The 57,671-nt window shown below is 41.4% G+C and carries 44 protein-coding genes, 1 tRNA gene and 2 pseudogenes; 25 read left to right on the forward strand and 22 right to left on the reverse strand.

Annotation, left to right across the window (positions count from 1 at the left end; all coding sequences use genetic code 11):
- Positions 1 to 191: 191 nt before the first annotated feature.
- The 7 genes from V7K45_RS32600 to V7K45_RS32630 all read right to left on the reverse strand — a co-directional run bounded on the left by V7K45_RS32600 (position 192) and on the right by V7K45_RS32630 (position 6,242).
- Positions 192 to 950 (reverse strand): YebC/PmpR family DNA-binding transcriptional regulator, encoded by a 759-nt coding sequence (locus V7K45_RS32600; protein ID WP_335010107.1) that lies wholly within the window; start codon positions 948 to 950, stop codon positions 192 to 194.
- Between the two features lie 175 nt (positions 951 to 1,125).
- The gene (locus V7K45_RS32605; protein WP_335010109.1) at positions 1,126 to 2,694 is read right to left on the reverse strand and encodes a metallophosphoesterase family protein; all 1,569 of its coding nucleotides are present in this window, start codon (positions 2,692 to 2,694) and stop codon (positions 1,126 to 1,128) included.
- A gap of 279 nt (positions 2,695 to 2,973) precedes the next feature.
- Positions 2,974 to 3,399 carry a type II toxin-antitoxin system VapC family toxin gene (locus tag V7K45_RS32610; protein ID WP_163936993.1) on the reverse strand — a complete coding sequence of 142 codons (426 nt, stop codon included), beginning with the start codon at positions 3,397 to 3,399 and terminating at the stop codon, positions 2,974 to 2,976.
- Between the two features lie 7 nt (positions 3,400 to 3,406).
- Positions 3,407 to 3,622, reverse strand: coding sequence for a hypothetical protein (locus tag V7K45_RS32615; protein WP_335010111.1), 216 nt, complete (start codon positions 3,620 to 3,622; stop codon positions 3,407 to 3,409).
- 126 nt (positions 3,623 to 3,748) lie between these two features.
- A complete protein-coding gene (locus tag V7K45_RS32620; protein WP_442942097.1) occupies positions 3,749 to 4,978 on the reverse strand; it encodes a damage-control phosphatase ARMT1 family protein in 1,230 nt (409 codons plus the stop codon).
- Between the two features lie 381 nt (positions 4,979 to 5,359).
- Positions 5,360 to 5,764, reverse strand: coding sequence for a hypothetical protein (locus V7K45_RS32625; protein ID WP_335010115.1), 405 nt, complete (start codon positions 5,762 to 5,764; stop codon positions 5,360 to 5,362).
- Positions 5,765 to 6,020: 256 nt separating this feature from the next.
- Entirely contained in the window at positions 6,021 to 6,242 is a 222-nt protein-coding gene (locus tag V7K45_RS32630; protein WP_335010117.1) for a hypothetical protein, read from the reverse strand.
- Positions 6,243 to 6,815: 573 nt separating this feature from the next.
- On the opposite strand from V7K45_RS32630, the gene V7K45_RS32635 reads away from it, so the two are divergent.
- The gene (locus V7K45_RS32635) at positions 6,816 to 7,100 is read left to right on the forward strand and encodes a DUF427 domain-containing protein (RefSeq protein ID WP_099101420.1); all 285 of its coding nucleotides are present in this window, start codon (positions 6,816 to 6,818) and stop codon (positions 7,098 to 7,100) included.
- Between the two features lie 133 nt (positions 7,101 to 7,233).
- Here the strand turns inward: V7K45_RS32635 and V7K45_RS32640 are convergent, their stop codons facing one another.
- Complete coding sequence (locus V7K45_RS32640; RefSeq protein ID WP_335010119.1) at positions 7,234 to 8,160, reverse strand: PEP-CTERM sorting domain-containing protein; 927 nt, start codon at positions 8,158 to 8,160, stop codon at positions 7,234 to 7,236.
- Positions 8,161 to 8,244: 84 nt separating this feature from the next.
- A complete protein-coding gene (locus V7K45_RS32645) occupies positions 8,245 to 8,817 on the reverse strand; it encodes a Uma2 family endonuclease (protein WP_335010121.1) in 573 nt (190 codons plus the stop codon).
- Positions 8,818 to 9,623: 806 nt separating this feature from the next.
- On the opposite strand from V7K45_RS32645, the gene V7K45_RS32650 reads away from it, so the two are divergent.
- Positions 9,624 to 12,179, forward strand: a complete 2,556-nt coding sequence (locus V7K45_RS32650) for a hypothetical protein (RefSeq protein WP_335010123.1) — start codon at positions 9,624 to 9,626, stop codon at positions 12,177 to 12,179.
- 57 nt (positions 12,180 to 12,236) lie between these two features.
- Here the strand turns inward: V7K45_RS32650 and V7K45_RS32655 are convergent, their stop codons facing one another.
- From V7K45_RS32655 to alr, 7 genes are all read right to left on the reverse strand, one after another.
- Positions 12,237 to 15,269, reverse strand: coding sequence for a hybrid sensor histidine kinase/response regulator (locus tag V7K45_RS32655; protein WP_335010125.1), 3,033 nt, complete (start codon positions 15,267 to 15,269; stop codon positions 12,237 to 12,239).
- Positions 15,270 to 15,423: 154 nt separating this feature from the next.
- Positions 15,424 to 18,231: a methyl-accepting chemotaxis protein gene (locus tag V7K45_RS32660; protein ID WP_335010127.1), complete on the reverse strand. Its 2,808-nt coding sequence runs from the start codon at positions 18,229 to 18,231 to the stop codon at positions 15,424 to 15,426.
- Between the two features lie 61 nt (positions 18,232 to 18,292).
- Entirely contained in the window at positions 18,293 to 18,790 is a 498-nt protein-coding gene (locus V7K45_RS32665) for a chemotaxis protein CheW (RefSeq protein ID WP_335010129.1), read from the reverse strand.
- 4 nt (positions 18,791 to 18,794) lie between these two features.
- Positions 18,795 to 19,172: a response regulator transcription factor gene (locus tag V7K45_RS32670; protein ID WP_069071198.1), complete on the reverse strand. Its 378-nt coding sequence runs from the start codon at positions 19,170 to 19,172 to the stop codon at positions 18,795 to 18,797.
- A 62-nt stretch (positions 19,173 to 19,234) separates the two neighbouring features.
- A complete protein-coding gene (locus tag V7K45_RS32675; RefSeq protein WP_335010131.1) occupies positions 19,235 to 20,302 on the reverse strand; it encodes a response regulator in 1,068 nt (355 codons plus the stop codon).
- A gap of 1,006 nt (positions 20,303 to 21,308) precedes the next feature.
- A tRNA-Leu gene (locus tag V7K45_RS32680) sits at positions 21,309 to 21,390 on the reverse strand.
- A 178-nt stretch (positions 21,391 to 21,568) separates the two neighbouring features.
- Entirely contained in the window at positions 21,569 to 22,756 is a 1,188-nt protein-coding gene (alr, locus tag V7K45_RS32685; protein ID WP_335010133.1) for an alanine racemase, read from the reverse strand.
- A gap of 372 nt (positions 22,757 to 23,128) precedes the next feature.
- Here alr and V7K45_RS32690 point away from each other — a divergent pair, with 372 nt between their 5' ends.
- The 12 genes from V7K45_RS32690 (at position 23,129) to V7K45_RS32745 (ending at position 32,834) form a co-directional block, all read left to right on the forward strand.
- Complete coding sequence (locus tag V7K45_RS32690; protein ID WP_094349059.1) at positions 23,129 to 23,626, forward strand: HNH endonuclease; 498 nt, start codon at positions 23,129 to 23,131, stop codon at positions 23,624 to 23,626.
- A 653-nt stretch (positions 23,627 to 24,279) separates the two neighbouring features.
- Entirely contained in the window at positions 24,280 to 25,563 is a 1,284-nt protein-coding gene (locus tag V7K45_RS32695; RefSeq protein WP_335010135.1) for a DHH family phosphoesterase, read from the forward strand.
- Between the two features lie 175 nt (positions 25,564 to 25,738).
- Positions 25,739 to 26,209, forward strand: coding sequence for a DUF29 domain-containing protein (locus V7K45_RS32700; RefSeq protein ID WP_335010137.1), 471 nt, complete (start codon positions 25,739 to 25,741; stop codon positions 26,207 to 26,209).
- 270 nt (positions 26,210 to 26,479) lie between these two features.
- Positions 26,480 to 26,725, forward strand: coding sequence for a hypothetical protein (locus tag V7K45_RS32705; RefSeq protein ID WP_335010139.1), 246 nt, complete (start codon positions 26,480 to 26,482; stop codon positions 26,723 to 26,725).
- 161 nt (positions 26,726 to 26,886) lie between these two features.
- A complete protein-coding gene (gene sixA / locus V7K45_RS32710; RefSeq protein WP_335010141.1) occupies positions 26,887 to 27,381 on the forward strand; it encodes a phosphohistidine phosphatase SixA in 495 nt (164 codons plus the stop codon).
- Positions 27,382 to 27,489: 108 nt separating this feature from the next.
- Positions 27,490 to 28,626 carry a citrate synthase gene (locus tag V7K45_RS32715; RefSeq protein WP_335010143.1) on the forward strand — a complete coding sequence of 379 codons (1,137 nt, stop codon included), beginning with the start codon at positions 27,490 to 27,492 and terminating at the stop codon, positions 28,624 to 28,626.
- A 160-nt stretch (positions 28,627 to 28,786) separates the two neighbouring features.
- Positions 28,787 to 28,957 carry a hypothetical protein gene (locus V7K45_RS32720; protein WP_335010145.1) on the forward strand — a complete coding sequence of 57 codons (171 nt, stop codon included), beginning with the start codon at positions 28,787 to 28,789 and terminating at the stop codon, positions 28,955 to 28,957.
- A 24-nt stretch (positions 28,958 to 28,981) separates the two neighbouring features.
- Entirely contained in the window at positions 28,982 to 30,100 is a 1,119-nt protein-coding gene (nuoH, locus tag V7K45_RS32725; protein ID WP_194045704.1) for an NADH-quinone oxidoreductase subunit NuoH, read from the forward strand.
- A 109-nt stretch (positions 30,101 to 30,209) separates the two neighbouring features.
- Positions 30,210 to 30,794, forward strand: coding sequence for an NAD(P)H-quinone oxidoreductase subunit I (ndhI, locus tag V7K45_RS32730; protein ID WP_229462911.1), 585 nt, complete (start codon positions 30,210 to 30,212; stop codon positions 30,792 to 30,794).
- Between the two features lie 132 nt (positions 30,795 to 30,926).
- Entirely contained in the window at positions 30,927 to 31,541 is a 615-nt protein-coding gene (locus V7K45_RS32735) for an NADH-quinone oxidoreductase subunit J (RefSeq protein ID WP_322672193.1), read from the forward strand.
- Between the two features lie 60 nt (positions 31,542 to 31,601).
- Entirely contained in the window at positions 31,602 to 31,907 is a 306-nt protein-coding gene (gene nuoK, locus V7K45_RS32740) for an NADH-quinone oxidoreductase subunit NuoK (protein ID WP_006199065.1), read from the forward strand.
- 6 nt (positions 31,908 to 31,913) lie between these two features.
- Positions 31,914 to 32,834 carry an NAD(+) kinase gene (locus tag V7K45_RS32745; RefSeq protein WP_099102632.1) on the forward strand — a complete coding sequence of 307 codons (921 nt, stop codon included), beginning with the start codon at positions 31,914 to 31,916 and terminating at the stop codon, positions 32,832 to 32,834.
- 173 nt (positions 32,835 to 33,007) lie between these two features.
- Here V7K45_RS32745 and V7K45_RS32750 read toward each other — a convergent pair whose 3' ends face one another.
- A complete protein-coding gene (locus tag V7K45_RS32750) occupies positions 33,008 to 34,777 on the reverse strand; it encodes a pentapeptide repeat-containing protein (RefSeq protein WP_335010148.1) in 1,770 nt (589 codons plus the stop codon).
- Positions 34,778 to 35,323: 546 nt separating this feature from the next.
- Here V7K45_RS32750 and V7K45_RS32755 point away from each other — a divergent pair.
- Complete coding sequence (locus V7K45_RS32755; RefSeq protein ID WP_335010150.1) at positions 35,324 to 38,344, forward strand: zinc-dependent metalloprotease; 3,021 nt, start codon at positions 35,324 to 35,326, stop codon at positions 38,342 to 38,344.
- Between the two features lie 801 nt (positions 38,345 to 39,145).
- Here the strand turns inward: V7K45_RS32755 and V7K45_RS32760 are convergent.
- The gene (locus V7K45_RS32760; protein ID WP_335010152.1) at positions 39,146 to 39,880 is read right to left on the reverse strand and encodes a DUF1995 family protein; all 735 of its coding nucleotides are present in this window, start codon (positions 39,878 to 39,880) and stop codon (positions 39,146 to 39,148) included.
- A gap of 346 nt (positions 39,881 to 40,226) precedes the next feature.
- On the opposite strand from V7K45_RS32760, the gene V7K45_RS32765 reads away from it, so the two are divergent.
- The 4 genes from V7K45_RS32765 (at position 40,227) to V7K45_RS32780 (ending at position 44,767) form a co-directional block, all read left to right on the forward strand.
- Entirely contained in the window at positions 40,227 to 41,039 is an 813-nt protein-coding gene (locus V7K45_RS32765) for a DUF2382 domain-containing protein (protein ID WP_335010154.1), read from the forward strand.
- 462 nt (positions 41,040 to 41,501) lie between these two features.
- Positions 41,502 to 42,413 carry a DUF2382 domain-containing protein gene (locus tag V7K45_RS32770; RefSeq protein ID WP_335010156.1) on the forward strand — a complete coding sequence of 304 codons (912 nt, stop codon included), beginning with the start codon at positions 41,502 to 41,504 and terminating at the stop codon, positions 42,411 to 42,413.
- A gap of 367 nt (positions 42,414 to 42,780) precedes the next feature.
- Entirely contained in the window at positions 42,781 to 43,674 is an 894-nt protein-coding gene (locus V7K45_RS32775) for a YsnF/AvaK domain-containing protein (RefSeq protein ID WP_335010158.1), read from the forward strand.
- A 178-nt stretch (positions 43,675 to 43,852) separates the two neighbouring features.
- The gene (locus tag V7K45_RS32780; RefSeq protein ID WP_335010160.1) at positions 43,853 to 44,767 is read left to right on the forward strand and encodes an ion channel; all 915 of its coding nucleotides are present in this window, start codon (positions 43,853 to 43,855) and stop codon (positions 44,765 to 44,767) included.
- Between the two features lie 20 nt (positions 44,768 to 44,787).
- Here the strand turns inward: V7K45_RS32780 and V7K45_RS32785 are convergent, their stop codons facing one another.
- Positions 44,788 to 44,982: a hypothetical protein gene (locus V7K45_RS32785; RefSeq protein ID WP_335010162.1), complete on the reverse strand. Its 195-nt coding sequence runs from the start codon at positions 44,980 to 44,982 to the stop codon at positions 44,788 to 44,790.
- Positions 44,983 to 45,227: 245 nt separating this feature from the next.
- On the opposite strand from V7K45_RS32785, the gene V7K45_RS32790 reads away from it, so the two are divergent.
- Positions 45,228 to 46,943: an alpha/beta hydrolase gene (locus V7K45_RS32790; RefSeq protein WP_335010164.1), complete on the forward strand. Its 1,716-nt coding sequence runs from the start codon at positions 45,228 to 45,230 to the stop codon at positions 46,941 to 46,943.
- Positions 46,944 to 47,134: 191 nt separating this feature from the next.
- Here V7K45_RS32790 and V7K45_RS32795 read toward each other — a convergent pair.
- Positions 47,135 to 47,542 (reverse strand): annotated as a pseudogene (locus V7K45_RS32795) (HlyD family secretion protein); the annotation flags it as partial.
- A gap of 294 nt (positions 47,543 to 47,836) precedes the next feature.
- On the opposite strand from V7K45_RS32795, the pseudogene V7K45_RS32800 reads away from it, so the two are divergent.
- Positions 47,837 to 48,085 (forward strand): annotated as a pseudogene (locus V7K45_RS32800) (peptidase domain-containing ABC transporter); the annotation flags it as partial.
- Positions 48,086 to 49,430: 1,345 nt separating this feature from the next.
- A complete protein-coding gene (locus tag V7K45_RS32805; RefSeq protein WP_335010166.1) occupies positions 49,431 to 50,252 on the forward strand; it encodes an SDR family NAD(P)-dependent oxidoreductase in 822 nt (273 codons plus the stop codon).
- A 31-nt stretch (positions 50,253 to 50,283) separates the two neighbouring features.
- Here V7K45_RS32805 and V7K45_RS32810 read toward each other — a convergent pair whose 3' ends face one another.
- Positions 50,284 to 51,522, reverse strand: a complete 1,239-nt coding sequence (locus V7K45_RS32810) for a ScyD/ScyE family protein (RefSeq protein ID WP_335010168.1) — start codon at positions 51,520 to 51,522, stop codon at positions 50,284 to 50,286.
- Positions 51,523 to 51,957: 435 nt separating this feature from the next.
- On the opposite strand from V7K45_RS32810, the gene V7K45_RS32815 reads away from it, so the two are divergent.
- The gene (locus V7K45_RS32815) at positions 51,958 to 53,454 is read left to right on the forward strand and encodes a glycosyl hydrolase family 57 (protein WP_335010170.1); all 1,497 of its coding nucleotides are present in this window, start codon (positions 51,958 to 51,960) and stop codon (positions 53,452 to 53,454) included.
- A gap of 412 nt (positions 53,455 to 53,866) precedes the next feature.
- Here V7K45_RS32815 and V7K45_RS32820 read toward each other — a convergent pair whose 3' ends face one another.
- A complete protein-coding gene (locus V7K45_RS32820; protein WP_335010172.1) occupies positions 53,867 to 55,225 on the reverse strand; it encodes a sensor histidine kinase in 1,359 nt (452 codons plus the stop codon).
- A 309-nt stretch (positions 55,226 to 55,534) separates the two neighbouring features.
- Between V7K45_RS32820 and V7K45_RS32825 the strand changes: the two genes are divergently transcribed.
- Positions 55,535 to 56,305 (forward strand): Uma2 family endonuclease, encoded by a 771-nt coding sequence (locus tag V7K45_RS32825; protein ID WP_335010174.1) that lies wholly within the window; start codon positions 55,535 to 55,537, stop codon positions 56,303 to 56,305.
- Positions 56,306 to 56,421: 116 nt separating this feature from the next.
- Positions 56,422 to 57,594 carry an S-layer homology domain-containing protein gene (locus V7K45_RS32830; RefSeq protein ID WP_335010176.1) on the forward strand — a complete coding sequence of 391 codons (1,173 nt, stop codon included), beginning with the start codon at positions 56,422 to 56,424 and terminating at the stop codon, positions 57,592 to 57,594.
- Positions 57,595 to 57,671 lie beyond the last annotated feature (77 nt).

Below are 57,671 nucleotides of genomic sequence, written 5' to 3' on the forward strand. Positions count from 1 at the left end.
AAAAAGCCAAAACACAGAGGTACTGGACAACGAGTTGAAACTCCTAAATTTCATATCACTAATCAGTTTTTCAGCCTTAACTGAACCGTATTGGGCTAAAAAATACTTGCTGGTATTTCAATCTTAAATGTAACAATCTGGACATTATCCAAATAACTGTAATTTAACTATGAGACTTGGGTTAATTTTGATTAAGAAATGCTCATAGACATCAATTCTTCTGCTATGTCAAAGTTAGCTGTGACATTTTGCACGTCATCCAAGCCTTCTAGAGTATCAATTAACTTGAAAAGCGATCGCACCCGATCGGGATCGGTAACTTCTACACTATTACTAGGAATCCAGCGCAATTCGGCATCAGTTACCTTAAAACTTTGATTTTTGAGTGTCTGACTAAGGGTTTCTAAATTTCCAATATCAGTAAAAACCTCAGCCATCTCATCTTCAGTCATCTCATAAGACTGGGCACCGCCTTCAAGTGATGCTTCTAAAAGCTGTTCTTCGTCAACTACACCCTGCACAACACAAACGCCTTTTTGTTCAAACATCCAGCTAACGCAACCTGTTTCACCAAGATTGCCACCATTTTTACTAAAAGCTACACGCAAGTCAGCAGCAGTGCGATTGCGATTATCTGTGAGGGCTTCGATTAAAATCGCTACACCACCAGGGCCATAGCCTTCGTAGCGAATCGCTTCAAAAGTAGCACTATCGCCGCCAAAAGTACCTGCACCTTTAGCGATCGCTCGTTCAATATTATCATTGGGAATACTCGCAGCCTTAGCCTTGTCAACTGCTGTTCGGAGTTGAAAATTCAGCGCCGGATCTGGTACGCCGCTTCTAGCCGCAACGATAATCGCCCTGGATAACTGAGTGAAGGTTTTTCCCCTTTTTGCATCTACTACCGCTTTTTGGCGCTTAATATTTGCCCATTTACTGTGTCCTGCCATAATTTGAGATGATCGTAACTTTATTTAAGATTAGGATATACCTAGCTTTTGCCTGAATGCAAAGGTGCATTTGGTAAAACACCAACAGAATCACCCAAAGCAATCCAGCAGCACTGAGATTTGATTCTTAAGTGAGATGGGGAATGATGTAGTTTAATTACTTGCCGCGTCCCGTTTAGATCGCAAAAGGTTCAAGTTCCGTGTTATGCCACTCTTGTTCAAACCGTTCAGTAATCAACGGTCTGATGATAAACTTGGGCGGGCTACCATCCAGAACATCAATCCGCACACATGAATAAGGCAGTCGGTTCTGGAAATTGTAGTTATGACGGCCCACAAATAACGTTGAATCCGCAACTTTCCGAGTGGGTTTACCTGCAATCTCAGCAAAAGTTTCCATCAATTCAGTCCCTTCTCGCCTTTGATAGCGGGGACGATGACCGCTCCCACCAGAGATAATACAGTTGATGTGCGAGTCTGCAAATCCGGTGTCAGTTGTGCAAAGATGCTCTAAACAGTGAGCGTGACCGTTTAAAATCAAATCGACTATGGGACGTTCTTTAATTAGAGTACCAAGAGTTTCTGCCACTTGTTCAAATACCCAGCGCAAACGGTGACGAACCGCCAAAGTTTGTGCCTGATTCCACTTGGTAGCTTCTGTGACGTAGGGAGGATGGTGGAAAAAGATTACACGTCCGCGCACTTCGGAGTTATTCCAAGATTCGATTAGTCTGCTTCGCAACCATTCAAGTTGTTCAAAATCAATCGCAGGCATTTGATGAGATGCTAGTTGTTTTTCAATGTCAATTTTAATTTCGTTTATTTGGTCTAATTTGGCACTAAAGTCATCAAGTAGTTCCGCTTCGGTGGGTTTATCTGGGTTGAGGCGATCGCATATTCCCAAAATCTCCAATTCTTCTCGATCTATTTCCTGGCGACGCTTTTGTAATTCCCGACGGTAAATTTCCCCCTCTTGAGTTGCAGGTAAAGGTGATGGTGTATTAAAGGTATTAGAATCGAGTGCAAAAAAGTCAATCCCGCCGTAACGAAAGGTGTAATAGCGATTGGGTAAACGGGTAAACTGTCCAGGTTGATAACGCAAGCAGCGCCCTGTATCGGTCTTTGCAGTGTAGTGCCGATCTAAATGACGTTCTAACTCTTGTGGAGACATTGCCTGGGTGTAGTCCATAAAAGCCCGTGCATAGGCATTACCTTGATACGATCCATGCCAGCCAATCTCGATATCTTTATAGCGGAACAGGCGACGCAGTGACGATGTTGTGCCAGTAAATAAACGGTACATTAAAGGTACATCGTAGTAATCATGATTACCAAGGACTGGCAAGAACGGCAGATTAAACACCATGCGGTCATAAGGAATGCTTTTCGGGTTGTCACCACCGACAAGAAATTCCCGGTAAGGCTCAATAAAGTTTGTTGAATAATATTCTTGGGAACCCACCACATAGATGACATCGCCAGTATGCAACACAAAGTTGCAATCATTGCGGTGAGCCAGCATCAGTTCGGCAACTTTTCGTTGGGGGTGGTGTCGAGAATGAGATTTAGTGCCGGAATCGCCGATAACCATAAAGGAAAATTCTGGATTATCTTGCCTGCGATCGTCAATAACTAGACTGGTTTGGTCAATTCCCCGTTGCACAAAACTTGGATGCATCCACCGCACCCGTTCCTTCATCTTTTGAATTTTCACAGGAATCGGTGGATCGGAAATCAATTTCATGGCTGATAACTCTTGAATGCCTAATGCACACACCGATTGTAACGAAATATTTAATTGTCATTTGTCATTTGTCATTTGTCATTTGCTAATAGACCTCTTGCACGAATGCAAAACTAGCCCACCCTACGGGATCTTGCTACATCCCCCAACCCCTTCTCCCAATATTGGGAGAAGGGGAGACAATTTCAAAGTCCCTCTCCCAAGCTTGGGAGAGGGATTTAGGGTGAAAGCTCATTGATTCATGCAAGAAGTCTAATGTCTCATGCCCAATCTCCATCCTTAAGGCAAATTTTCCCGCAGTAATGCTCGAAAGCCTGCTTGTTGAAAATGCTCATCGGCAGTCAGTGCTTCAGTGATTCCGCTATATTGCATGACAATAAAAGATACGCAATCGACGAATCCCCATTCTTTCTCTGTTCGTTCGCGATATAGCTCGAAAGCACGTTCGTAAAGTTCCTGGGAAAGGGGGACAATTTCTACTTTCGAGTCTGCAACTAGAGAATTTAATAATATGATTGCCGCTTGACGATAAGGTTGTTGGGATAAGGCATTGCCAATTTCCAACATCACCGCCTGTGTTGTCACCAAACGAGTTTCTGCTGCTTGTAACATTTTAGCCAGATGTAAGGCTCGGTCATGCAAGCGATCGCTCGGTGCAGATAAGGCAATGGCAAATGATGTATCAAGAAAGACTTCAGAATGCATGAAAAGTTTATTTACTGTACAAATATTTATCTATATTGGCAGACCAGTCAGGCGGCCCTTCGAGGTTGAGCGATCGCGCCGTTTGCAAAAATGATACCGTTTCCTGTTCGCTGGGCGGTAAAATTTCAATACTGATTCGCACGCGGGTATTAATTGGCAGTGCGATCGGTTCAGCTGGATAGAACACTTGGCCATTAAACACAGCTGTGATTTTTTCTACCATTTTCCTTAGAAAGTTTTTCTAGTCTATCCTAAGCTGGTTGTAGTGATACGGGTAGGGTAAACGACCCCATAAGTAGTAAAGATACGTATACTTCTTTTACAAATTATCTCGATTTTTCAAAATTCCCTAAACCACTAGCTGAATTACACCCCACTGTCCATTTGTCAACCAAGAAGAGTCAGATTTTGCTACTTTCTCAATAACTTCTGGTTTTAGACCAACTGCTACTTCTGACTTGAGGGTGCGTAGAGCTACCATTGGCACGGGTAGGTAGCAGACTATATCTGCAATGTCGGTGGTAAGTTCCCAGTGACGATCGCCTAATAATCGGCGATAATTGGCATCTCCTTTAACTATAACCAAACTCGCATTGCCTAACTCGTTTTTAAGGGAGTTGGGTATTTCCCAAAAGGCTAAAGGCGATGTCCAAAAGTAATCTTCAGATAGTACTAAACGCCCTGATGCAATATTGTCTTGCAGTCTTTGGGTAAAGGATGTAAGTTGTTGATTTCCAGTAGCGGCTAAAAAACTTATTGTGTAATGTACATCCTTAATCATGGCATCAGATACAAAAGTCGGATGTGGCTTTAAGTGTAGGTAAACCCGATTAGCCAATCCGCTACTTAACAAAAAATCTACTAAACATAAATCACAAACAAGTTCAAAACCAGCATTATCTACAACAAAATCAATCCGTCCCCCTTGAGAATTGGTTAACAATTCCGTGACTTGGGAGGCATCATTTACTAAGATGTGAGCTAGTTGGGTTTGAATATCAAAACGACTGCGATCGCTCTCGGATGCTGACCATAAACTCAAGTCAACTCGATTTCCCCACAAAGCAAAATATAACAGTGCTATTAAAGCTGTTTGATTTGATTCTCCCTTCAGTTGGGAATTATTTAACCAATTGTTAGCCCGATCGCACAGTAGAATAATCGAATCCAGAGATACTTCTAAACTTTGAGACTTTTGTAACTCAAACGGATCGACACCTTGCGATACACCAGGGCGAAAATAATTGGTGATTTCTAGAATCAAACGAAAAAAATAAGTTTCGGCAAAAAACCAAGGAACATCTAGCCAACGCTGACCTTTGTATAATTCTAAATATGTATTCCAGGCTGAGAAATCTACAGCAGTCTTCTTTAAAAGAGGTTGCACATATCCTGCTGGCAATTCTGTAGCCAGGTTTTCTAAGCTGGTATTAATTTCAGACGAGAAATTATTTTCAGCAATAACTTTGCGAGCGATCGCAGGCATTCGTTGAGTAACTGTATACTCAGTAAAAGAACCAACTTCTGACCCCAAAAGAGACGGTGGTATGGGTAATTTGGGGATGTGGGATATATTCACCACAAACTTTGATTCTCCTTATATTTTCAGTTATTCTAACGCTGTGTGCCACTTTCTTTCAAACCCAATCAACTCAAAAGCGCAACAAATCGACGAATAGCTGCAAACAAAGTATTTAATAAAGTCAGAAAAGTATTATCCCAGACGCGATAAATCACCGTCAAGACGAAAGACTGATTATTAGACTTCTTGCATAAGTCGGGAAAAGGGGAAAGGGGAAGGGCAAAAGGTTCTGCAAAAGTCCCTTTCCCCTTTAACCTTTACCCTTTTCCCCCTCTTGCAAAAAGCACAAATGCCAAGAGGTCTATTGTAGAGACGGCGATTTATCGCGTCTAAAGTTATAGGGAGATGCGGAGATTGATTCCAGCACTCCTAAATTGTCTAGAGTGAATCATTAATATCGCCAAATGATTTCATCTGTAACTCGACTGCGTTGACATAACCTCGATCGTTTAAAACTTCCGCCGATAACTTATTAGCCTTAATAGCAGCCTGAACCACATCTTTCCCAGTCAAGTATCCGGTTTGGTATTTGAATAACAAAGTGCCGTAACTAGGAATACCCTGCTCTTTTAAATAACCTTGATAAGCTAGAAAGGCAAGATTAAAGGGTTGCAGATATTTACTATCTGTAGGATTTTTACGTAAAGTATTTGAGTTGATATTTGTATTTATTTGTCCATCACCATTAGTAGTATTAACTGTTTGAGCACCAGCAATTCCAGGTATAAAAGCCATAGAAGCAATGATAAGTGCAGAATTGAGCAAAGTTGTGAATTTCATCATTTTATCCTTTGTAGAGATTAATTATTGTTTTTAATTAATAGAATCTTCTTTTTTTGTAATTTCAAGCTCTTATGATTAGATCATCATGTTTGTTTTTTTTATTACTTACAAATTTGAGTTAGACAATTCCCTAAAATTTTGAACACTAAGCTTTTAAGAGAATTGGTACAGGGTAAAATGGAGTATTTTGGAAAAAAACTGTAATTGACAAAATGATATAAGCTACACCTCACAAGTCTAGAAGTAACTTAGCTCATTAAAAATTACCAAAACCCATCATGTAATAGGCAATAGAAGCAGTATCAAAGGTTTTGAGATAATTGCCATTCATGGAATAGCTAGGAGAAGTTTCAGAGTTGACGGCTGTGTTTATTGATGGACTATTGTGATTCTTGGCTTGATGAAGGCAAGTGCTTTTAGGCATAGAGTTAATCCAAGCAATAATGTGTGCAGAATTAAGTGAATTTGTGAATTTCATAGAGTTATCCTCAATTAGAACAAAATGCAGTTGCAATCAGTATTCTCTAGTAATAGAGTCCACCATTTTATTAATCTCAAGTTTTTAGGAGCAGTTCATCTGATGAATTGATTTGTTAATTACCCAAACAGGTTAGTCAAATTCACCCAAATTGGATAAATTGAACATTGAAAGAAGGTTTAATCAGAATTTAAAGAATGCAAATATATGCTAAATAACATCCTTAGATGGCAAGCATTTATCTAAGGTGCGTTAGCCTAGTCCACCACAGGCATCGCTCAAATATTTAGATATTTTTTGCTCAAAGCGATTAACCGAAATATAACTTTGTTTTGACTAATAAACTTTCCATACCAATATGCTAGAAAATCTTTATGATGTAAGCAAATGCTTTTAATTTTCAAATCGATAAATAAAAGTGATTGTAATTAATATCTAGAGGGAAATTCTGTAACTCATTGCCTCTTCGTAGCATCTGAACTATTTTGGCAGCGTCACAGGTTCCAGAAATTCACTACAAATAAGCTGATACTGTAAAAATGTTATATGTATAGTTTATTTACAAAGTCATTTATGCCGAAAGCAATTTGGAATGGAGTTGTTTTAGCCGAGAGTGATAATACTGTAGTTGTCGAGGGAAACCATTATTTCCCTGTTGACACCATTAACAAGCAGTACTTTACTGAAAGCAACACCCACACTACTTGTCCTTGGAAAGGTGTTGCCAGTTACTACAGTATCGAAGTTGAGGGGCAAACCAATAAAGATGCTGCTTGGTATTATCCCAGCGCAAAGGAGAAAGCTAAGAATATTGAAGGTTATGTGGCTTTCTGGAAGGGTGTAAAAGTCGAGGCTTAAGAAAGGTTCCTGGAATTATTTTAGTTTCAGGTAATTGATATTATGTCCGACTAACTGCCCATAAAATAATTAGCCTGCACAGACGGGCTAATTATTTAAACTATTTTCTTTAGGAATTGATTTTAATACGTAATTATACCTTCGCCTTACGAAATACTACTTGCTTTCTCTTCACCAGCCAAGCCAGACTAGCAGCAAGTATAGTACCAGCGATCGCACTTGGTTCGGGTACTGGTTTCGATATAATAGCACCAGGCTTCAATATCAAAGTATCAGAGTTAAGAGTTAGAGTGCCTGCTGCTCCTGAATTATTGCCACCACCGTTAATTTGCCCAGAATTGCCACTGGTGCTAATGGGAATCGTTACCTGGCTGCCAGTCACAACAACGCTATCGTCGGCTGTAACAGTTAAACTACCTGCTGCTCCTGAATTATTGCTACCACCGTTAATTTGCAGGCTCTTAGTAGAGATAGTTAAATTGCCGCTAGAACTAGTTAAATTGTCGCCAATGGTGATCCTACTGAGAGCCGTTACATTATTATCACCAATTCCTGTTAGTCCACCATCGATCGCTAAATTCTCGCTGCTGATAGTGCTATTGATAAGTGTTAGGTTACTATCTATATTCACATTGCGGCCGCTGATGGTGCTATTAGTAAACGTTAGGTTACTAGAATTGTAAGCGTTGATATCACCAGCGATCGCAAGCCCAAAAAATGTAACATTCGCGGCGTTAATGTCAAACACGGGAAAGTGATTATTGCTACTGATGGTAAGTAAGTTAGCACCTGGGCCATTAATAGTGAGATTTTTTGCGATCGCAAGTGCCCCACTTGTCAGTGTAATTGTACTAGGATTACTGCCCAATAAGAACTCTACCACATCATTGTTACTTGCACTGTTGATCGTATCTCGCAACGAGCCAACGCCATTGTCATTGAGATTGTTCACCGTCAAGGTAGCAGCTTGTGCTGATTCCACTTGCATTATCACCCAACTCAGAGCAACGACTGTGGAAATAGCTTGAGCAATAGCCTTTTTTTTATTATTTTTTGTCACCTAAAACTCCTCGGATTAATTTTTCAAAATTAAACAAAATCTCGGATATTAATCTTACATTTTTTAACTAAATATTAATCATCTTTATTGACTATTATTTGTTGGTTTTAGCCATGCAAAAACCTGCGTAACCGTTAAATTAAGTTGCAAAAAGTCAGGTACAGGCAAGACTTCATCTCCATTTATGTCTATAGGTTGCTGCCCTGGCAAAAATACTAATACTAAGCGTTCATTGGGATCGAGCAACCATCCTAATCGAGTACCGTGTTTTAGACAGTGAAGAATATTTATAATTACCTTGGTTGTATTCTGTTCTGGTGAAAGAATTTCAATTGTCCAATCAGGATAAATACCAAAGGTATTTTCAATTTCACCATTAGCATCAAAGGGAATGCGTTCCCAAGCAAATACACTCACGTCTGGTACAATCGAACGTCCGCCAAATGTACAGCGTAATTCTGGAAAAGCCAAAGCAATTTCTTGTTCTTCGGCAACTTGGCTAATTGCGTTACAAAGTTTTAGTTGTAGCCGAGAATGTTTGCCTTGTGGCATTGGTTTCTGGTAGATACGACCATCGATAAATTCACTAGCAGGTTCTGTTTCTGGCAGTTTGAGGAACTCTGCTAAGGAGATTGGTTTGTGCAGCGTACTTGTCATAGCTGTGCAAATGCCATATTTGATTGGAATCTTAGCATTTTCTGTCTTTGAATTTTAAGGAGTGAGCCTATTCTCCTTGATGTTGCTTACCTGAAAATAGCTGTAAGCTGTGGTTAAGACTTGTATCGATAAGTTTTGCTTAAGCTGTAGTAACGATCGCATAAGCTTTGTCACAAATAGATAAGCATTCTGAACAAAACAACTTGTGTTGTTAACGAACGGACAAGTTTTTGTTACTAACGGATAAGCATTCGTAACGAAACAACTTATGTTGGTAACGAATGACAAGCTGTGGTAGCGACAACAACTTTATTCCTAACAACAGCTTCTGCGTTGGTAACAAATAGACAAGTTGTCGTTACCAGTTCCTCTCCAACGGGCGAGAGGAATAGTTTTGCGTAGTAAAACCAGGGAGAGGTTTCAATAATTTACTCTAATTAGGCAGTTACAAAATGAGCCGTTGAACTCACGTTACGTTAAAAAATTGACCATAATCAAAGCTAACCATATTGACAACGGCTAGATATTCATCAGAGTATTTAATTAAATTAACGGTTATCAAAGTAATTTTTACTAATAAAGTTAAATCCGTTGACTAGCTAGCATTGAAAGACCGCTATCAATACAACTCATAATTGTAAGCCTTCGTGATTAAATTTCCTAATTACGAATTACAAACGGGACGCAGGTTTGAAAGCAAAAATTTTTTGTGAGTCCGTGCAGGCAATTAGTGTTTGTCTAGCTGCAAATTCCATTTTTTACCAAGGCTCACGAATACTCAATCACTACAAACACAGGAGAAAATCATGGTTAATTCATCATTGAATCTCTCTGACCTCAACGGTATTAACGGCTTCACTATCAACGGCATCTCGAGCTTTGACTTTTCAGGTTGGTCTGTTAGCAGTGCTGGAGATATTAACGATGACGGTTTTGACGACCTGATTATCGGGGCATGGCAGGCCGACCCTAACGGCATATTGTCAGGGCAGAGCTACGTAGTATTTGGCAAGAGCACAGGCTTTAACCCCACTTTCAATCTCTCAGACCTCAACGGCACTAACGGCTTCGCTATCAATGGCATCAATGCTGGTGACAACTTAGGCAGGTCTGTCAGCAGTGCCGGAGATATTAACGGTGACGGTTTTGACGACCTGATTATCGGGGCATCAAATGCCAAACCCAACGGCAATTATTCCGGGCAGAGCTATGTGGTATTTGGCAAGAGCACAGGCTTTAACCCCACTTTCAATGTCTCAGACCTCAACGGTGCTAACGGCTTTGCAATCAACGGCATCAATGCTGGTGACAACTCAGCCAGGTCTATCAGCAGTGCAGGAGACATTAACGGTGACGGTCTTGACGACCTGATTATTGGGGCACCTTATGCCGACCCCAACGGCAATTATTCAGGGCAAAGCTACGTAGTATTTGGCAGGAGCACAGGTTTTAGCCCCACTCTCAATCTCTCAGACCTCAACGGCGCTAACGGCTTTGCGATCGACGGCATCGCGGGGAGTGACGATTCAGGCAGGTCTGTCAGCAGTGCTGGAGATGTTAACGACGACGGTATCGCTGACCTGATTATCGGCGCACCTTATGCTGACCCCAACGGCGAGAGACCAGGGCAGAGCTACGTGGTATTTGGCAAGAGGACAGGCTTTAGCCCCACTTTCAATCTCTCAGACCTCAACGGCGCTAACGGCTTTGCAATCAACGGCATCGCAACGTTTAACAACTTAGGCTATTCTACTAGCAGTGGCTATTCTGTCAGCAGTGCTGGAGATGTTAACGACGATGGTATCGCTGACCTGATTATCGGCGCACCTTATGCCGACCCCAACGACATATTGTCAGGGCAGAGCTACGTGGTATTTGGCAAGAGCACAGGCTTTAGCCCCACTTTCAATCTTTCTGACCTCAACGGCGCTAACGGCTTTGCGATCGACGGCATCGCGACGTTTGACTTTTCAGGCTATTCTGTCAGCAGTGCTGGAGATGTTAACGACGACGGTATCGCTGACCTGATTATCGGGGCATGGCAGGCCGACCCCAATGGCGATAGTTCAGGGCAGAGCTACGTGGTATTTGGCAAGAGCACAGACTTTAGCCCCACTCTCGACCTTTCTAGCCTTGACAGCACTAACGGCTTCGTTATTAACGGTATAGCAGAAGGTGACAACTCAGGCAGGTCTATCAGCAGTGCCGGAGACATTAACGGTGACGGTTTCGCTGACCTGATTATCGGGGCACCTTATGCAGACCCCATCGACATATCGTCAGGGCAAAGCTACGTGGTATTTGGGGGAAAGAATATCGGCACCACAGAGCTGTCGGGAACTGCTGGGAAAGATGCTCTTTTTGGCACAATTGGCAACAACATCATCGACGGCACAGCTGGTAACGATACTCTAACAGGCAACGGTGGTGAAGATAAGTTTATTATTCGCTCTGAGGATGGCAATGACATTATCACCGATTTTGCTGGTATAGGTAAAGGCTCAAACCCTGCGCCAGAGGTAATTCTCAATGTTGATACACTGCAATTTATCGGTTCAGAATTGACTGCCCAAAATCTGCAACTAACTCAAAATGGCAACAACTTAGAAGTCACCTTTGAAAATGTGGCTAACACCAAAGTCACTTTGCAAAACTTCCTCTTAGAAAACCTGGATAATCTGCCAGCAAGTCCTTCCAAATCTGCACTCGGCAATGTTCTATTTAATGACCAAACTAGAATCACCGACAGTTTTGATGTAATTAATGCCAACTCGACTCAAACCAGCATTTGGAACAAAAACACTGTCACCTTTCTGAATGACTTAAATAATAACATCGCCGGTTTTGACAACTCTAATGATGTGATTAATGGTCAAGGGGGTAATGACATCATTAATGGTAATGGTGACAATGACTTGCTGCGGGGTGGGTCAGGCGATGATATTCTCATCGGTGGAGAAGGTAATGATACTCTTGCGGGTGGTGTAAACAATGATATTCTTGTTGGTGGCGCGGGTGCTGACACATTTCTTTACAACACCGATGTTGCTTTTGTTCGGACTGATATTGGTCAAGACGCGATCGCTGACTTCAACAGTTCCGAAGGTGACAAGATTGTACTGGAATTGACTACCTTTAGTGCTATTACCTCTGTTGCGGGAACAGGTTTTAGTAACAACAGTAATTTTAAAATCACCAATTCACCAGAGATTAGCACAGCGAAAATTGTCTACAACGCTGTGAGTGGGGAATTATTCTACAACCAAAATGGCGATGCCGTAGGTTTTGGTAGCGGTGGTCTATTTGCGACTCTAACTGGTGCACCAACTCTTACGACATCAGATTTTGTGTTGCAAGCATAGTTCGTCTAAAACACCGAGTTCCCAGCTAGGAAATTAGGAAGTAGCAATTGTCAATTTTTAATTAGAAGCTGCCTGTTCTGCAACCGAATGAATTATTTCCTCCAGCGTTTGCAATAATTCTTGCTCGTTATAAGGTTTAGAAAAGTAAGCCCGCGCCCCCAATTGCATAGCTAGTTGCCGATGTTTATTGCTACTACGAGAAGTCAGCATTGCAACTGGAATATTTTTTGTATCCACATCTGAATTTACCTTACCTAAAAATCCATAACCATCAAGGCGAGGCATTTCAATATCGCAAATTACTGCCTCAACTTTCAATCCACTATGAAGTTTTTCCAAGGCATCTTGACCATCTTTAGCTTGCTCTACCTGATACCCTCCTTTTTCAAGAGTTAGAGCTAAAAAGCGGCGTACATTAATCGAATCATCTACGATTAAAATTGTACCTTTCTGCTTAATAGATGCTGCTGACATTTTCTCTTCATCAAATATCAGGAATGGTGTTTTTAATCTTGCTGATGGTAATTGAGTACCTCTAGGAGTCTTTTTATTTGTAGCAATCCAATACAGTAACTCATTAACATTAACTAGTGGTACTACTCGACCATCACCGAGAATTGTACAGTTGCTGAAGCCTTCAGGTAAAGGTATATTTCCTTCAACTTGGCGAATCGCAACTTCTTGTTCGCCCCAGCAACGATCTATTTGGATCGCGACTGGCTGATTATTACCTTTGACTACTAACACACTGTTAGTACTAATGGCTGCCGGAATTTCTAACTCTGCGCTATCGTAGCGTAGGCAATTAAACTCTAAATAACGAGTTAAGCGAATCAGTGGCAGCATGGTTCCTTGCCAATTTAAAACTTCGCTACCAGCCATTTCAAAAACTCGCTCGTCTTGAAGCAAAGATATTTCTGAAATGACATCTGTGGGAAATGCTAATAGAATTTTATTGATTTCTACTAGCAGAACTCGTGCAACGGAAAGTGTAAACGGTAGTGATAAAGTGAAGGTAGTACCAACTCCTGGTTCCGTATCAACTTTCACATCTCCTCGAATTAGTTTGAGGTTGTTGCGAACCACATCCATACCGACACCGCGACCAGATAATGCTGTGACTTGTTCGGAGGTGGTAAAACCTGGTTCAAAAATTAGTGATAATAGTTCTTCATCACTAGCATTAGCGAGTAGAGAAGCATCTAATCCCATAGCCAAGGCCCGGGTGCGAATTTTCTCCAGAGAAATGCCCCAACCATCATCACGGATAGTAATGATGGTGCGATTGCTGCGGTGAGTAGCTGTAATTTCAATTAATCCTTGTTCTGGTTTTCCTAAAAGGCGACGCGTGGCAGAGTCTTCGATTCCATGATCGAAAGCGTTCCTTAACAAGTGCATTAAAGGTTCGTTTAAAGCTTCTAAAATGCTGCGTTCAATTAAAGTATTGCCACCTTCAATTTTTAACTGGACATTTTTGCCATACTCGACATTTAAATCGCGTAAAGCTCTGGGAAAACGTTCTATTAAATCGGACAGCGGCCGCATTCGGATGTGATTTAGCTTTGTCTGTAATTGTTTCGATGTTTTGTTGAGTTTACGAGCAATATGGTCTGTATCATCTACACTGAGTTGCACATCTGTTGTGACTTCCTGTACTTGAACAATGGTTTCCATAACTTCCTGCGATCGCAGGTTTAATTCGTTATAGCGATCCATTTCTAAGGCATCAAATTCTGTGTTTATACCTTGTACTTGGTGGCCATTTTCAGCTTGTAGCTGTGAGGTAGCTTGAGTGGAAATTTTGTCGGAGACTATACGTAATTCCTGGTTTTCGCGGTCGAGAACTTGGACTCGCTGGTTGAGGTTACGAACGAGTTTGCGTAATCTTTCTAGTTGTGAGTTTAAGCCATTTCGCTGAACAATCAGTTCGCCAAATAAATCATTAATTTGCTCTAGCTGTTTGCTAGGAACTCGGACGCTATTTTCATGAATTTCTCTTTCTTTAGCAACGGCAACTGGCTCTCCTTTGCCTTCGCTCAATTTGGCATCTGGAGGATTCTCTTCTTTAGCAAATATTGTATTGTGTTCGGTGACATTGACAGCATTTACATCGTCGGCAAATTCTGCATCTACAAATGTAAAATTGGCTGCGATACCTGCGGTGGGCTGCGCCAACTCTTCATCTTTAACCCAAGTTTCTGGAGTTATCTCTGCTTGCCAAACCCCTGTTGACACTACTTCTGTGTCGAGGACATCTGTGGGGAGAAGTTGTGGTATCACTTCTGCCGGTAATAGCGGCAGGAATTGCATAGAACTACCCAAATAAATTTCTGTAGGCAAGTTATCTAGCTGATTTGTCAGCACCAAAGCTTGCGATCGCCGCCATGCTTGTAATGCTAACTGGGCAATTTCGGGAATGCGATCGCTACTAACAGTTTCCAAATGCTGCGTTACCGACTGACAAAGCTTGCTAAAAGCTGGCAACTGGAGCATTTCTCCCAAACCGCCTAATTCAGCTGCCAAGATTGCAATTTCTTCAGGCAATCCGGCTTGTTCGGTATCTGCCAATATAGATTCTAGACGTTGTAAACACTCTTCTACTTCTGTAGCAAATAGCAAAGGGATAACGTCTTGCCCGTCCTCTGGGGATAGCATAGTTGAGGCATCTTCTGGGGTGGGGTCGCCCAAGCGATCGTGCAACTCATCGAAGATGGGATAACAAAAAGTTGCTAACCACTGATCTTCGACAACATTCCCTTCTGCAAGCAATTCGACAATTTGACGCAGCCAGTCAACTCCAGATAGCAATAAACTTTGCAACTGAGTATCAATTTCTAAAGAATTTTTTTTAGTTTTTAAAACTTTAAAGGAATCTTCCAGACGGTGAGATAAATCACTTAGCGATTTAAATCCCATCATCCCCGCACCACCTTTAATAGAATGAGTGGCCCGGAGTGCAGCATTGATTTTATCCAAATCGATGCGGTTACTAGTATCGATTTCCAGCAATACCCCTTCTAAGGTATTTAAGTAATCTGTTGCTTCTTCCAGAAACTGCATCTGGATTTCTAATTCTTTGTCTTGTAGCATGGTTTTTGTCCTTAGTCATTGGTCAATCAATTTTGGATTTTAGATTGCGGATTTTAGATTTTTATTTCAATCCAAAATCTAAAATCTAAAATTTGCATGGTCATTCGTCATTCATCACTAGCAAAGGACAAAGGACAAATGACAAATGACAAACTTAACTAACTTTGAAAGCCTCGACAGTCTCTTGCAACTGCTGGGAAATATCCACAGTTTGTTGCAGAGATTCAGAAACTTGGCGAGAAGAATCGCTGCTACGTTGTGATATAGCAGCGATATCTTTCATCAATTGGCTAACACTTTGTGATGTTTCAACCTGAGATGCAGTTGCGGTGGAAATCGACTGCACTAAGGAGTCAATTTGAGAAGATACATCCAAAATTTCACTCAAACTTTGTTTAGCTTCCTCTACAATGCGAGTACCTTCTACCACTTGGGTAGTGCCTATTTCCATTGCTTGCACTACTTCACTGGTTTCTCGTTGGATATTTTCAACAATTTGTTCAATTTCTTGGGTTGCGGCGGCACTCCTAACTGCTAGTTCGCCGACTTCTTCAGCCACTACGGCAAAACCTTGACCTTCTTCACCTGCACGTGCTGCTTCGATGCCGGCGTTGATGGCAAGCAGGTTAGTTTGAATCGCGATTTGATTAATCAACGAAACCACGCGAGAAATTTGTTGCGAAGACTCTCCCAAACGTTTCACTTTCTTAGCAGTTTCACCCACAGTTTCCCGCAAAGAGAGGATATTTTGTACTGTTAAATCCATCGCGTGTCCACTGTTGGTGGCGGTGTGAGCCGCATGGTTAGCAATGAAGGCAGCTTTTTCGGCACTTTCGGCTACGGCTTTCATGGATTGGGTCATTTGGTCAACAGCATCAAGGGTGCGGTTGATTTCGGCAGCTTGGGTTAGCGCTTCCTCTGCTAGATGGCGGATGGCTCCTTCGTTAGAGCCAATGGCACTATTTACATGGATGGCAGCTTGTTTAACTTGGGTAACAATATCCCGAAGGCTTTCTACAATGGAGTTGAAGAAGTCGGCAACAGTACCAATTTCCCCAGCAGTTACGTCTGCACGCACTGTCAAATCGCCTCTGGCTGCGCCTTCTACGTCATTGAGTAGTTGTAAAAGTTGTTGTTGTAGTGTTTCGTCTGAAGCACTTACGGTTACATTTCTGACTTTTTCTATCTCTTCTAATAACTTGGCTTGTTCTAAGGCATAGCCGACTTGAGTTGCTATTTGTTGAAACAAGTCAATTTCCGGCTGTTGCCAAACACGAGGAGTTTCGCAATGATGAGCAATTAATAAGCCTAAAAGTTTTTCTTGGGTAAGAATCGGTACGATTAAATGACCTTTGACAGCGAATTTTTCTAACAGTTGGATGTAACCGTCGGCATTTTTCAGGCTTTGGTCTTGATGAATATTGGCAACTGCTTGCACCTCTCCATCGCGATCGCTTTCTAGATAATGTTCTCGAAAATAGGGGTCATCAATTTGCACTCCCAACATTTCCGGCCAATTACCAGTTACCAATTCCGCAACGACAACGCCAGTCGAAGTACCTGGATTTAGACTATAAATGATTACCCGGTCTGTTTTGAGGATTTGCTGAACTTCTTTGACTGCGGCGTGATAAATATCTTCAGTTTTAAGAACTTTCCGAATCCGTAGGGTAATATCTGCTAGTAATTTTGTCCCTTCAACGTCCAGTTCCTGTTGCTGTTCTTTAACTAAGACCTGCAATTGTTCAGCCATCTGGTTGATATTTGCACTCAATACCCCTAATTCGTCTTCTCTTTCAATTTCCAGACGGGTATTAAATTTACCTTGACCTAACTTTGCTAATGCCGCAGTGGCATTGAGAATTGGCAGTGTAGTCAGTTTAGCTAACCGAGATGCGATCGCACCCACAATCAAGGCTGTTAGTGCTGTGCCGATGGCTATAGTCCACAACAATTGTCTTTGCGGCTCAAATACAGTTGCGGTGTCTGTAGCTAAAAGTACCTGCCAGTTTAAATCAGGTAAACCATCTATCGTACTAGCTGGTACATAGCTAACTAGTTCTTGTTTTTTGTAAGTTTTGGGAACTTCTATAAAACTATTTACCTTTTTGGCTGCTAGCAGTTTAGGTAAATTAGAATACTCTCCCTTGGCCTCTTTCCCCAATAATTCTTTTTGAGGACTCAAGAAAACTGTTCCCGAAGCATCAAGCAAATGGTATTGTTGTCCGTTGGCTGCGTAGTTTTTGGTAACTTCCTCTAAAGATTTTACAGGCATACGTGCTTGTACCACGCCAATAGTTTCACCCGTTCTTGTCTCTTTCACAGGTGCAGCTAAATAAATACTTACGACACCTGTATTTTTTGCTGCTTCCGGTTTGCTGATGACAGGAGTATCTTTTTGTAAAGCGTCTTGAAAATAGCTACGGTCTTTTTGATTTTCCAGGGGTTCGCCTGTAGACTGGACAATCAAGTTACCTTGGCGATCGAAAACAGCAATACTGTCATAAGCTTTGTAGGCTTCGACAACCCGATCTAAAACTGCTTGTTTTTCTTGAGTACTAATACTAGCTTGAGAATTTGTCAAAAATAGCAAGTTTGATATTACCTGAATATCACCGTAGCGTCCCAGCATAAAGCGGTTAACTTTATCACTCAAGCCAGTGGCTTCGGCTTGTTGAGATTGGGTAATTTGCTTAGTAATAGATTTGTTGGCCAAACAAAAAGCGATCGCACCGATGCCCAAAACTGGTATTGTACCGATTGCGATCGCTAAAATAGTCGCTTTCTTAACTAATCCCAGCCTTGTAAAATAGGCAATACCCTGATTCGAAGAATTATTCACACTTTTATTAGTCAGCTTATTTGGTAGCTTTACTACAGTTCCAATAGCTTTTTGAGATGAAATCAGCGATGCTCGATTTTGAGCGCTATTACCTTGATTCGTGTTTGTTTTATTAAACATAAAATTAGTTCTCCTAAGTATGTGAATAAGAACACTAAAAAGCTGTTTTTAGTAGTAAACCCTAATCACTGCGGAGAATAGAAGATTGCACAATCGCCTGTGCATCTAATACCAGTAAGATTTCTTCCTGTTGCACAACGCACCCACATAAATAAGGAACTAAACTGGATGTCACTTGTCCTATAGGAGAATGAATATCATCAACTATAAACTTGGTTGTACCTTTTATTTCTTGTACAACTAATCCCAACACCAATGATTCCACTTGGATAACGATCGCATTATATTGTCGCAGTCGATAATCTAGGGATTCTAAATTGAGCATTCTTGGTAAATCAACTACCCAAATTATCCGACTCCGCCAATTCATTAATCCTAATATGCAAGACGGCATATTCGGCATTGACGTAATAGATTCAACAGGCACAAGAATTGCTTCTTGCGTATGCTTCATTGATAAAACAGCAGTTGTTTGTTGATTTAGCTGAAACTTTAGATAAGTATCTGCTAAATTATTCGGGATTGGTTTTGAAGAAAGAGTAATGTTTGTACTAGTCATTGATTCAAATTACCACTGATTTAATAGTACGTAGGAGATGTTCGCGGGTGTAAGGTTTAGTTATATAAGCATCTGCACCTTGTCTCATCGCCCACAAACGATCGATTTCTTGATTTTTAGAACTACAAACCACAATCGGCACTTTTGCAGTAATTGGATTCCTTCTCAGAGAACGACACAATTCAAATCCGCTCATTTCTGGCATTACTACATCAGTAACGATCGCATCTGGTTTTTCTAACACAGCTTTTTCTAAACCCTCTTTTGCACCACTTGCTTTAATTACGTTGTAACCACTTTCTTTGAGATAATGGCTCATTAATTCCAATTCACTGGGAGAATCTTCTACAATCAAAATTGTGCCAAGCAAAGTCAGGCTCACTATTAAATCTCCTAAAAAAATAAATTAAACATATTTTGTTATTTTTATTTGCCTTGTTTCAATCAGCCAAGATGCTTAAAAACCATTTTTAGCAATTCTGATTGTGTAAAAGGCTTAGTCAAATATCCTGACGATCTGACCATTTTAGCCTTTGCCCTGTCGATAAATCCTGTTCTACCAGTCACCATAACGATCGGTATATTTTTAAAAGCTGAATGTTTACGTAATAATGAACATAGTTCATAGCCATCTAAACTTGGCATTTCAACATCTAGCAAAATCAGATCGGGCTTACTCCGGAGAATTTGCATTAAAGCTTTGACCGGATCGTTGATCGTCACAACTGAAAATGTGTTTTCATCCAAAAAGTGTTTGATAGAATTCAAAACTGTTTGGCTATCATCAATGCAGGCAATTGTATATAGCTTTTTGCCAACAGGTGGCTGAGTAATTTTATTATTCTCAGGAATATCAAAATTGATTGGGATTGGCAATTTTTGCCCAAGCTTTATTTGCAAGTGTGGCAAAACTTGAGCCGATTGTGTTGTAGACAAAACTTGGGAATTCCCACCAGCCGGAATTGATGACTGAATATTTTGCCGATTTCGTAATTGCTTTTGACAGTGTTCAACAAGTAACCGTAAATCCAGGTGACAGAACTTTGGTAGTTCATCCAAAGAGCTTTCTGGACTGAATTCATAGCTACCTTCTTTTAAACACAGAAATGATTCCATTACTTCTTTTGCCAATTCGTCTATCAGGCTTCCTGCTTGTACAGAGGTAATATAGTCCTGATTTACTAACCAACAAATAGCTTGGTAATCTGCATTTGGTATTGATTGATGTTCATTTTTCGTCTCAAACATCAGCCGCATCTGTACGCGAGTGGCGCTGTTGAGAGCAGGAATTTGCTGACTCAAACGCCGTAAGTGACTGTCAAGGCGCTCAAATAGTTTATCTGAATAGGAGGCATAAGTAAGTTTACCGTCCTCTAGATAGATTGACCAAGAAACTATCCCGGTAAATACGCTTAAGCAACCCGTAGCACGCCGACTTGTTAATTGTGCCAACAGAGATAGCGGATGTAGTTTCTGGAACAACCTGTAGCTACCTATAGGAGTTGTGCTCATTTTGCTTTTACTTCAGCTAAAATTCGATACGTGTAAGCTAAATTCGTGTAAAGTTATTCCACAATCAAAATCAAGTAAAAAGCATTAAACTTTTGGATTTTAAAGTACATCTGTTTACATCTAGGTTTGTGGTGAAACTCAACGATAGTAGCGTTATTTTCAGATGAGCAAATCTTAGTAAATTCGTAAATTGTGATTAATCTACTTAGTGTTACTGAGATTTATCAACATCTTTCGAGAAATAAGACATAAAAATGTCAAGACTAGATGAAGCCACTTTCCATTGAGTAACCCCTATCTGACCACAGAAATAATACTGATTTTATTGATGGCGATATCTTTTAACTTCTGTATTTACACTTAAGCAAAATTTATTTTTTAAACAAGTAAGGACTGAATGAAGCCACTTTGCATCGAATAACTTCAAGTTGACCACAGTAACAATACTTATTTATTGAAAGCAATAAATGTATTTTTTGTTATTTGCATTTAAGGACTTAGATGAAACAGAATGCAAAACTTATTTTTTGCAGAGTGTTTTACGCCGAGAGTAGGTACTGAAAGTTCTCGGAATGGTACGTTATGCCTCGAACACATCCTACCTACGAAAATTGTAGGTTATTAAATCCACTAGGACTTATGCACTTTTACACATTTACTATCATTTTGAGAACAGACTTATTAAGTTAAAACTCTTTCCCTGTCTTGTTTACAGGCGCATTCTACCACAAAAAAATTTTCAAATATCCTCTTATATAGCCGTAGTCACACAGGTTAGGACATTTGGAAAAGGTGAATGCTAGAGTTAGCAATAGTTTTACCTCGTGCCTCCTGCCCGGTTGTTGAGCGTAGTCGAAACACTGCCTCCTGCCTCCTGCTATATTTGAAGCTGTGTTGGCGAAATATATTTTTATTTAAGCAATATTTAAGTAGGTTGGTAACTATTCTTGAACTTTAACTCAAGTATAAGTACCAGCCTAGATAAGGCAATTTAATTTATCAAAAGTGCGGATGAAAGGACTTGAACCTTCACTCCTTTCGGAACTAGAACCTAAATCTAGCGCGTCTGCCAATTTCGCCACATCCGCATCAGTTTATTATCATAGCATAAGAAATTATTTTTGAAAATAGGGAATGGGGAAGAAGCAGGGGAGGCAGGGGTAGATTAAGAAGAAATTCTTACTGGGGGCAATAGAAATAATAAAAAATTACATCTTTCCCCTCTGCTCCCTACCCCTCTGCCTCTTCTCCATGCCCCATAACCAATTACATAACTGCAACACGAGGCAGACGATGCTTGAATCCACAGAGAATTTCCCAAGAAATTGTGTTTAATTGTTTTGCCCAGTCGTCCGCTGAAATTTGTTCTTTTCCCTGTTCTCCTAGTAAGGTGACTACTTCTCCTTCTTGGATATTGGGTATGGCACTTACATCGAGCATTAACTGATCCATTGTAATTGTGCCAATTTGCGACACCCGCTGACCGCGAATTAAGACCTGCATTTTGTTGGAAAGACTGCGAGGAACGCCGTCAGCATAGCCAATTCCTACAACAGCGAGGCGAAGTTCGCGCGGGGCAATAAATTTATGCCCGTAGCTAACAGCTGTTCCTGCGGCAATTGTTTTAACTTGGGTAACTCTTGCCTTGAGTTGCAAAACGGGCTTGAGATCGATCGCATTTTGTAAATGGGTTGCTGGATAAAGTCCGTAAACAGCTAAACCTACACGCACCATATCGTAGTGCAATGCCGGATTTGTGAGTGCGGCGGCTGAGTTTGCCAAGTGCAAACAGGGTACTTCAATTCCCATTGCTTTGATTTGAGCGATCGCATCCTCAAATCGTTTATGCTGTTCTTCCATTACCGTCGGATCGGGATCGTCTGCTGTCGCCAAATGCGAATAAATACTGGCAATATCAAGATGCGGTAATCGCTGCACTAATTGCACAAATTCGCCAGCTTGCCGCCAATCAGTTCCCAATCTAGACATTCCTGTGTCTAATTTAATGTGTACGGGCACTGGAGAACCATGATTCATCGATTCTAAGGTATCAGAAAATACTAATGCTTGTTTAGGGCTACAGAGTGTGGGCTGAAGTTTCCATTGGGCGATCGCATGAATCTGCTCTAGTGTATGAGTTGCCCCTAAAATCAAAATCGGCGCTTGAATCCCACCTTCTCGCAATTGAATAGCTTCTGGAACTGTAGCCACTCCCAGGCAACTAGCTCCCGATTGGATGGCAATTTGGGCGACTGTTACTGCTCCATGTCCATAGGCATCAGCTTTTACTACTGCCATCAACTGAGTACGCGGCGATAAAAACTGCACCAATTGCTTTACATTGTACGACAGCGCCTCTAAATCAATTTCTACCCAAGCTCGTTGCGAAAACCACGCGTAGGTATCGCACTGCTGATTAGGAACTACACCAGGGATTTGTTTGCGACTTAACATTTGTACTGACTCCTATCCCGCCACGGCTAAACTTGCAAATTATCTATCTATACACGCTCCTAAAAGCGAGATCAGATTAAATAGGAAGTTTAACCTTCAGATTGGAAATGATACAAGATGTTGCGGCGCTCAAGTAAAAGTTATGAGGTATGAGTTAGAAGTAAATCTTATGGATCGACTTTTCACTCCGTTCTTCTCTACAAAACGTTGCGTGATTTCGTCAGTCTAAGTAAGAAGTGATAAATTTGACTTTCCAACTCCTAACTCATAACTTAATTTTCAAATTCTTCCAAAAGTATAATTTCTTCTCATCTCCCTAGCAGGGTGTATTTGTGTTAATATATTGTAAAACTCATACCCTGAGCGCAAATAATGGGGAAGGTTTTAGTCTTAAACGCCTCTTACGAACCTCTCAATATAACGAGTTGGCGTCGTGCTGTAGTTCTTTTAATCAAGGGCAAAGCAGAACGCGTGGAACACAACGGTAAATTTCTGTACACGGATTTCCCGTTGCCGACCGTGATCCGGTTGCGTCATTATGTACGCGTTCCTTATAAAGAAATCCCTCTAACTCGCCGAAATATATTGCACCGTGATGGTCATGCCTGTCAATACTGTGGTTACACAGGGGATGAATTGACACTAGACCATGTAATACCGCGATCGCGCGGCGGAGGCGATACTTGGGAGAATATTGTTACCGCTTGTGTCCGTTGCAATGTCAAAAAAGGCAGTCGGACTCCCCATGAAGCTCACATGCCTTTGCGTCATCCCCCGCGCCAACCTTATAGCAGTCTCTATTTCGAGGTCAGCAAACATCTTAAGAGTGGACTGCATACAGAGTGGCAAAAGTATGTTATAGGTCTTTGAGCAAAAAACAGAGGAGCAAAGGAGAAAGGAGAAATACCCTCTTTCTTTGAGAGATAGCCAATAACTTTAGTTCTGAGCGTTAAAAAATTGGTGGCTATAGGCTTGCAACGAAGGTAATTGCATCAATTATCAAGCTTTTAAGTTTGTTGTATGTATATAGAGTTTCCCCTTTGCTCTTTATTTCCCTTGTATTTTGCCCTTTTCCATTGGAATTTACTCTAAATTTTCAAAGGGGATACAAAACAGACGTTATTCATCAAAAATAATTGTTAATTGCTCAATAGTCACAATAATGAGAATATTAAGCATAAGAATATTTCAAATATCAAAGACTAATTCTAAAGTATAAGATAGGAAGTATACCCTAAGTTAGATAAAAATCTCCCTGATTGAATTTACGTAAAGAGAACAAAACTCCTAAAACATATTTATGCTGCCAGATACAGCCCGACTTCCTAAACTTCCTTGCTGTATGCCCTTTAGTGGAAGTTAGTTGATTGTTAAGCGCTGTTACTGACAAGAAATATACTTAGATGTATAGTGCAATGTCTTGAGATTTTTGCGAAGATCGTAATTAATGTGGCTAAATTCAGGGAATTGCTGCTCGTAGTATTTCTGAATTAAAGGAGCCTCACACTTTAAAAAAGTTCCCTATGTACTTTAATTCTCCCGTTACTCAGTTTGAGAGTTTGTCATTGACCACAGAGCCAAACCCAGAGGAACCTGAAATCGAGAAAGCGCCAGTGGAAGTTGCATTTAAGAGTCCATCATTACCGCCATCGGTAGGTGATGGAGCTATATATCTCAGTAACCGTGGTAACTCTCTGGCACAACAAAAGTCAGAAGAACTGCAAAGAACCCTTTTGGCACACCGACACGATCGCCAACTGGTAATTTTGCAAGATTTTCCTGACCCTGATGCCCTTTCTTGTGCCTGGGCTTATCAGTTAATTGCCCAGCAATATGATATCAAATGTGAAATCATTTATGCTGGCGCATTGAGCCATCAAGAAAATATTGCCTTGGTAAGGCTGACTAATTTACCCATCCAACGCTGGACAACCCAAACCTTAAAAACCAAAGATTTGTCATCTTATCAAGGTTTTGTATTAATTGACAACCAGGGAACCACTTCGCAACTACTGTCAGCGGTGCAGCAGGCTGGAATTCCTTTAGTGGTACTCATCGATCATCACAGCATCCAAGGCGATCTGCACTCAGAGTTTGAGGATATTCGTCCTTATGTAAGAGCGACGGCAACCATTTTTACTCAATACCTCCAAACAGGATTATTAGCATTAGATAGCAGCATAAATCAACATGTCAAATGCGCTACTGCCTTGATGCATGGCTTGCGATCGGATACAAGTCGGCTCATGCAAGCGCAAGAAGAAGACTTTATGGCAGCAGCGTATTTAAGCCGATTTTATGACGCTCAACTGCTGAATGCCATTTTACAGGCCAACCGTTCCAAGCGGGTAATGGATGTGATCGAGCGATCGCTGAAAAACCGCATCGTCCAAAATAACTTTTCCATTGCCGGTGTTGGTTACTTACGCTATGAAGACCGTGATGCCATCCCCCAAGCGGCTGATTTTCTCGTTACTGAAGAAAACGTGCATACCGCTGTAGTTTACGGCATTGTTCACGATGAAGACGATGAACTGGAAATAGTCATCGGCTCCCTGAGAACTAGCAAACTCACGCTTGACCCCGATGAATTCATCAAAGAAGCCTTTGGACAAGATAGTGCAGGGCGCTTTTTCGGCGGTGGAAGAACAAGCGCAGGCGGCTTTGAAATTCCGATGGGCTTCTTATCTGGCAGTAACGAAAATTCCGCCTATGCGAAAATGAAATGGGAAGTATTCGACGCTCAAATTAAGCAAAAACTGCTGAGGTTAGTTAATCCGAGAGATAATCCGATTCAGTCGGAGTAGAGACATATCAAGGAGACGCGGAGAACTCCTAACTAATGCAGCAGTCAAAGTGTTTATTCAGATAGCATCCCTTCCCGATTTTTGATAAAAGTCGGGAATTTGGGTTTTATGAGGAATGCTGAACTAAATTGAAGTTAGCTTGCGCCTACCTATTTATTTGTGAAGAAGGAGCGCCATGAAGTCTATAAAACTCCAAATCTTACAAACTTTGTATGAGCAAGATTTTTATGCTTGGGTAGAGCAGACAGCAGAGCTTTTGCGATTGCACCACTGGGACACGCTGGATTTAGAACATTTAATTGAGGAAGTGGTGGACTTGGGTAAGAGTCAACAACGGGCGTTGCAAAGTGCGTTGCGGTTAGTCTTATCACATTTGTTGAAGTGGAAGTATCAACCAGAACGTCGTAGTCACAGTTGGCAAGTGACCATTACCCGTGAGCGACTGAATATAGATGAATTGCTGCAAGAAAGTCCTAGCTTGCGGCGTTTTTTAAATGATGCCGAGTGGATAAATACTACCTATCAAAGAGCGCGACGAGAGGCAATGGTGGAAACAAGTTTATCAGAAGATAACTTTGCGATCGCTTGTCCGTTTTCTGTCGATGAGATTTTAGACTTAGACTTTTATCCGAATGCTGACCAATGATCGTAAGGCAAAAGTGTTGATTATTTAGAGTAAAAATACAGTTGAAGCGCGTCTTGTTTGACAGCAATGTGTTGCTCGATATTTTAGCGCTATCTGAGTGAATAGCTGAGACATAGCGCAATACGGTTCAGATAAGCCCAAAACCCTCATGTAGAGACGCGATTTATCGCGTCTTAAAGACCAATTACCTACACCAATAACCCTTAACTGAACCGTATTGAGACATAGCGTTAAAATCTGTATCAGTTCTGCTTTTTGAGAGACATAGGAATGACACAGCAAGAATTGTTCAATGAGTTTTTATGCCTTCCTGTTGAAGCACAGCGTCAGGTAATCGACTTTATTGCTTTTTTGCGACAAAGATATGCAGTAGTTGAATTAGCCTCTCAGTCGCCAGATTTTGACTTGATAAATGATAGCTTTATTGGGATGTGGAGCGATCGCCAAGATTTAGCTGATAGCACTGCTTGGGTGCGCGGTGTTCGAGAAAATGAGTGGTCAAATTCACATGACTAACTCAACTATCGTTGATACTGATATTCTAATTGATGCAGGTCGCGGTGTTATTGAAGCTGGCCGATCAACGAATAAGTAATAATGATTAAGATTAGGATAAGTTAATTTACACCAGACGTAAATCGTAACTAAGCAAGGGCTACGCTAATAAAACTAAAAGTATGGAACTATACTTAATTCGTCATGGTATCGCCGAAGACAAGGGATTAGGCATCAAAGATGAGGAGCGCAGCCTAACCAAAGAAGGAAGGCAAAAAACTGAGAAAGTTGCCCAGAAACTTGTTAAATTAGGTTTAAACTTTGATTTAATTCTCACCAGTCCCTTAGTACGTGCCCGCCAAACGGCTGAAATCCTAATAGCAGAAAAACTAAGCTCCCAGTTAGAGGAATCTAGCCACCTCGCCCACGATGGTCAAATTTCTAGTTGGCTAAAAGACTGGTTAGAACCAAGAAATTATTCCCAAAATACCCAACTGGCGCTAGTTGGACACGAACCTGATTTAACCAGTTGGGCAGAAATTCTCCTGTGGGGAGAAGTCAAAGAAAGTTTAGTCTTGAAAAAAGCAGGTATGATTGGGATAAAACTACCAGAAACAGGTTCTCCTCTGGGTCGTAGTCAGATGTTTTGGTTGACACCGCCCAAGTACCTGCTATAACAGTTTTTCAACATTTTCGATTGTTGTTAGAACGGCTACTGTTATGGCGACAATAAATTTCTGGTAAGTTAGCTTGATCAGATATTTCACAAAGCGAATGGTGTTGCCATGATGGTGTGCGAATACAAGCCTGGTTTAGAAGGCATTCCCGCCGCTCAATCAAGTATCAGCTATGTTGATGGGCAAAAGGGAATACTAGAATATCGTGGCATTCGGATTGAAGAACTAGCAGAAAAAAGTACATTCCTAGAAACTGCTTATCTTTTAATCTGGGGCGAACTGCCAAGCAAGGAAGAACTAAAAACATTTGAGCATGAAGTTCGTTACCACCGGCGAATAAAATACCGCATTCGGGATATGATGAAATGCTTTCCAGAAAGCGGTCATCCAATGGATGCCTTGCAAGCCTCTGCTGCTGCTTTAGGCTTGTTTTATTCGCTCCGCGATTTACATAATCCTGTCTACATTCGAGATTCTGTGGTGCGCCTGATAGCAACCATTCCCACAATGGTGGCGGCGTTCCAACTGATGCGAAAAGGCAACGATCCGGTACGTCCTCGTGATGATTTAGACTACTCCGCCAACTTTCTATACATGCTCGACGAGAAAGAACCCGATCCTCTGATGGCGCGAGTTTTTGATATCTGCTTGATACTTCAGGTCGAGCATACAATGAATGCTTCTACTTTCAGTGCCAGGGTGACAGCTTCCACCTTGACCGATCCTTATGCTGTGGTTGCTAGTGCCGTCGGAACTTTGGGCGGGCCTCTGCATGGTGGAGCCAATGAAGAAGTAATTCAGATGTTGGAAAAAATTGGCTCTGTGGAAAATGTCCGTCCCTACATAGAGCATTGTCTAGAAACTAAATCTAAGATTATGGGCTTTGGACATCGTGTTTATAAAGTGAAAGACCCACGAGCCATAATTTTACAAGGACTAGCAGAGCAATTGTTTGAGAAGTTTGGGCATGACAAGTTCTATGACATTGCTCAAGAAATGGAACGAGTAGTAGAGGAAAAACTCGGTAGCAAGGGGATTTATCCCAATATTGACTTTTATTCCGGTTTGGTGTATAGAAAGATGGGCATTCCCACAGACTTGTTTACGCCAATATTTGCGATCGCTCGCGTTGCCGGTTGGCTAGCCCACTGGAAAGAACAACTAGCAGAAAACCGGATTTTCCGTCCCACCCAGGTTTACAACGGTCTGCACGAAGTTACTTATACCCCAATTGAGCAACGGTAATTGGGCATGGGGCATGGGGCATTGGGCATTGGGTACAAGAAGCAGAGGAGCAAAGGGGCAGAGGGGCAGAGGGGAAAGACTTACTGCAAGTTCTCCTCTGCTCCCTTGCTCCTCTGCCCCCTTGCTTCCCTGCTCCCCCATCCCTAAATAGCCAATCTCAATGCCAACCATAAGTAGAATTCTCATCTCGCTTCAGGGTGGTCAAACCATCCAACGATATACTAGGCATGGGAATTGGCAACAAATCTTCGATCGGGCGTCATCACAGCAAAAATTAAAAATGGGTGAATTTACAGGTATTAATTTAACTAATAGTTGTAATTCACCATGACTCGATGTCTTAAAGAGCGGAAACATGAATTCAGGAATTGACCTCCAAGGAACTTTTATTGAATCCCTCCGGGATTTAGGTATACCAGCAGGAACAGCCAAAGCGATTTGGATGCCGCTGCCAATGATACTGATGCTGATTGGGGCAACAGTGGGGGTATTAGTTGCTACTTGGTTAGAACGGAAAATTTCTGCCTCCGCACAGCAGCGAATTGGGCCAGAATACCAGGGGCCTTTTGGGTTACTGGTGCCTGTAGCGGATGGACTGAAGCTGGTATTTAAAGAAGATATAGTACCAGCCAAGTCTGACCCCTGGCTGTTTACCCTCGGCCCCATTATTGTTGTAATTCCGGTGTTTCTGTCGTTCCTGATTGTGCCCTTTGGACAGAATATCGTAATTAGCAATGTGGGCATGGGTGTATTCTTGTGGATTGCCTTATCAAGCATTCAACCCATTGGCTTGCTAATGGCTGGCTATGCATCTAATAACAAATACTCCCTCTTAGGGGGCTTGCGGGCAGCAGCGCAATCTATTAGTTATGAAATTCCTTTGGCGTTAGCGGTATTAGCGATCGCTATGATGTCTAATAGCCTCGACACTGTTGATATTGTCAATCAGCAATCTGGCTATGGCATTCTGGGCTGGAACATTTGGCGACAACCAATTGGTTTTCTGATCTTTTGGATAGCCGCCCTCGCTGAATGCGAACGATTACCCTTTGACTTACCCGAAGCGGAAGAAGAAATCGTCGCAGGCTATCAGACTGAATACTCAGGCATGAAATTTGGTCTGTTCTACCTGGGTTCATACGTTAACTTGATCCTTTCTTCCTTACTAGTAGCAATTCTCTACTTGGGCGGTTGGGACTTTCCTATTCCCCTCAACCTCATCGCTGGTTGGCTGGGAGTCAGCGAATTAAATCCCGTGTTCCAGATAGTAACTGCGGCTTTGGGTATCACCATGACCGTGTTCAAAGCTTATTTACTAGTATTTGTCGCCATCCTGTTGCGCTGGACAGTGCCACGGGTACGGATTGACCAACTGTTAGATTTAGGATGGAAGTTTTTGTTGCCAGTTGGTTTGGTTAATCTCCTATTAACCGCCGCCCTGAAACTAGCCTTTCCCTTCGCTTTTGGTGGTTAGTCATTAGTCATTAGTCATTTGTGTATGCGAATGACTAATGACGAAAGACCAAGGACGAAGGACAAGGGACAAATAACGCTGATAGCTTAAAAAGAGAGAGTGAAGCACAATGCTAAAGTTCCTAAAACAAGTTGGTGATTACGCCAAAGAAACGGTACAAGCTGCGCGTTACATTGGTCAGGGTCTTTCTGTCACCTTCGACCACATGCGGCGGCGTCCAATTACTGTACAGTACCCTTACGAGAAACTAATTCCTGGCGAACGGTTTCGCGGTAGGATTCACTTTGAATTTGATAAGTGCATCGCTTGCGAAGTTTGCGTTCGCGTTTGTCCAATTAATCTACCTGTAGTAGATTGGGAATTCGACAAAGCCAGCAAAAAGAAAAAACTCAACCACTACAGCATTGACTTTGGAGTTTGTATTTTTTGCGGTAATTGTGTGGAATTTTGCCCTACTAACTGTCTATCGATGACAGAAGAATATGAGCTTTCCACTTACGATCGCCATGAATTGAACTATGACAACGTAGCGCTAGGTCGTCTGCCGTATAAAGTAACAGATGACCCAATGGTTACACCATTGCGCGAACTAGTTTACCTACCCAAAGGCGTCCTCGAACCCCACGGACTGCCCGCAGATGCGCCACGTGCAGGTGCGCGTCCAGAAGACTTGGTAGAACAAACAGAAAAATAAATGTCATTTGTCCATTGTCATTTGTCCTTTGTCCTTTGTTATTTGACTAATGACCAATGACTAATGACCAATGACTAATGACCAATGACTAACGATCGATGACCAATGACAATTGACTAAGGACAAAAAACAGTGAATCTAGCAGAAGGAGTACAGTTAGTATCGCTTGGCATACTGGGCGTGATGATGATTGGGGCAGCCATTGGTGTGGTGCTGTTCTCCAATATCGTCTATTCTGCCTTTTTGCTAGGGGGTGTGTTCATCAGCATAGCGGGAATGTACCTGTTGCTAAATGCTGATTTTGTTGCAGCTGCACAAATACTAATTTACGTTGGGGCGGTTAACGTGCTGATTTTGTTTGCCATTATGTTGGTGAACAAACGGCAGAATTTTGTAGCATTTCCCAACTCTTGGGTGCGGAAAGCACTTACGGGTGTAGTCAGTGTAGGATTGTTTGGTCTTTTAAGTACGATGGTGCTGGCTACTCCCTGGGCTTACTCAGCTGCTCCTGTGGCGGGTGGCGAAAGTTCTATAGTTTTAATTGGCGAACATTTCTTCACTGACTTTTTACTGCCTTTTGAACTAGCTTCCATTTTGCTGCTGATCGCAATGGTAGGAGCAATTATTTTGGCACGCCGCGAGTATTTGCCAGACCTGTTGACACCATCCAAACTGGGGCAAACTGTTTTGACTTTGCAAGAACGCCCTAGAGAACTAGTATCAACAACCAGCGAAACAAAAGAGTAATATTTGCAACCTGAGTCGCAGATAAACAGCCAGATTTTTTCAGGAGGGATACTCAGATTCATGCAACTCCAGTACTTTTTATTACTAGCAGCAGCTTTATTCTGCATTGGCATCTATGGTTTAATTACTAGCCGCAACGCTGTGCGAGTGCTGATGTCAATTGAATTACTGCTTAATGCTGTTAATCTGAATTTAATGGCATTTTCCAACTTCCTCGACTCAACATTAATTAAGGGTCAGGTTTTCACAGTATTTGTGATTACCGTGGCCGCAGCCGAGGCGGCGGTGGGTTTAGCGATCGTGCTGGCCATTTATCGCAACCGCGATACCGTCGATATGGAGCAGTTTAATCTCCTGAAGTGGTAATTGTGCGTGCAACTCAAGCAGGTAATCATTGCTTATAAAGCGCGGGATGCCCGGAGTAAACAATGGGCAGAAATCTGTGCAAAACAACTAGAAAGCCGCGATTGCCAAGTGTTGATGGGGCCTAGCGGGCCGAAAGACAATCCCTATCCAGTCTTTTTGGCTTCGGCGGGTCAACCAATCGATCTCGCTTTGGTTCTCGGTGGCGATGGTACTGTTTTAACTGGTGCCAGACATTTAGCCCCAGCTGGTATCCCAATTCTGGGAGTGAATGTGGGAGGTCATCTGGGGTTTTTAACTGAGTCAGTGGAAGAGTTTCAGGATACAGAGAAAGTTTGGGATCGGCTGTTTGAGGATCGTTATGCTATCCAACGACGGATGATGTTACAAGCTGCGGTGTATGAGGGTCATGGATCTAATTTAGAACCAGTGAGCGAACGTTACCTGGCTTTGAATGAATTCTGTGTCAAACCCGCCTCCGCTGACCGAATGATCACCTCAATTCTGGAAATGGAAATCGACGGTGAGGTAGTCGATCAATACGTCGGGGATGGGTTGATTATTTCCACTCCTACAGGTTCTACAGGTTATACCGTTTCTGCGAATGGGCCAATTATGCATGATGGTATGGAAGCCCTTACCATCACTCCTATTTGTGCAATGAGCCTTTCTAGTCGTCCCCTCGTTTTACCCCCTGGTTCTGTGGTGAGTATTTGGCCTTTGGGGGATTACGATTTGAGTACCAAGCTGTGGACAGATGGGGTTTTGGGAACTTCAATTTGGCCCGGACACCGTGTTGATGTACGGATGGCAGAGTGTCGGGCTAAATTTATTATTTTGCGCGAGAACAATTCCTACTATCAGACGCTGCGAGAGAAGTTGCTGTGGGCAGGTACAAGGGTTCACTACAGCAATAATCATCGTAATTAATTAAGTATTTTAGAGTGCATTTACCGAAAATTGCGATCGCCTACACTTGTTATGCGATCGCAACCAAAATTATCCCAGCCCCTGGATTTATCTGGGGGCTTTCTACTTAAGGAGAGAAACCTATACATAAATGTATTGGCTCTTTAAAGTTTATTGTAAAATCTCGCCTCATCTCAATTCAGTCCTAGTTCTTCCTTCAACTCCTCCGGTATATTAACTGCTGTCTCTAATCCCCGCACCCCTTCCCACTGCTGCTTTTTACCCCAGATCATCTCTTCTAGATTGGCGTCGCTAAGGTCTGCACCACCGAGAATGGCGTAACTAAGGTTGCTATGGCTAAGATCCGCGCCGTTGAGGATAGCACCACTGAGGTTACTGCCACTGAGGTTAGCATTGTTAAGGTTGGCATAGCTGAAGTCTGTGCCAAACAAGATCGCGTCAGTGAGGTCAGCACCACTGAGGTCGGCGTCGTTGAGAATCACGCCGCTGAGGTCAGCTTCGTTGAGAATCACTCGACTCAGGTCTACACCGCTGAGGTCGGCACCTAAAAACATTGCACCGTTAAGTCTGGCATTGTTAAGTTTGGCACCATTAAGTTTGGCATAGCTGAGGTCTGCGGCAACCAGGATAGCATCGCTGAGGTTGGTACTGAAAAGAATTGTGTCACTGAGGTTAGTACCGTTGAGGATGGCGTGACTCAAATCAGCACCACTGAGGTCGGCGCGGCAAAGGTCGGCATGGCTAAGGCTGACGCTATTAAGGTTGGCTTCACTCAGATTTGCACCGAAAAGGATGGCGTTACTTAGGTCAGCATGGCTGAGGTTAGTGCTGCTAAGGTCAGCGCGGTTAAGGTCGGCGCGGCTAAGGTCGGCGCGGCTAAGGTTGGTATTGCTAAGGTCGGCGCGGTTGAGGTCGGCGCGGCTAAGGTTGGCACAGCTAAGGTTAGCACCACTGAGGTTGGTGCTGCTGAGGTCGGCACCGCTGAGGTTAACACCCGTAAGGTTGGCACCGCTGAGGTTGGCATCGCCGAGGTTGGCACCGCTAAGGTTGGCACCGCTGAAGTTTACGCCAGTTAAGTTGGCATCGCCAAGATAAGCAAGGCTTAGGTCAGCACCGCTAAAGTCTGCCCCGGTAAGGTTGGCATCGCCGAGGTAAGCACCCTTAAAGTTGCCACCTTTGAGAAATTGCCCAACTATACTGCTAAAGTTGCCAATTTCCAGGGCATCGCTATAATTGATAATCCGCAGCAGTTGGGATGTGAAAAAATTGTCTGTGTCCGGTTGGGCAGATGGGTAGAAGTTGATTTTTTGTTTGAGTTCATCTTGCCCTTGAGCGTAACGGTGTAACTCTAGTAATAAAATCAGTACGTTCAGCCCTGTATATATGTCTACCTGTCTCAATCCGATCGCAATATTTTGTGCCGCAAGCTTTAACTTTGTTTTCTGAGGCAGGTTATCATCTGGTGTGCCATCGATAAATTCTCCCTGACACCAGCGACGATAAAAATCTTCTAGCCGCCCAAAAAGCAATTCTAAACGAATTTTTTGATCAGTCACAACCAATTCCATTAGTTGCTTGACTATCTCAGGTTTTAGGGCAGCATTGCCCAATAAATCATAAATCTCTTCATACATCTGGCGATCGCATACTTTAAAGTAAAACCCAGTGGATAAGGTGCCCAATGGGCGATCGTCTATCTGAGAAGTCAAACCGTTCTTTGGTACTGTCCATTTTTCTAAGCTTTTTTGCAGTCTTGCAGAGTATAAATATTCTTGCAAATTATCTTGAGCTAATCTAACGCTTTTGTCTGGTTCTTTAATATTTTTTCCTAGAGGTAAAACTGCTTCAGTTTCTAGGGATGTGGCCTTTGGCATCTCTTGTAACCTTGTACCCCTCACATAATTTCTCAGCAGCTGCCAAACTTGAGATAAATATGTTGACATTTTTGTTTCCGTTGTTACATTTAAATAACTGTTTTTGATAATCCTGTATTAAAAACTTTTCTATGCCAGTTTGCTTTGCATTCCCAAGAATCAATAGTATAAATAAATACTATAGTAAAAAAATCATGAGTTGGCGATATTTAGGGCAGGCTACTTCTTAATGAATTTGCCAACGGTGTTTTTGGATGGTGGCTTCTCGCTCACCTGTAGTAGCCTTAAGCTTCCTCTCATAATGTAAATAAAGTGTTAACTTCAAAATTATTTCCCAGCTCAACTAATTCTATGATTTAGCTAATTTGTTATACTTTTCCTCCAAGGAATTTCCTAGTGTGATGTAAAAATCATACTTACTGTTTATAGAAGATGCAATTGTTAGAAAGAATCCTACACTAAAACAGCACAACAAAGCTGAAAAATGGCAATTAAAATTTAAGTTGAAAGTTTATTGCCTAATATAAAGCGGCTAAGATAAGCGCTATAGGGCAGGCTATATGGCTTTGCAAAAGTTAAAAATTAACGAGAGATAGTTATCAGGTAATGAATGCGATGAACAGATTAACCTTTTATATGATTTTGTTACATAGTTTGTTTTTAGGGATAGCGACAGCTAGCGCTAAGTCACCGTTTTTTAACAATGTTGATACAGCCAAGGATATTGTTGGAGAAAATGTGGTTAAAATCAGAAGGGGAGAGAAATCCAATAGTCAGTTATCCCCAGAAACTTATTCAACGAAAATCTCAGCGTTATCATCAAATAATATTAATATTCCTCAGAAACAGAAGCTACCGTCAAATCAAGTTTGGGTAGTTAATCAAAAGAAACACGCACAACCTCAACCGTTTATTTGGATAGTAAAAAACCTGAAAGAAGCAGGTAAACAGCCATTTTTACAAGTTGCCAACCCCTCAGAGAAAGCGAATGCAAAGCCTAGTACTACCGCGAAACCAGCAGCAAAGGATGATTTAGAGCCATTTAACGAAGTAATTAAAAACACCCAAAAGTCAGGGGGATTGTTCACTCTTTATCGTAATAAAGAAAAGAACAAAATTTATTTAGAAATTAAGCCAGAACAACTTAATAAAAATTACCTAGCTACGGCAACCCTGGAATCGGGTATTGGCGAACGGGGTATTTACAGTGGTATGCCTCTGCAAGATTTTTTATTTTATTTCAAACGAGTCGATGATAAACTACACTTTGTCATTCGCAATGTGAATTTTCGCACTCGTGAGGGAGATCCCCAAGTGCGATCGCTGACGCGATCATTTAGTGATTCTGTTCTCTACACCATTCCCATTAAAAGCATTCATCCAGAACGCAAAACTATTCTCATTGACTTGGAAGATTTGTTACTTACAGACTTAGCTGGATTATCTGGAGATTTAGGAGTTCCAAAAACCACAAGCCAGTCCTATTTTGGGACTGCTAAAGCCTTTCCCCAAAACTTAGAAGTCGAGTCAATTTTGAATTACTCTAGTAGCGTTGACGGCGACAATGAAATTGCAGGCTTTGGGTCGCTAGCTGACAGCCGTGGCTTTACCCTGCGCGTCCACTACAGTTTCTCCCAACTACCCGATCTAGATTATCGACCGCGCCTTGCTGACGATCGCATCGGCTATTTTATCACCGCCTACCAAGATTTATCCAAAGACGACGATCGCGGCGATTCTTTTGTCCGCTATATCAATCGCTGGCATCTAGAAAAACAAGACCCGAAAGCAGTCATTTCTCACCCCAAAAAACCGATTGTTTTCTGGATTGATAATGCTGTGCCCTTAGAGTACCGCGATGCGATGAAAGAAGGCGTTCTCATGTGGAACAAAGCCTTTCTCAAAGCCGGATTCAAGGATGCAATTGAAGTCCGCCAAATGCCAGATGATGCTACCTGGGACCCGGCAGATATTCGTTACAACACAATTCGCTGGATTAATACAGTCGATGGCTACTTTGCGATGGGGCCATCTCGCGTTAACCCATTGACAGGGGAAATTTTGGATGCAGATATTCTCGTAGATGCTAGCTTTATCCGGGCACTCAAGGGGGAATATCGCAAAATCGTTCAACCCAGCCAAACAGAAAATCGCACGACTTTATCAGCTTTGATGCAAAATCGTCTACTTTGCGCCAATGGTTTAGATGGAAAAAACAATGGTGTACCCCAGAAGATGCAAGGACAACAAGGGTTGTTGAATCGTTTGTCGAAAATGGCAGGCGAGTACGATTTATGCTATGGCATGGAAGCTGCTAATCAGTTTGCCTTTGGTTCACTGGCAATGTCTCTGCTGCCTGATACTATGGCTACTCCAGACAAGGTAAAAGAATATATTAATCAATATTTACGTTTAATCATCGCTCACGAAGTTGGACATACTCTTGGTTTACGTCATAACTTCCGTGGTAGTACACTGCTGCCACCACAGGAGATGAATAATACGGAAATTACTAAAAATAAAGGTCTGACAACTTCTGTCATGGACTATATTCCCCCAAATATTGCCCCTCAAGGTACAAAACAAGGAGATTATTTTCCGAGTATGGTGGGGCCTTATGATGAATGGGCAATTAAGTACGGCTATACAACAATTCAGACATCAACTCCTCTAGCAGAAAAGCCAATTTTGGAGGAAATTGCTGCACAATCTTATAAGCCAGAGTTGAGTTATTCCACAGATGAAGATGTATATGACCTTGACCCCACAGCTGATGCTTGGGATAACAGCAGTAATGTGCTGCTTTATTCTCAGTGGCAGTTAAATAATTCGCGGGTGATGTGGGATCGTCTGGATAAACGTTTCCCAATGGCTGGTGATAGTTACAGCGATGTGAGCGAACGTTTTAGCACAGTATTGGGTAACTATTTCCAGCAAATATATTACACCACAAAATACATCGGAGGACAATCTTTCTATCGCATTCACCCCAGCGAGATACCTGCCGAGAAAGTCTCTGGAGTTCCTCAACACCGTTTACCATTTGAACCAGTACCAGTTGAAGAACAACGCCAAGCTTTAGAAACGCTACAAAAATATGTATTTGCAGAAGATGCCCTGAGTTTTTCACCAGACTTACTCAATAAATTAGCACCTTCTCGTTGGCGACATTGGGGTAGTTCTCCACAAGTTGGTCGTTTGGATTTTCCCATTCATGACTTGGTGCTAATGATGCAGGGTTCTGTGTTGCGAGATTTACTCTCAGGCGACCGCCTCTCTCGTCTTAAGGATATTGAACTCAAAACTCCTCAAGGAAAAGCACTGACTCTACCAGAACTATTTGACACTTTGCAGTCAGATATTTGGACGGAAGTTATCCAACCAAAAGGTAAACCAATGAAGATCGCCAGCTTGCGGCGAGGCTTGCAGCGTCAGTATTTGGACATTTTGACTAGTATGGTGTTGCGAAAAGAAAATGTTCCAGAAGATGCTCGTACTTTAGCTTGGTATAAACTCAAACAGCTTGATGAGAAGTTAAAGGGAGTTAATTCCGAAGATGAATATACCAAAGCGCACTTATTAGAAACGCGCGATCGCATTGAGAAAGTTTTGAATGCCCCATTGCAAACAAATTAAAAAAGTTAGGAGTGAGGAGTTAATAGTAAAATTCCTCACTTTTCTTCTTTTCCCTAATTTTGGCAAAATATATTGATTATGCTGTGGGATAAAGGCTTTTTGCTTAAGTATTTTTGAATTTAAAATTGAGGTGGCTACATTTTGGAATTTCGATAAGTCAATATATCTAAAACTTGATGTTCTTCTGAATAAATACGGTTGTCTATTAAATTTATCATTAATATATTGAACAATTAGAGTAATATATAACCGAAAAAAAGTATTTTATGAATGCCATTTTTCTGACTTTCCAAATATTTATTTGGAGTATACCTTTTTTATTAGCTCTTGCTTTATTAACTCTACTAAACCTCAATCAATTTTTCGGATTCTGGTTACTATCGCCTTATGATTATCCCTTTAGTTATGTCATATCCTTATTTATTTCACTATTTTCCAGTATAATTTTGCTTTAGATAATTAAAAATAATAATAAAGACTACAATCCAATAATCTTGGCTTTATTTTTATTTGTAGGCTGTATATCAAGATTAAGTGTAAATACACAAATCGAATCATTTATTAGTGGTTTATTTTCCATGTTTATTGGTTTATTGATCTTGGTTACGGGTATTTCTAAAAATGCAGCTATTTTTGAACTAATTATTTGGATAGTAAACACAATAAACCTAACTTTTGGAACTGTAGTTTTTTATTCATATCCTCTTATATGTTTCCCATTTAGTGTAACTAATGCCATGTATAAAAACCCAAAATGAGGCAGCAGATAATAAAATCTATCTCTGCTACCTCTGCATTATCCTAACTACTCAATGCTTTTAAGAACCGTTGCAAACTCTTAAACACACTGGGCTTTCTCGCAGGTGTCGCGTCTGTTGTTGTTTGCGGTTGTCCTTTTAAAAGAATGAGATCCAAATCATCACCAGATGGTTTTGTGGGTAATTCGGCAATTCTTTGATATTCGCCGTTGGTTTCTAGCCAAACTTCCCACTGTCCTGGGTAGCAGCGATATAGGGCACTTTGATCGTCTATGGGGCGCACGTAATAGGCGGATTCAATGGTACTGATAAAGCGATCGCGGATTTTTCTCGCTGTATAACCAATGCCCACGGTTCCAGCATCTTCTAAACGGGGATTTAACAAGACTAAAGGGCGATCGCCTATTACTTCACACAGCTTTTCCAACTGCGGTACTTCTACCGATGTGGGGGCGATGAATAAGAAAATTTCATCCTCTGGCTGAATTTTTGTCTGCAAAGAAGCAGCCCTACCCGTACCAATATCCAAAATTTGAAATGGTGCATCTGCCCAATCACGACGGGCTAAAGCCGCAGCGCCAGCGTCAGCAAAGAAAATCTTCAAACGGGAATCGTAATCTGTAAATGCTGGCAGAAATTGTTCCGCTACCGGCATAAACTTCAGTTCTGGGAACAGGAACTCAACTTGTAAGCGAGTACAACCATCTGCAAGAGCAGCTTGGACGGCTGTACGAGATTGGGCGATCGCATCTTCAAGACTATTTGGAAGTTCACTCATAATCTGCATGGTTCTGTAGTGTCTACTCCCATTGTTTCAGTATTGGCTCTGAATTAGGACTTACGCAGACGAGATCGCCCAATCCCCTGAAAACGCAGGGCTGTTTCATTGAAAGCGACGAGAAACTCCATTCCGTAAGTGGCGTGGAGTTTTTCATTTCAGTATAGTGTCTTGTTTTTTATAACTTTGGTTATATCTCTATTGATGACTAATAGTGTTCAGCTTGAGTATTACCCTAACAATGTAAAAAATAAATCATCAAATATCTCCATTGAACTCAGTCGCCAGCAGGAGGATACTGAGCGCAATATTTTTTACACTAGAAAATAAAACTTAGGAACAGCGTATGCCTCTTCATAAACTTGAACATTTTGACCAAAATTATCGAGATACTTTTGGCGGAGACGATCTCAAAGCGCTGGATCTTTATACTGGCGGTGGGGACAGAGTTGGCTCAGTTGCTGACGTTTTAGTTGATGATGATGGTCATTTCCGGTATTTAATTATTGATATAAGCTTAGATTTTGTTAGCAAGAAAATCTTACTACCAATTGGTCTTTGTCGGATCAGTTATCCAGAAAGACGCGTCTATGTTGATGGGTTAAGCAGACAGCAAATAGAAGGTTTACCCGATCATACAGAAGACGCGCTCGTTAATAATGATTACGAAGAAAAGGTACGTAGTGTATTTCGTTCTCCAACCAGCGGTGTGACTTACGATCGCGATACATACAATTATCAAAAAGATCCAGATTTATATGGGTTGAATGAGCAATCTCATCAAACTTTTAAACTCTATGAAGAACGATTAATTGCCAACAAACAACGTATCAAAACCGGAGAAGTAACGGTTGGTAAGCATATTGAAACAGAAACTGTAAGCGTTACAGTACCCGTTCAAAAAGAACGAGTTCTGATTGAGCGAGTTACGCCAACAGAAGCAGGAAAAGCTATAAATCCCAATGAACTTCAGTTTCAAGAAGGGGAAGTAGCACGCATAGAAGTGTATGAAGAAACTCCTGAGATACATAAAGAAGCATTTGTGCGTGAAGAAGTCCGGGTGAAAAAAGTAGTAGAACGGGACATTGTAGAAGCAGAAGACACCATTCGTCGAGAGGAATTGGATGTTGATACTGTGGGTAATTTAGATGTGCAATAAAATGCGATCGCTAGACATGAAGCTATTTAATTAGCTGGCCGATGAATTTGTTTAGTAGATTTATTTGAAATAATCATCCAGGCAAAGTTAATTTTTCTCTTTGCCTGTGTTTATTTTATTCAACAACAATATTCCCGACTTACTTATAAGAAGTAGGAAATTTGACTATTCAAAAAATTTGTATTTTTGTATATAAAAGACACAAAACTTTGTGGTGGGAATTCTAATAGTAATATATTTGGCAAATCCCGCGTACTAAAGCTAGACATATCTTTACAAAACTAAAGTGAATGCTCCTAATTTCGCGTCTCTTCTCTAGTTAGATATATCGAGCAAAACTATCTATAACTTTCGATTATTTAACTCTAGAAATAATTCATTCGGCAGAAGGATGTACAAAAATAAATAAATGTCTAGTTTAGTTATTAAGAGATGACAAAAAAATATTTGAGGTAAAACATAATGGTTCTTTACAAACTAGAAGATTTTGAGCCTAGCTATCAAGAGAGTTTTGATGGTCATGACATTAAAGGTCTGGGTGTCTATACACAGGGAACTGATGAAAAGGTTGGTACTGTTAGCGATATTTTAGTTGATGAAGAAGGTCATTTTCGCTATCTAGTTGTTGACTTAGGCTTCTGGATTTTTGGTAAAAAAGTATTACTACCAATTGGCCGCGCCCGTATCGACTATAACGTCGATCGCGTGTACACAATTGGCTTGACTAGAGAGCAAGCTGAAGATTTGCCTGAGTTCGATGAACGTCAAAGCCTTGATTACGACTATGAAGAACGGGTGCGTGGGGTATATCGCCAACCCACAGACTACAACCTTCCTATAGAAGCTTCAACACCATTAGATCCTTTAGCTGCACCATTAGATCCTTTAGCTGCACCTGTAGCAGCACCATTAGGTACAACTCCCACTTACGCTCGTGATAGCTACACTTACGATAATGAGCCTGCTTTATACGGGTTAAATGAGCAAGATCATCAAACTCTGAGATTGTATGAAGAACGGTTAATTGCCAGCAAACGACGCCAAAAAACTGGAGAAGTAACGATTGGCAAGCATGTTGAAACTGATACCGCACGGATTGCAGTGCCAGTAGAAAGAGAACGAGTTGTAATTGAACGCGTAACTCCAGCAGATGCGGGTACGGCTGTTTCTGGGCGCGAAGCAGACTTCCGTGAAGGCGAAGTTGCTCGCATAGAAATCCATGAAGAAACTCCTGATGTTCGCAAAGAAGCATTTTTGCGTGAAGAAGTCAGAGTTAGAAAAGTGGTCGATCAAGACACAGTTGAAACTCAAGAAACTGTGCGTCGTGAAGAGTTAGATGTGAATTCTGGTAATCTTCCGATTGAAGAACGCTAACTATACATAGTCATTAGTTGCTAGCTAATGACTAATAATTAATTCTACACAGTACAGGTGAAGCTGTTGAATTAGCTTTACCTGTCCTTACAAGAGCTGATACCATTTACAATACTTTTCGGATAAACCCAACAATCTCTCTTTTGGTTTGGGAAAAGGTTAAAGTGAAAGGGGTAAAGGTAGATTAAAACCCTTACCCTTTCCCCTTTGCCCGAAAAGTATTGATACCAGTTAGAATTTTTGATTGCAAATATTACTCTGGATATGAGTTGGATAAATCCATCGATCGCAAATACTTTCTAAATGGTATCCAGATGATTAATACATTTAATTGAGCTAAGTAGAAAGCAGTTAGTAAACTTTCCAGATGAATAGCCAAACTATGGCAAAAAATACTTTACAGGCAAAGGGTAATTCTCGCACTGTCTCCTCGCTGGCAGATTTAAGAAAGAAGGTAAACAATTTTGCTGTGTTTGATAATCAAGGTCAGCTAGTAGGAGTAGTTCATGATTTAATTGTGGATGGTAATCGTCGGCTAAACCTGGTGATATCGAGCCAGGCTAATCAAAAAACTGCTGAATATAGCCGGCAGTTAGCTGATAAACATCCTTCTTTATTTCAGTTGCAGAGCCAGAGAATAAAAAAAATAGACAAGCCGACTCAATCTGTTTTCATCGACTTAAACAAATCAGAAATTGAATATATGCCTGAATATTTAGAATCAGAAACACCAGGCGATTTTAACTTAACTGAGCAAGTAGCTAACAATCAAACGACAAATAGCCCAGTTGAGTCATTAAATAATTTAGAACAGATTCCTGAAGAACAGATTATTCGTCTACTAGAAGAACGACTATTTGTTGAAAGCACTAAGCGTAAAGTTGGTGAGGTAATTGTTCGCAAAGTAATTGAAACCCGGATGGTACAAGTTCCTGTCCGGCGTGAAAAGCTAGTTGTGGAACAAATAAGCCCAGAACACAAACAACTCGCAGAAATTGATTTAGGACAAGAAGAAATTTCTAGCGGTGATTTGACCGAAGTAGAAAGACTTGAAGCTACACATTTTGATAACGGTTTAACGGTAAGCGGCGAGTTTAGCTCACCTAAAATTGCTAATTTATTATTGAATGCGATCGCACTAGAGCGAAATAACGGCTGCAAGCAGGTGCGTGTTACCATTGCTGTTGAAGATGAGTCGCACCAGAAAAAATACCAGGAGTGGTTTGACCGCTGTTCTAAAGGTCAATTACTAAAGCCATAACAAGTTTCTAATAAGTTTCTAGCAGATAAATTAGTAGGGTGGGCATTGCACACCCTATTTTTTTGCTGATTTAAGAAAAGAAAGTCTAAATTTCCACTGCCCAATTGTCTAGAGTGAATGTCTCTAAAGCAACTTAATTTACAATACTAAGTAGTTGGGGTTCTTTTGGCTACTTGCAATGAAATTTCGACTGAAGAGACTTTCACTTAAGAAACGACAGCGTTCGATCCCACCGATTAAGATTCAAGTTCAAGATGGAAAATTTGAAATTATAGGTATGGGTGCATGGCATTCCTACTGGCGCGATCCTTATCATCTGCTGTTAACGATTCCTTGGATTGGCTTTCTGCTGCTAATTTGTACTTTCTATATAACGATTAATGCTCTATTTGCCCTAGCTTACTCGATCGGAGGAGATTGTATTGCCAACGCCCAACCTGGCTCTTTTTTAGATTTATTTTTCTTTAGCGTCCAAACCCTAGCATCTATTGGCTATGGGGCAATGTATCCGAAAACAACTTACGCCAACATTATTGTCACGATTGAAGCAATGATCGGTTTGGTGGGAATTGCTGTGATGACAGGACTAGCGTTTGCTCGGTTCTCTCGACCTACAGCCCGTGTACTTTTTAGCCGTGTTGCTGTCATTACACCTCATAATGCGATGCCGACTCTGATATTTCGCAGCGCTAATAAGCGTCGCAATACGATTCTGGAAGCGCAGATGCGAGTCTACTTGATGCGCGACGAAGTAACCCTAGAAGGACAGTTCATACGTCGCTTCCACGATCTTAAACTGGTGAGGAACCAAACACCTAGCTTCACGTTAAGCTGGTCAGTGATGCATGTCATTGATGAGTTTAGTCCTTTGTATGGGATGACACCAGAATCGTTAACCCAGACAAATACTATGCTGATTGTCTCTTTGAGTGGCATTGATGAAACGGTTGCACAGGTTGTTCATGCCCGTCATAGTTATGGTGCGAATGAGATTTTGTGGAACAATCAATTTGTTGATATCTTTTACCACACACCCGATGGACATCGCTACATTGATTACAACCGCTTCCATGATGTTTTACCCTTAGAGTGAAGGGGTGAAATTTCTGAAAGTTACTCGAAAGTTTGATTGAGTGGTGGTTGTAAGGGTTTAACGACCACTCGACCATTTTCAATTACAGTGCAACTTTTAACCGCACTCTTACTGTGGTTAACTGGCACATCCTGGCACTGGTTTTGGTGGGAGATATTTTGCTCTTGTTGTTGGTTGAGGACGACAACACAACAGGCGCAGGAAGCAAGGGACATATAACTTAATTTTGATCTCTATATCTATTATCGCGCTACTGATGCTGTTTGACTGAAAAATTTGCTACTCATGTATTTTGCTCGTCCAAAGCTCCTGTCAAATTTATGGTAAGTACTTGCTTTATTGTGCTTGTAGCCTGTTTGATATATCTAAACCAATTCAACAGGAAAGCGGTTATAGATCCCGCCCCGCTTTCCTCCCTGCTTAAACTTGTTTAAACAGGGTTAGATAGTGGGTTTTTCTAATGAAAAAATTTTTGAGATATCTGGGTTTAGGTTTGCTATCTACGTTCTTGACCGCTACTCCCGGATTGGGGGCTGAACGCATTAGCTTTTATTATCCTCCCTTCGGCGAATTTTCCTTATCGGTGGATTCGCTGGAAACCTTTGCGAAAGTTGGCAAAATCGATCAAGATTTGTCATTTTATGCTAGCCGTGCGACTCCCGAACAACTCGCTCAACTGCGGGATCTACTCCAGCAGCGCTTTAATGTCACTCCTACACTAGTATCTCAAGTTACTTACTCACCGATAGGCGAGCAGTTGGTGCAACAACTGGGAAAATTACTTCTCACTGAGTCTCGAAAGAATGGCTTTTATGCCATACGTGCCTCTTTAATTTTGTCAGCTGCCGATCAAAAAGAGGGGTTAACGGTTGTGAATTTACTGCGGAAATTTCCTAGCGATACTATCCGGGTGAATTTCACAGAGGGGTTGAGGATAGTCGATGACTTGTCGCAATTGATCAAAAGAAAGGATGAAGTTTTTGCCTCTCTGCAAAAAGAAGCGATCGCTCAAGCAGCCACTTCTAAAATTGATTTCTCCCAAAAACCAGATTTGCGATCGCCAGGAAAATTCACCTGGCAGAAAAAAAGCCTGGAGTTAAATGACATTTCTCGCTCGCGCCGTCTACCTGTAGATATCTATCTGCCGTCAGCAGGTTCACAAAAACCTGGAGAATTACTCTCCCCTCCCTTTCCCCTGATTGTAATTTCTCACGGACTGGCCTCAGACCGCTCTACCTTTGTCTACCTGGCCGAACATTTAGCATCTTATGGTTTTGCTGTTGCTGTACTGGAACACCCTGGTAGTAATGCCGAACGCTTTCAACAATATTTTGCGGGTTTAGCAGGGCCGCCTGATGCAGCAGAATTTGTCAACCGACCTTTGGATATCAAATATCTACTCAATGAACTCCAGCGTTTAGATAAATCCGATCCCACACTCCAGGGAAAATTCAATTTTCAGCAAGTTGGGGCGATCGGTCAATCCTTTGGTGGTTATACTGTTTTGACTTTAGCAGGAGCCAATATTAACTTTGGGCAATTGAGGCAAGATTGTAATCCCGATAATTCATCCTTTAATTTATCGCTGTTTTTGCAGTGTCAAGCAAACGATTTACCTCCAAAGAATTACGAACTTAAAGACGATCGCATCAAGGCCATCATTGCAATTAATCCCATTGACAGCACAGTTTTGGGTCAGGGGGGAATCAGTCAAATTAAAACTCCCGTCATGTTGGTAACAGGTAGTCAAGATATTTTCGCCCCACCCGTATTTGAGCAAATTCGCCCCTTTACCTGGCTTTCTGGCTCTAATAAATACTTGGCTTTGATCGAAAATGCCACCCACTTTTCAGCGATCGCCGAACCTACTCCTCAAAACGATGTCTTACCTGTACCACCTGCCTTGCTAGGCCCCGATCGTGCTGCTGTTTATTCCTATCTCAACGCCCTCAGCGTCGCTTTTTTAGAAACCCATCTCCTTAACCGTCCTGAATATCGTTCCTATTTGCAGCCTTCCTACGCTACATTTATCAGCAAAGAGCCACTTAATCTCAGTATTTTACAGTCGTTGTCGGTAGCTCAGTTCGATCGAGTTTGGAGTGGGTCAACTCCCCAGTCAAGCAAACCATCAAATCCTCAACCTACTTCTACCCCTTATCAACCTTTGAGGCAATGAAACAGCCCTGTTGCTTTTGCAGGGAGGTTGGAGAGATCAAAGACCCTCACCCTAAATCCCTCTCCCAAAGGAGAGGGACTTTGGAATGAACTTTAAAATTCGCTCCCCTTCTCCCAAGTGTGGGAGAAGGGGTTGGGGGATGAGGGCTAGTTTTACATTCGTTCTCAATGGCGTGGAATACAAGAAAAAGCCTACAAATCTGTTAGCAACCTTGCTTTTCTCAGAATAAATGTCATTACGGTTTCTTTTTTGGAAATGATATCAGCTGTAACTTCCATCCCTGATTGAATGGGATAGGATTTATCGTCCCTTTTTAAATAAGGTCTTTCTGCTTCAATTGTCACCTCATAGTAAGGCGCAATTGGATTGCCGTTAACTTGAGATGTAATAGCGTCGGCGGTTATGGCTCTAACAGCTCCTTTAAGGATGCCGTAATCTGGGTACGGATAGGCAGAAAACCGCATTTGTACTTCCCCTTCTGAACATTTTGTTACTTGTACGACTTTACACACCTGTAGTTTGCTAATATCAGAAGCGGCAACACGGGCTTTGATGACCAGAGGTGCCTTACTAGGAGCAATTTGAGCGATCGCATCCCCAGCACGAACAACTTACCCAGGATTCCTTAATTCTAGTTTCAGGATAGTACCTGCCCCGGAAGCCTGAATTACAAATTATTGGTCTGCTTTCATTAGCTTCTCCCATCCTGCTCCAAATTCTGACGGATGATGTACTTGTTCGGGGTGACACCCAGCTTCTTGCTGCTGTGGTTATTGCCGTTGTAGTAATGAATTTGGTATCAAGTAGTCTGCAACTATAGGACTCCTATTTGATTTTTGAAAAAACTCCGTACATCTGAAGAGTGGGGAAATCAAAGATAGTGTGTCGAATAAACCACTCAAACAGTCCTGATTTTAGATGAATCAACAGCTGGACTCGATCCAGTTAGTGAAGCTCAAGTTTTGAATCAGCTATTGTTGCATCGCCAAGGCAAAACTACGATTCTGATTAGCCACCGTCCAAGAGTAATTGCCTGTGCTGATTGGATTGTGTTATTAAATCAAGGCAAATTACAAATCCAGGGAACTGTGGAAGATTTGTGTGCCCAACCAGGAAACCATTTAGACTTTTTAATCCCTTAGAGCTAATTTGTAAACTGGAGTAAAGTATTTGTCTCGTAGGGGTTTCAGGAATTTGAATCAATCAAGGGTTAATTCTCTGAAAGTCATGCCCAGCAATAAATTGGGTATCCTTAAGATTTTCTTTACGAATCAGCTCTTAATTAAGTACTCCAACACGACTTTGGAGTACTTCAATACGACTTTCAAGTACTTCAACACGACTTTGGAGTACTTCAACATGACTTCGAGGTATCTGTTGCTTATATAGCAGTCCTAAATCATTCGTGAGAATTTGAGATTGAGATCAAAAGTGCGATGCCTGCTCTGGGCTAAGGAAAGAAACCCAACATTTTGCTTGGTTTTTTGGGTAACGCTTACGCTCAACTGAACTTATACCAATTCTCCAAAATGAGGCAACAGATGTAAATCAGGAAAGTCTTGCTGCAAGTAAGTCGATTTAACTGTGGAATAATAATGACTAATTACGTAAATATACGGGGTACGATTTTTGGCGGAATCATCAATTAGGAATTATATTGAATTACAGTTAGATACAGTTAGATACCCAAATTTTCTAATAAATCGGGGATCTTATTGTTCGCAAATGATTCAAGTTTGCTAGGAAGGAGGCAAGTCTCAAGCATTACTTGGATGAACTCAAAGCTAAACCCAAATAAATTACTATTTATTCTAAAGTTTTGGCAGATAATTGTAGACAACGATCTAGCCATTTTTGATTGTTTTCAATAAATAAAAGTCATCAACCTTTATTTTCAATAAAACAGTAAATATACTGTTGCAATTATATAAGTTAGTTGAGACTTCTAACTATTGCAACCATAAGCCAAAATGCTATATGTCTTTTTTGTTTCTAAACCATGAATTAAATATCACAATTTCCTAAAACAGGGCTATTTGTCAGGAAAATGAGATATTTATACTGAGGGATTCATAAAAACTTATTTAAGAAAATCTTTTGTATATATATACTTGTCGTTAAGAAGTATTAAGAAATCCTTATTAAAGAATATTGCAATAGCTTGATTTAATTGCTAACGTGTGTATGACAGCGATGCTGATGAACGCTCGGATCTAGGAGAAATAAAATCTATGAGCTATACCCATTCAGCCAAGTGTGTTCGGCTTTGACGGGTTCAAAACGAGAAGTTTCTGCCTCATATAGACAACTATGAGGGATTGCAGATTAACCAAGAAATGTCTCATTGCTAAAGGCTTAGTTTCAGTTTGATTTCAATTGCGATTGATTATTTGTCTTACTTTGTTCCGACAAGTGAGTAGCTCTTGCTTGTGGGTATCGGCAATAACGAGGAGTTTGGTAAGACTTAAATTTTGGAGAATAAAACTAATGGAGATTCAAGGTAAAGTTGCCCTAATTACAGGGGCTTCGCGTGGAATTGGACGAGCGATCGCCATCGAATTAGCGCAACAAGGCATCAAGCGGATGATATTAGTAGCACGCGATCGCCGCAAGTTATTGGAGGTAGCCAACGAAATCGAGGCTATGGGTACAGAAGCTGCGATCGTGGCTTTAGATTTGACGCAGACAATAGAAGTAAATATCGCTGTTGCTCAACTATGGCGTAATTACGGACAGATTCATCTGCTGGTTAATTGTGCGGGAGTCGCATACCAAAGCTCATTTCTGCAATCTAAAATGCCTCAAGTTCAAGAAGAACTCTCGGTGAACTTGTTAGGAATGTATAACCTCACCAGTCTAATAGCTCGACGCATGGCCAGCCAAAGACAAGGGACAATTGTCAATGTATCAAGCCTGATGGGGAAAGTTGCAGCACCAACGATGGCGACATACTCAGCAACCAAGTTTGCCATCTTAGGATTTACCCAAGCCTTGCGCCAAGAATTAGCCGAACATAATATTCGCGTCATTGCATTATTGCCTTCCTTGACAGACACAGACATGGTGCGCGACTTAAAATTATTTCGCTGGGTAATCCCTATGACTCCCCAGCAAGTAGCTAAAGCACTCGTCACCGGGATGCAAAATGATTCATCAGAAATTTTAGTCGGATGGCAAAGTCATTTAGCCGTGTTGTGTCAACGCCTCGCCCCTTGGTTGTTAGAGCTAATTTTACGAATAGCTACACCGCCAGCACCAAGCAGACAACGGCTGATTGAAAAACTTATCCCCTCGCGTAGCGTCTCGTAGAGAAGGGGAGACACCGAGGGCGATCGCTGACTCAACACTCCTGAACAAACTTGTCCGAAATCTTCAGTTGTTTGGCTTTACCCTTATGCAACAAAGTAAGGCTCACAGTGCCAAGAAATGTTAATAAGCTGAAAGTAGAAGTAGATTCAGGAACAGATTTAGGATTCTCAATTTTGATAACTTGTCCGAGTCCAGGGCGATCGCCTCGGTTTGTCACGTAAATAGCACCATCAGCACCAATAGTCAAAGCAGTCGGAGATTCTAATCCATTACCACTCAGAATAGTTGTGCGAGTCCCATCAGGAGCTATTTTAATTACCGAACCATCTAGATTACCTTTCCAGAGGGACTGATTGGCGTACTGTAAAGCATATAAATTACCCTCACTATCAAAATCTAAGTCAGTAAGTTGAGTAAAGCCATCAGTATAAACTGTTGGTTGGCCATTAGCACCAACTCGATAGATTTTTGCTTCACCTTCTGGAAAAGGAAAACCAGTTAATTGGCTAATATAATAAGCGCCATCTGGGCCTTTAGCGACATTTGTGGGTACTGCTTGGATTTCAAATGGTGATGACGATGGGCCAGTGGGGAAAATTGGATTAGTTAATGTCTGTCTGGGAATTGTGGCGATCGCCTTTAAATTACTGCCATCAGTACCTACGCTAAGTAACTCATTAGCACCAGTATCAACTGTAATAATATTATTTCCATCTACAAGAAGAGAAAAAGGATTGCTAATTAGATCGCCTTGATCTGGATTATTTGCAAGTTCATAATTAGCTAAATCAGCAACACTAGTCCACGAATTTGTATTGAAATTAGCAGTGATAATTTTTCCTAAGTCAGTGTTACCTAATGCGGCGCGAAATGTGGGGTTTGAACCATATCCAATTGCAATATAAGGCTTGCCAGTAGCATCAAATTTGATATCTTGAGGCCCAGAAGTATCAGTACCATCTGGTAATGCTAAAGAAGGAAGTCCTGTAAGTATACGTTCTTGCGTACCATTTCCAATTTTTGTCACTGCACCAGTTGTGCCATAACATAAAGATTGGTTTGCAACGCTCGGTGAAGGAACACAAGCTCCACTGCCGCCTGTTCCTGCTTCGGTGACATAGAGATTCCCGTCATTACCAAAAGTTAAACCTCGTGGATTATTAAGACCATCGGCAATTACCGAAAATGATGCTGCCTCTGCTGCTTTCATTCCCGAAAAAGCAGCAACACAAACACTCAAAAATGTAATTCCAAATCGTTTTAGTTTCATGACACTCCTCCTAAAATTAAATTTGCGTAAAGCATAGAATGGAAAATTTTATTTTGAGAAATAATAATATTTAATGTTTATAGTTTCTGAGGATTTTACAGCTTATTTAAAAGAGGGAAACAGATTCAAGCCCAGAAAGCCAGATAAAATCTGAATTTCTGAATTTTGAGTTGTATCATACCATTTTCAAAAATCTTTGCAACATCATGAATCGGCTATAGGGCGTACAGATGTACACTACTAGCAACAAAATTAAATAGAATTACTGTATATTTTTTAATGCTTTTTATACAAGTGTGAGATCCAAACTGTTGAACTACACAGATATTGCGGGACTACAAGACGATCGCAGTTTGCATCAATAGATAAAGTTGTAGATCAGAAATTGCTGGGCGATCGCATAATTAGACATACCTTGTTTCGGAGCAATCAGAAATGCTTTCCTTCCCTACAACCCTGACTCCTTTGCCCGAAATCATTGATGGCTTACCGAATATTTCTGGTTGGGAAACAGAGGTTCTCTCTGTGGTTAACCAAGATCGACCAGTATTTTTACCAACAACGAATATCCGCTTAGAAGACGTAAATGCTGTATTTGCGATCGCTTTGCACATGCACCAGCCAACTATACCTGCTGGAAATGACGGTACACTCATCAGCAATCTGCAATATATGTTTGAACATCCCCATGAAGGGGATAACCACAACGCAGATCCTTTTGCCTATTGTTACAGCCGCATGGGTGACTTGATCCCCGAACTTGTAAGTCAAGGTTGCAATCCGCGTGTGATGTTGGATTACTCTGGTAATCTGCTGTGGGGACTGCGGCAAATGGGACGCGGTGATGTTCTGGATAATCTTAAACGGATTACTTGCGATCGCACCTACCAACCTTATGTAGAGTGGCTGGGTACAATGTGGGGTCATGCAGTTATTCCTTCCACACCCATAGCAGATATTAAATTACATATCGTTGCATGGCAACATCACTTTGCAGCAATTTTTGGTTGGGAAGCACTAGCGCGAGTCAAAGGATTTTCGCCCCCAGAAATGCACCTACCAAATCACCCTGATGCTCTCTTTGAATTTGTGAAAGCGCTGAAAGAATGTGGATATCGCTGGCTACTCGTTCAAGAACATTCTGTAGAAACTCTTACTGGTCAATCTCTAACTTATAAACATTTACCACATCGTCTAATTGCCCGTAATTCTCAAGGCGAAACAATTAGCATCACAGCCTTAATTAAAACCCAAGGTTCCGATACTAAATTAGTTGCTCAAATGCAGCCTTATTATGAAGCGAAGACATTATCCAAACAACAAATTGGTAGTGTATTTGTGCCACCAATAGTTAGCCAAATTGGCGATGGTGAAAATGGCGGCGTGATGATGAATGAATTTCCAAGCGCTTTTAAACAAGCTTGGTGGGATATGGTAAATAATGGGGGAGGAAAATCAGGTGTTGTTGGTGTGTGTGGTACAGAATATTTAGAATTAATCGAAGCAGCCGGATGCAAACCTGAAGATTATCCAACTTGTCAGCCAGTGGGACAACATCAGATTTGGGAGCGAGTTTCACCAGATAATACTCAACCGCAAGCTGTAGAGAATGCCATTCAAGAATTGAAGCAAACAAACTCTAATTTTCATCTAGATGGAGCCTCGTGGACAAATCATATCAGTTGGGTAAAAGGATATGAAAATGTGTTGTCTCCCATGTATCAATTAAGCAGTTTATTTCATCAAAAATTTGATCCATTACAACAAGTTGACTCAGCAGAACCTGTAACCAGACAATCTCATTATCGTAATGTTCTTTTACATAATCTGTTGTTGCAAACCAGTTGTTTTCGTTATTGGGGACAAGGCGCTTGGACTGATCACGCACGCGAAATTTACCAACGTGGCGAAAATTTATTGCAGATTAATTGAATTGGAGGCTGGAACGCATATCGATTCTTAAGACTTGATCCTCCTTAAAAATTAGAGAATTAAACCCCCTTTTTTAAGGCAGTTGTGTCATTAATACATTGCATATTACAGTAAATGAAGTACACCCTTCTCCTGTTAAAAGGTTACGGTGAATTACCCCCCTTAATCCCCCCTTGTAAAGGGGGGAAATAGCAAATCTAATTCCCTCCCCTTAGAAAGGGGAGGGTTAGGGTGGGGTATTTTTGTACCTCATCAAGTCGTAATCTGCTGTAGTTTATAAGTATGCAGTAAAATGAAAAATCTTTATGAAATTTTAGAAATGATTAAACGTTGTTCTCAATTGTTACCAAGGTATAACGCGTCTTTCACTCCTGAATTCTGAATTCAGGATTCTGAATCCTGTTGCATCTTATTACACCAAAGGCAACAATATTTCAAATTTTGTACCTATATCAATCTGTGAATGAAAATTCAATTTCCCGCCATGTCTCACAGTAATAATTCGATAACTTACTGCTAAACCAGTATTTTTACCATTCTTTGTTTCCAGAGAAAAAGACTCCATAATTTGCTGTTGTAATTCTTCAGACATTCCAGAGCCATTGTCAGCAATGCGAATTAAAACCCAGCGAGAATCTGGTGCATCTGGGTTGCTTGCTTCTTGTGATATAACTTCTGTGGTAATCTCAATTCGCGGTTTTTGAACAGTCTTTGTCTCTTCTAAATGTAACTGCTGTCGCACTCCTTCATTAAGTAAAGTATCCACAACTTCACTTAAAATATTCATCAAAACCTGGTTTAATTGCCCCATAAAGCAATACACTGGGGGTAATTGACCGTAGTATTTGACGATTTCGATTTCTCCTTGAAGACGGCTATTAATTAGTAAAATAATGCTATCTATACAGGCGTGTAAATCTACTGGCTTGGGAAAAAGTTCATCAATATGACAGAAGTTTTGCAAGCTAGTAACTAGTTTTTTTAATCTTTCCGCTCCCGTCCGAATACTAGCAAGCGATCGCGACAAATCTTGTTCTAAAAAATCAAATTCAATCTCTTCTTTAATTTGATTAATTGCCGGAGAAACTGATGGTAACTCTCGATCGTAAGCTTCTATGAGTTTGAGTAAATCTTGACTGTAGTTTGAAACATAAATTATGTTACCCCAAATAAAACCCACTGGGTCTAAAACTTCGTGCGCTACCCCATCTACTAAACGCCCCAAGTTTGCCATTTTATCATTTTGAATCATTTGGGCTTGACTGCGTTCATAGCGGATCAGATTGTCGATTCCCCGAATTTGCCAAGAAATAATATTCAATTCTTGGACATCTAACAATCTATAAGCACCAGATTCAGTTTCTACTACAATTGGTTCTGCTAATAATTCTGGCGATCGCTTTAAGCTCAGTTGCATCGTAGTTAAAATTGATGTTGTATCAGTAACAAGCAACATCGGTGTCCGCACATAGCTGTAGAGAACAGCTAATGGTTGCTGAACAAATAACTCTTGTCCGAATGGACGAATCAAAAATTCTAGTAGTCGCCGCCGCGAAATCATCCCAATAAACTGCCCCTGTTCTACCAAAATTACTCCTGGTAGCAGGGGGTATTTGTCCAAAAAACTAGCCACTTCCATCCCGGTGTGGCTAATTTCCACCGAGAAATTATACATTGGTAGTTCTTGGAGGGTTGAATCTAAACCAAGATCGCGATCGCTACCCTCAGACAAAAATGGCGGTGAAATTTGGTAACTAAATTCTTCTGGCACTAGACACCCTGATTTTTTCAAAGACAGGTAAAGAATAAGTTAATATTTTACATTCTGCCACCCTCAAAATCCGCTTTAGTTTAGGTATCTAATAAAACTAGTGGTACTGTCAATCTGAAAATATTTCTCAGGCGACTGGAAGTAATTGGCGTGCAATTTATAATCTGGGTGGAGAATATTGAGAAAGCGATCTCTACGACGGTCACTGAGCCTGCCCTGAGCGTAGCCGAAGGGCGCAGCCGAAGTGCGGGCTACGCCTACGCAAGCTAAACTAAAAATAACCTTTACCAAGAGTGCAAAGGTAGCGTTATGACCTCTATAACCAATCCACCCAACGCCCTTACTCCTTTCCCCTTCCCGGATCATACTCAACTTCCTGAGTCCAATGGTACGTTCGTGAAAAATTGGCAAGAACATCCCCAAAGCCTTCTACTAACTGACTCAATTACACCCATCCTCAAGCAATTAAATCCTGAAGGTGAATACTGTATAGGGCAGGACTTAGGCATTTACTGGCGCTTGACCGATCCCCCTGAAAAAGGCGCAGAAGCACCAGATTGGTTTTATGTACCGAATGTACCATTTTTGCTCAATGGGCAAACGCGACGTTCTTATGTGATGTGGCGAGAGTTTATTGCCCCGTTGATTGTCTTAGAATTTGTCTCCGGGGACGGTAGTGAAGAACGGGATAAAACTCCTTTGAAGGGTAAATTTTGGATTTATGAGCAGGTAATTCGTCCTGCCTTCTACGGCATTTATGAAGCGAGTAAAGCCAGCCTAGAAGTTTATCATCTAATTGAAGGACAGTATCAAGTTTTACCAGCAAATGAACGAGGACATTATCCTATAGTTGCTTTGGGTGTTGAATTAGGTTTATGGCAGGGAAAATATCAGAATGTGGAATTACCCTGGTTGCGTTGGTGGGATTTACAAGGTAATTTGTTGTTGAATGGCGATGAAAGAGCCGAACAGGAATCCCAAAGAGCTGAACAGGAATCTCAAAGAGCTGAACAGGAACGTCAAAGAGCCGATCGCCTAGCTGCACAATTGCGATCGCTCGGCGTTGAACCAGAAACCTGATATCTTGCTACGAATTACGAATTACGAATTACGAATTAAAAAAGGGCTGGTGTAAAAGAGTCATCTGTGGCTTAATTTGTTTAGACACAAATTTTACTGCTAGCAGGGTAATCACGATGACAAATAGACCTCCTTCCGAACCGGAGTCATCCCCAAAAACTGCCCTTGGCTTTGATGAATTTATAGCCATTTTGGTTGCCTTCACCACTATCGGAGCGATTCTTTTTTGGTCATTGTCCCGCAGAGATTCTAGTTGGAACTTAAACGGGCTGCTGTTGCCTTCCTCCACTCCGTCTCCTAGTGTTCGACCAAATCCAGTATTGCCCTCTCCTACTGCCAAGGTAGAACCTTATACAGTCCCCAACAACGTTTTGCCCTATTCTTCACCTGAAGTTGTTGTTGAACCCACGACACCTTCATTCCCAACTAACAGCGCAACTCCTTACCGCGCAATGTTACCATCTATTTTGGTAATCCCAACTCAATCCCCACAACCACAAACACCTGTATCTCCTGCAACAGAACTTGAGTCATCACTCAAATCATCAGCGTTGCCTTTAGTAACTCCGGCAAAACCAAAATCAATCATTCCGCCGCCAATTGCATTTAACGATGTGCCAGATAACTTTTGGGGTAGGCGTTTTATAGACGTTCTTTCTGCCCGTGGGATTCTCAAAGGGTTTCCTGATTATTCTTTTAGACCAAATCAGCCTGTAAACCGCGCCGAATTTGCTGCCATACTAGAAAAAGCTTTTGACCAAGAACCGTCTAAGACTGCGATCGCATTTCAAGATGTACCAACAAAATTTTGGGCAACTTCAGCAATTGACCAAGCTATCAGTGCGGGATTTCTCAAGGGCTACCCGAAAAAAACCTTCAAACCACAACAAAATATTTCACGAGTGCAAGTTTTAGTTGCCCTTGTCAGTGGGTTGAATTTGAAAGCACCCACTTCCCCAAATCAGATTATCAGTTTCTATAAAGATGCTAAAGATATTCCATCTTATGCTGTAGGCAAAATTGCTGCTGCTACAACCAATGGTCTGGTAGTTAACTATCCAAATCCCCAAGTCCTCGATCCCAACAAAGTAGCTAGTCGCGCGGAAGTGGCGGCGATGATTCATCAAGCTTTAGTCAAACGGGGCAAACTGGCAGCAATTACATCTCCTAATATAGTGCGTAGGGCTAGCCCGTCGCAGGTATCGCCTCAAATATCTCCAGAACTTCCACAGACTCCAAAACCGAACCCAAAAGTTAAATTGCCCACCGGAGGTTCGCCTCAACAATAATTACTAATTCGTAATTAAACCAAGGATCGCAGGAAGCGACTGCTACGGGTGCTAGCGTTATAGGTGTAGTCTTGATA

The sequence above is a fragment of the Nostoc sp. genome (assembly GCF_036917375.1).
GTDB lineage: Bacteria > Cyanobacteriota > Cyanobacteriia > Cyanobacteriales > Nostocaceae > Nostoc.

Bases quoted from the DNA above. Each gene is read 5' to 3' on its own strand.
- V7K45_RS32600 (WP_335010107.1), bottom strand. From the start codon at position 950: ATGGCAGGACACAGTAAATGGGCAAATATTAAGCGCCAAAAAGCGGTA.
- V7K45_RS32605 (WP_335010109.1), bottom strand. From the start codon at position 2,694: ATGAAATTGATTTCCGATCCACCGATTCCTGTGAAAATTCAAAAGATG.
- V7K45_RS32610 (WP_163936993.1), bottom strand. From the start codon at position 3,399: ATGCATTCTGAAGTCTTTCTTGATACATCATTTGCCATTGCCTTATCT.
- V7K45_RS32615 (WP_335010111.1), bottom strand. From the start codon at position 3,622: ATGGTAGAAAAAATCACAGCTGTGTTTAATGGCCAAGTGTTCTATCCA.
- V7K45_RS32625 (WP_335010115.1), bottom strand. From the start codon at position 5,764: ATGATGAAATTCACAACTTTGCTCAATTCTGCACTTATCATTGCTTCT.
- V7K45_RS32630 (WP_335010117.1), bottom strand. From the start codon at position 6,242: ATGAAATTCACAAATTCACTTAATTCTGCACACATTATTGCTTGGATT.
- V7K45_RS32635 (WP_099101420.1), top strand. From the start codon at position 6,816: ATGCCGAAAGCAATTTGGAATGGAGTTGTTTTAGCCGAGAGTGATAAT.
- V7K45_RS32645 (WP_335010121.1), bottom strand. From the start codon at position 8,817: ATGACAAGTACGCTGCACAAACCAATCTCCTTAGCAGAGTTCCTCAAA.
- V7K45_RS32650 (WP_335010123.1), top strand. From the start codon at position 9,624: ATGGTTAATTCATCATTGAATCTCTCTGACCTCAACGGTATTAACGGC.
- V7K45_RS32655 (WP_335010125.1), bottom strand. From the start codon at position 15,269: ATGCTACAAGACAAAGAATTAGAAATCCAGATGCAGTTTCTGGAAGAA.
- V7K45_RS32660 (WP_335010127.1), bottom strand. From the start codon at position 18,231: ATGTTTAATAAAACAAACACGAATCAAGGTAATAGCGCTCAAAATCGA.
- V7K45_RS32665 (WP_335010129.1), bottom strand. From the start codon at position 18,790: ATGACTAGTACAAACATTACTCTTTCTTCAAAACCAATCCCGAATAAT.
- V7K45_RS32675 (WP_335010131.1), bottom strand. From the start codon at position 20,302: ATGAGCACAACTCCTATAGGTAGCTACAGGTTGTTCCAGAAACTACAT.
- alr (WP_335010133.1), bottom strand. From the start codon at position 22,756: ATGTTAAGTCGCAAACAAATCCCTGGTGTAGTTCCTAATCAGCAGTGC.
- V7K45_RS32690 (WP_094349059.1), top strand. From the start codon at position 23,129: ATGGGGAAGGTTTTAGTCTTAAACGCCTCTTACGAACCTCTCAATATA.
- V7K45_RS32695 (WP_335010135.1), top strand. From the start codon at position 24,280: ATGTACTTTAATTCTCCCGTTACTCAGTTTGAGAGTTTGTCATTGACC.
- V7K45_RS32700 (WP_335010137.1), top strand. From the start codon at position 25,739: ATGAAGTCTATAAAACTCCAAATCTTACAAACTTTGTATGAGCAAGAT.
- V7K45_RS32705 (WP_335010139.1), top strand. From the start codon at position 26,480: ATGACACAGCAAGAATTGTTCAATGAGTTTTTATGCCTTCCTGTTGAA.
- sixA (WP_335010141.1), top strand. From the start codon at position 26,887: ATGGAACTATACTTAATTCGTCATGGTATCGCCGAAGACAAGGGATTA.
- V7K45_RS32715 (WP_335010143.1), top strand. From the start codon at position 27,490: ATGATGGTGTGCGAATACAAGCCTGGTTTAGAAGGCATTCCCGCCGCT.
- V7K45_RS32720 (WP_335010145.1), top strand. From the start codon at position 28,787: ATGCCAACCATAAGTAGAATTCTCATCTCGCTTCAGGGTGGTCAAACC.
- nuoH (WP_194045704.1), top strand. From the start codon at position 28,982: ATGAATTCAGGAATTGACCTCCAAGGAACTTTTATTGAATCCCTCCGG.
- ndhI (WP_229462911.1), top strand. From the start codon at position 30,210: ATGCTAAAGTTCCTAAAACAAGTTGGTGATTACGCCAAAGAAACGGTA.
- nuoK (WP_006199065.1), top strand. From the start codon at position 31,602: ATGCAACTCCAGTACTTTTTATTACTAGCAGCAGCTTTATTCTGCATT.
- V7K45_RS32750 (WP_335010148.1), bottom strand. From the start codon at position 34,777: ATGTCAACATATTTATCTCAAGTTTGGCAGCTGCTGAGAAATTATGTG.
- V7K45_RS32755 (WP_335010150.1), top strand. From the start codon at position 35,324: ATGAACAGATTAACCTTTTATATGATTTTGTTACATAGTTTGTTTTTA.
- V7K45_RS32760 (WP_335010152.1), bottom strand. From the start codon at position 39,880: ATGAGTGAACTTCCAAATAGTCTTGAAGATGCGATCGCCCAATCTCGT.
- V7K45_RS32765 (WP_335010154.1), top strand. From the start codon at position 40,227: ATGCCTCTTCATAAACTTGAACATTTTGACCAAAATTATCGAGATACT.
- V7K45_RS32770 (WP_335010156.1), top strand. From the start codon at position 41,502: ATGGTTCTTTACAAACTAGAAGATTTTGAGCCTAGCTATCAAGAGAGT.
- V7K45_RS32775 (WP_335010158.1), top strand. From the start codon at position 42,781: ATGAATAGCCAAACTATGGCAAAAAATACTTTACAGGCAAAGGGTAAT.
- V7K45_RS32780 (WP_335010160.1), top strand. From the start codon at position 43,853: ATGAAATTTCGACTGAAGAGACTTTCACTTAAGAAACGACAGCGTTCG.
- V7K45_RS32785 (WP_335010162.1), bottom strand. From the start codon at position 44,982: ATGTCCCTTGCTTCCTGCGCCTGTTGTGTTGTCGTCCTCAACCAACAA.
- V7K45_RS32790 (WP_335010164.1), top strand. From the start codon at position 45,228: ATGAAAAAATTTTTGAGATATCTGGGTTTAGGTTTGCTATCTACGTTC.
- V7K45_RS32805 (WP_335010166.1), top strand. From the start codon at position 49,431: ATGGAGATTCAAGGTAAAGTTGCCCTAATTACAGGGGCTTCGCGTGGA.
- V7K45_RS32810 (WP_335010168.1), bottom strand. From the start codon at position 51,522: ATGAAACTAAAACGATTTGGAATTACATTTTTGAGTGTTTGTGTTGCT.
- V7K45_RS32815 (WP_335010170.1), top strand. From the start codon at position 51,958: ATGCTTTCCTTCCCTACAACCCTGACTCCTTTGCCCGAAATCATTGAT.
- V7K45_RS32825 (WP_335010174.1), top strand. From the start codon at position 55,535: ATGACCTCTATAACCAATCCACCCAACGCCCTTACTCCTTTCCCCTTC.
- V7K45_RS32830 (WP_335010176.1), top strand. From the start codon at position 56,422: ATGACAAATAGACCTCCTTCCGAACCGGAGTCATCCCCAAAAACTGCC.